The 49,239-nt window shown below is 39.8% G+C and carries 50 protein-coding genes, 2 tRNA genes, 2 pseudogenes and 1 riboswitch; of the genes and pseudogenes, 18 read left to right on the forward strand and 36 right to left on the reverse strand.

What is annotated here, in order from left to right; translation table 11 throughout:
- Positions 1-263 precede the first annotated feature (263 nt).
- The gene (locus ABD010_RS07130) at positions 264-920 is read right to left on the reverse strand and encodes a carboxymuconolactone decarboxylase family protein (RefSeq protein WP_343811575.1); all 657 of its coding nucleotides are present in this window, start codon (positions 918-920) and stop codon (positions 264-266) included.
- Between the two features lie 294 nt (positions 921-1,214).
- Here ABD010_RS07130 and ABD010_RS07135 point away from each other — a divergent pair, with 294 nt between their 5' ends.
- Together ABD010_RS07135 and ABD010_RS07140 are read left to right on the forward strand one after the other, a co-directional pair.
- Positions 1,215-2,285: an amidohydrolase family protein gene (locus tag ABD010_RS07135; RefSeq protein WP_343811576.1), complete on the forward strand. Its 1,071-nt coding sequence runs from the start codon at positions 1,215-1,217 to the stop codon at positions 2,283-2,285.
- 1 nt (position 2,286) lies between these two features.
- Complete coding sequence (locus ABD010_RS07140) at positions 2,287-2,646, forward strand: Rieske (2Fe-2S) protein (protein WP_343811577.1); 360 nt, start codon at positions 2,287-2,289, stop codon at positions 2,644-2,646.
- Between the two features lie 90 nt (positions 2,647-2,736).
- Here ABD010_RS07140 and wrbA read toward each other — a convergent pair whose 3' ends face one another.
- The 4 genes from wrbA to ABD010_RS07160 all read right to left on the reverse strand — a co-directional run bounded on the left by wrbA (position 2,737) and on the right by ABD010_RS07160 (position 4,709).
- A complete protein-coding gene (gene wrbA / locus ABD010_RS07145; RefSeq protein WP_343811578.1) occupies positions 2,737-3,348 on the reverse strand; it encodes an NAD(P)H:quinone oxidoreductase in 612 nt (203 codons plus the stop codon).
- Between the two features lie 281 nt (positions 3,349-3,629).
- Positions 3,630-3,761, reverse strand: a complete 132-nt coding sequence (locus ABD010_RS07150) for a hypothetical protein (RefSeq protein ID WP_343811579.1) — start codon at positions 3,759-3,761, stop codon at positions 3,630-3,632.
- A 7-nt stretch (positions 3,762-3,768) separates the two neighbouring features.
- The gene (gene spxA / locus ABD010_RS07155) at positions 3,769-4,164 is read right to left on the reverse strand and encodes a transcriptional regulator SpxA (protein ID WP_343811580.1); all 396 of its coding nucleotides are present in this window, start codon (positions 4,162-4,164) and stop codon (positions 3,769-3,771) included.
- A gap of 95 nt (positions 4,165-4,259) precedes the next feature.
- Positions 4,260-4,709, reverse strand: coding sequence for a MarR family winged helix-turn-helix transcriptional regulator (locus ABD010_RS07160; RefSeq protein ID WP_343811581.1), 450 nt, complete (start codon positions 4,707-4,709; stop codon positions 4,260-4,262).
- A 294-nt stretch (positions 4,710-5,003) separates the two neighbouring features.
- On the opposite strand from ABD010_RS07160, the gene ABD010_RS07165 reads away from it, so the two are divergent.
- On the forward strand, positions 5,004-6,080 hold the full coding sequence (locus ABD010_RS07165; RefSeq protein WP_343811582.1) for a sulfotransferase family protein: 1,077 nt from the start codon (positions 5,004-5,006) through the stop codon (positions 6,078-6,080).
- Between the two features lie 88 nt (positions 6,081-6,168).
- On the opposite strand, the gene ABD010_RS07170 is transcribed toward ABD010_RS07165, so the two are convergent.
- From ABD010_RS07170 to ABD010_RS07210, 9 genes are all read right to left on the reverse strand, one after another.
- Positions 6,169-6,720, reverse strand: coding sequence for an NADPH-dependent FMN reductase (locus ABD010_RS07170; RefSeq protein ID WP_343811657.1), 552 nt, complete (start codon positions 6,718-6,720; stop codon positions 6,169-6,171).
- A 181-nt stretch (positions 6,721-6,901) separates the two neighbouring features.
- Positions 6,902-7,789, reverse strand: a complete 888-nt coding sequence (locus tag ABD010_RS07175; protein WP_343811583.1) for an alpha/beta hydrolase — start codon at positions 7,787-7,789, stop codon at positions 6,902-6,904.
- Between the two features lie 97 nt (positions 7,790-7,886).
- On the reverse strand, positions 7,887-9,002 hold the full coding sequence (locus tag ABD010_RS07180; protein ID WP_343811584.1) for a glycosyltransferase: 1,116 nt from the start codon (positions 9,000-9,002) through the stop codon (positions 7,887-7,889).
- Between the two features lie 148 nt (positions 9,003-9,150).
- A complete protein-coding gene (locus tag ABD010_RS07185) occupies positions 9,151-10,677 on the reverse strand; it encodes a phytoene desaturase family protein (protein ID WP_343811585.1) in 1,527 nt (508 codons plus the stop codon).
- A 9-nt stretch (positions 10,678-10,686) separates the two neighbouring features.
- Complete coding sequence (locus ABD010_RS07190; protein WP_343811586.1) at positions 10,687-11,166, reverse strand: glycosyl-4,4'-diaponeurosporenoate acyltransferase CrtO family protein; 480 nt, start codon at positions 11,164-11,166, stop codon at positions 10,687-10,689.
- 28 nt (positions 11,167-11,194) lie between these two features.
- On the reverse strand, positions 11,195-12,592 hold the full coding sequence (locus ABD010_RS07195; protein WP_343811587.1) for an aldehyde dehydrogenase family protein: 1,398 nt from the start codon (positions 12,590-12,592) through the stop codon (positions 11,195-11,197).
- Positions 12,585-14,075, reverse strand: a complete 1,491-nt coding sequence (locus ABD010_RS07200) for a phytoene desaturase family protein (protein ID WP_343811588.1) — start codon at positions 14,073-14,075, stop codon at positions 12,585-12,587. Before ABD010_RS07200 ends, ABD010_RS07195 begins: the two co-directional genes overlap by 8 nt.
- Before the next feature lie 20 nt (positions 14,076-14,095).
- Complete coding sequence (locus ABD010_RS07205) at positions 14,096-14,956, reverse strand: phytoene/squalene synthase family protein (protein WP_343811589.1); 861 nt, start codon at positions 14,954-14,956, stop codon at positions 14,096-14,098.
- Positions 14,957-14,972: 16 nt separating this feature from the next.
- Positions 14,973-16,493 carry a phytoene desaturase family protein gene (locus ABD010_RS07210; protein WP_343811590.1) on the reverse strand — a complete coding sequence of 507 codons (1,521 nt, stop codon included), beginning with the start codon at positions 16,491-16,493 and terminating at the stop codon, positions 14,973-14,975.
- A 172-nt stretch (positions 16,494-16,665) separates the two neighbouring features.
- On the opposite strand from ABD010_RS07210, the gene ABD010_RS07215 reads away from it, so the two are divergent.
- Entirely contained in the window at positions 16,666-17,553 is an 888-nt protein-coding gene (locus tag ABD010_RS07215) for a MerR family transcriptional regulator (RefSeq protein WP_343811591.1), read from the forward strand.
- Between the two features lie 2 nt (positions 17,554-17,555).
- On the opposite strand, the gene ABD010_RS07220 is transcribed toward ABD010_RS07215, so the two are convergent.
- Positions 17,556-18,068: a DUF1722 domain-containing protein gene (locus ABD010_RS07220; RefSeq protein ID WP_343811592.1), complete on the reverse strand. Its 513-nt coding sequence runs from the start codon at positions 18,066-18,068 to the stop codon at positions 17,556-17,558.
- Between the two features lie 177 nt (positions 18,069-18,245).
- Here ABD010_RS07220 and ABD010_RS07225 point away from each other — a divergent pair, with 177 nt between their 5' ends.
- The 4 genes from ABD010_RS07225 to ABD010_RS07240 all read left to right on the forward strand — a co-directional run bounded on the left by ABD010_RS07225 (position 18,246) and on the right by ABD010_RS07240 (position 20,670).
- Complete coding sequence (locus ABD010_RS07225; protein WP_343811593.1) at positions 18,246-18,722, forward strand: SRPBCC family protein; 477 nt, start codon at positions 18,246-18,248, stop codon at positions 18,720-18,722.
- Position 18,723: 1 nt separating this feature from the next.
- Positions 18,724-19,344 carry an NAD(P)-dependent oxidoreductase gene (locus tag ABD010_RS07230; protein ID WP_343811594.1) on the forward strand — a complete coding sequence of 207 codons (621 nt, stop codon included), beginning with the start codon at positions 18,724-18,726 and terminating at the stop codon, positions 19,342-19,344.
- 283 nt (positions 19,345-19,627) lie between these two features.
- Positions 19,628-20,425, forward strand: coding sequence for a YtvA family blue-light photoreceptor (ytvA, locus tag ABD010_RS07235; RefSeq protein WP_343811595.1), 798 nt, complete (start codon positions 19,628-19,630; stop codon positions 20,423-20,425).
- A gap of 95 nt (positions 20,426-20,520) precedes the next feature.
- Positions 20,521-20,670 (forward strand): general stress protein, encoded by a 150-nt coding sequence (locus ABD010_RS07240; protein ID WP_343811596.1) that lies wholly within the window; start codon positions 20,521-20,523, stop codon positions 20,668-20,670.
- Between the two features lie 142 nt (positions 20,671-20,812).
- Here the strand turns inward: ABD010_RS07240 and ABD010_RS07245 are convergent, their stop codons facing one another.
- The gene (locus tag ABD010_RS07245) at positions 20,813-21,160 is read right to left on the reverse strand and encodes a winged helix-turn-helix transcriptional regulator (protein WP_343811659.1); all 348 of its coding nucleotides are present in this window, start codon (positions 21,158-21,160) and stop codon (positions 20,813-20,815) included.
- Between the two features lie 312 nt (positions 21,161-21,472).
- Between ABD010_RS07245 and ABD010_RS07250 the strand changes: the two genes are divergently transcribed.
- The 4 genes from ABD010_RS07250 (at position 21,473) to ABD010_RS07265 (ending at position 25,371) form a co-directional block, all read left to right on the forward strand.
- The gene (locus tag ABD010_RS07250; RefSeq protein WP_343811597.1) at positions 21,473-21,619 is read left to right on the forward strand and encodes a lmo0937 family membrane protein; all 147 of its coding nucleotides are present in this window, start codon (positions 21,473-21,475) and stop codon (positions 21,617-21,619) included.
- 456 nt (positions 21,620-22,075) lie between these two features.
- Positions 22,076-23,233, forward strand: coding sequence for a hypothetical protein (locus tag ABD010_RS07255; protein WP_343811598.1), 1,158 nt, complete (start codon positions 22,076-22,078; stop codon positions 23,231-23,233).
- 516 nt (positions 23,234-23,749) lie between these two features.
- Complete coding sequence (locus tag ABD010_RS07260) at positions 23,750-24,130, forward strand: TIGR02328 family protein (protein ID WP_343811599.1); 381 nt, start codon at positions 23,750-23,752, stop codon at positions 24,128-24,130.
- 176 nt (positions 24,131-24,306) lie between these two features.
- A complete protein-coding gene (locus tag ABD010_RS07265; RefSeq protein ID WP_343811600.1) occupies positions 24,307-25,371 on the forward strand; it encodes an AI-2E family transporter in 1,065 nt (354 codons plus the stop codon).
- Between the two features lie 211 nt (positions 25,372-25,582).
- Here ABD010_RS07265 and ABD010_RS07270 read toward each other — a convergent pair whose 3' ends face one another.
- The 8 genes and pseudogenes from ABD010_RS07270 to ABD010_RS07305 all read right to left on the reverse strand — a co-directional run bounded on the left by ABD010_RS07270 (position 25,583) and on the right by ABD010_RS07305 (position 33,090).
- The gene (locus ABD010_RS07270) at positions 25,583-26,005 is read right to left on the reverse strand and encodes a pyridoxamine 5'-phosphate oxidase family protein (RefSeq protein ID WP_343811601.1); all 423 of its coding nucleotides are present in this window, start codon (positions 26,003-26,005) and stop codon (positions 25,583-25,585) included.
- Positions 26,006-26,025: 20 nt separating this feature from the next.
- A complete protein-coding gene (locus ABD010_RS07275) occupies positions 26,026-26,442 on the reverse strand; it encodes a YugN family protein (protein WP_343811602.1) in 417 nt (138 codons plus the stop codon).
- A gap of 125 nt (positions 26,443-26,567) precedes the next feature.
- Positions 26,568-27,509: an AEC family transporter gene (locus ABD010_RS07280; protein ID WP_343811603.1), complete on the reverse strand. Its 942-nt coding sequence runs from the start codon at positions 27,507-27,509 to the stop codon at positions 26,568-26,570.
- A 266-nt stretch (positions 27,510-27,775) separates the two neighbouring features.
- Positions 27,776-28,351 (reverse strand): annotated as a pseudogene (locus ABD010_RS07285) (S66 peptidase family protein); the annotation flags it as partial.
- Positions 28,352-28,410: 59 nt separating this feature from the next.
- Positions 28,411-28,758: a DUF4260 domain-containing protein gene (locus ABD010_RS07290; RefSeq protein ID WP_343811604.1), complete on the reverse strand. Its 348-nt coding sequence runs from the start codon at positions 28,756-28,758 to the stop codon at positions 28,411-28,413.
- A gap of 137 nt (positions 28,759-28,895) precedes the next feature.
- Positions 28,896-31,520, reverse strand: coding sequence for a heavy metal translocating P-type ATPase (locus ABD010_RS07295; RefSeq protein ID WP_343811605.1), 2,625 nt, complete (start codon positions 31,518-31,520; stop codon positions 28,896-28,898).
- Between the two features lie 12 nt (positions 31,521-31,532).
- Complete coding sequence (locus tag ABD010_RS07300) at positions 31,533-31,853, reverse strand: ArsR/SmtB family transcription factor (RefSeq protein ID WP_343811606.1); 321 nt, start codon at positions 31,851-31,853, stop codon at positions 31,533-31,535.
- A 346-nt stretch (positions 31,854-32,199) separates the two neighbouring features.
- Positions 32,200-33,090 carry a YitT family protein gene (locus tag ABD010_RS07305; protein ID WP_343811607.1) on the reverse strand — a complete coding sequence of 297 codons (891 nt, stop codon included), beginning with the start codon at positions 33,088-33,090 and terminating at the stop codon, positions 32,200-32,202.
- A gap of 335 nt (positions 33,091-33,425) precedes the next feature.
- Here ABD010_RS07305 and ABD010_RS07310 point away from each other — a divergent pair.
- Positions 33,426-34,597 (forward strand): annotated as a pseudogene (locus ABD010_RS07310) (MFS transporter).
- A 140-nt stretch (positions 34,598-34,737) separates the two neighbouring features.
- On the opposite strand, the gene ABD010_RS07315 reads toward ABD010_RS07310, so the two are convergent.
- Complete coding sequence (locus ABD010_RS07315) at positions 34,738-35,061, reverse strand: hypothetical protein (RefSeq protein ID WP_343811608.1); 324 nt, start codon at positions 35,059-35,061, stop codon at positions 34,738-34,740.
- 121 nt (positions 35,062-35,182) lie between these two features.
- Between ABD010_RS07315 and ABD010_RS07320 the strand changes: the two genes are divergently transcribed.
- The gene (locus ABD010_RS07320; protein ID WP_343811610.1) at positions 35,183-35,578 is read left to right on the forward strand and encodes a hypothetical protein; all 396 of its coding nucleotides are present in this window, start codon (positions 35,183-35,185) and stop codon (positions 35,576-35,578) included.
- A 333-nt stretch (positions 35,579-35,911) separates the two neighbouring features.
- Here the strand turns inward: ABD010_RS07320 and groL are convergent, their stop codons facing one another.
- Positions 35,912-37,552, reverse strand: a complete 1,641-nt coding sequence (gene groL / locus ABD010_RS07325; protein ID WP_343811612.1) for a chaperonin GroEL — start codon at positions 37,550-37,552, stop codon at positions 35,912-35,914.
- Between the two features lie 51 nt (positions 37,553-37,603).
- A complete protein-coding gene (gene groES, locus ABD010_RS07330; protein WP_343811614.1) occupies positions 37,604-37,888 on the reverse strand; it encodes a co-chaperone GroES in 285 nt (94 codons plus the stop codon).
- Positions 37,889-38,228: 340 nt separating this feature from the next.
- On the opposite strand from groES, the gene ABD010_RS07335 reads away from it, so the two are divergent.
- Entirely contained in the window at positions 38,229-38,942 is a 714-nt protein-coding gene (locus ABD010_RS07335) for a CPBP family intramembrane glutamic endopeptidase (RefSeq protein WP_343811616.1), read from the forward strand.
- 7 nt (positions 38,943-38,949) lie between these two features.
- Positions 38,950-39,147: a YdiK family protein gene (locus tag ABD010_RS07340; RefSeq protein ID WP_343811618.1), complete on the forward strand. Its 198-nt coding sequence runs from the start codon at positions 38,950-38,952 to the stop codon at positions 39,145-39,147.
- Positions 39,148-39,218: 71 nt separating this feature from the next.
- Here ABD010_RS07340 and moaC read toward each other — a convergent pair whose 3' ends face one another.
- Complete coding sequence (gene moaC / locus ABD010_RS07345; protein ID WP_343811620.1) at positions 39,219-39,704, reverse strand: cyclic pyranopterin monophosphate synthase MoaC; 486 nt, start codon at positions 39,702-39,704, stop codon at positions 39,219-39,221.
- A 130-nt stretch (positions 39,705-39,834) separates the two neighbouring features.
- Here moaC and ABD010_RS07350 point away from each other — a divergent pair, with 130 nt between their 5' ends.
- Entirely contained in the window at positions 39,835-41,748 is a 1,914-nt protein-coding gene (locus ABD010_RS07350; RefSeq protein WP_343811622.1) for an ABC-F family ATP-binding cassette domain-containing protein, read from the forward strand.
- A gap of 175 nt (positions 41,749-41,923) precedes the next feature.
- Positions 41,924-42,103, forward strand: a riboswitch (Lysine riboswitch).
- A 123-nt stretch (positions 42,104-42,226) separates the two neighbouring features.
- Positions 42,227-43,111, forward strand: a complete 885-nt coding sequence (gene dapA, locus ABD010_RS07355; protein WP_343811624.1) for a 4-hydroxy-tetrahydrodipicolinate synthase — start codon at positions 42,227-42,229, stop codon at positions 43,109-43,111.
- 85 nt (positions 43,112-43,196) lie between these two features.
- Here dapA and ABD010_RS07360 read toward each other — a convergent pair whose 3' ends face one another.
- From ABD010_RS07360 to ABD010_RS07395, 8 genes are all read right to left on the reverse strand, one after another.
- On the reverse strand, positions 43,197-44,366 hold the full coding sequence (locus tag ABD010_RS07360) for an FtsW/RodA/SpoVE family cell cycle protein (protein WP_343811626.1): 1,170 nt from the start codon (positions 44,364-44,366) through the stop codon (positions 43,197-43,199).
- 457 nt (positions 44,367-44,823) lie between these two features.
- Complete coding sequence (gene tsaD, locus ABD010_RS07365) at positions 44,824-45,831, reverse strand: tRNA (adenosine(37)-N6)-threonylcarbamoyltransferase complex transferase subunit TsaD (RefSeq protein ID WP_343811628.1); 1,008 nt, start codon at positions 45,829-45,831, stop codon at positions 44,824-44,826.
- A complete protein-coding gene (rimI, locus tag ABD010_RS07370; protein WP_343811630.1) occupies positions 45,828-46,277 on the reverse strand; it encodes a ribosomal protein S18-alanine N-acetyltransferase in 450 nt (149 codons plus the stop codon). Before rimI ends, tsaD begins: the two co-directional genes overlap by 4 nt.
- Complete coding sequence (gene tsaB / locus ABD010_RS07375; protein WP_343811632.1) at positions 46,270-46,971, reverse strand: tRNA (adenosine(37)-N6)-threonylcarbamoyltransferase complex dimerization subunit type 1 TsaB; 702 nt, start codon at positions 46,969-46,971, stop codon at positions 46,270-46,272. Before tsaB ends, rimI begins: the two co-directional genes overlap by 8 nt.
- Before the next feature lie 18 nt (positions 46,972-46,989).
- Positions 46,990-47,445, reverse strand: coding sequence for a tRNA (adenosine(37)-N6)-threonylcarbamoyltransferase complex ATPase subunit type 1 TsaE (gene tsaE, locus ABD010_RS07380; protein WP_343811633.1), 456 nt, complete (start codon positions 47,443-47,445; stop codon positions 46,990-46,992).
- Between the two features lie 83 nt (positions 47,446-47,528).
- Positions 47,529-48,524 carry a thiamine-phosphate kinase gene (gene thiL / locus ABD010_RS07385; protein WP_343811634.1) on the reverse strand — a complete coding sequence of 332 codons (996 nt, stop codon included), beginning with the start codon at positions 48,522-48,524 and terminating at the stop codon, positions 47,529-47,531.
- A 357-nt stretch (positions 48,525-48,881) separates the two neighbouring features.
- Positions 48,882-48,958: transfer RNA gene (locus tag ABD010_RS07390), tRNA-Asp, on the reverse strand.
- Positions 48,959-49,045: 87 nt separating this feature from the next.
- Positions 49,046-49,122 (reverse strand) — tRNA-Met (locus tag ABD010_RS07395).
- Between the last annotated feature and the right edge of the window lie 117 nt (positions 49,123-49,239).

The following is a 49,239-nucleotide window of genomic DNA, read 5'->3' on the forward strand; positions in this document are numbered from 1 at the left end:
TTATCGTAGTGAGGAAGTGTGAAGTTTGCTAGTTGCTGGGCGCTGGAGCCGGACGTGGCTTTTCATTAATATAAAAATTATCCACAAGTATTAAATTTTATAGTTTCCTGGTGTATGAAATAAAAAAAGGCTGTCCCCCTGCTATGTTAGCGGGGAGACAGCCTTGATTTATATTTCTATCGACATTTTTAGCTGAAAGCCATAGAGTATAGTTATGTAATAGAGCCGTCAGATTTTATCTACGACGACTCAGGTTCACGATTTTAAGCTTCACCATAACTCTCAATCAAATTCGCTATATGTGCATAGGAACCGCCAGCCAACAGCGCGGAAGCAACCAATACTGCTTCAGACAATTCCTCTCTTGTTGCTCCTTCTTTATGTGCGCCTTTGGTATGCACATCGATGCAATATGGACAAAGTGTTGCATGACCTACCGCAACCGCCACTATTTCCTTGAATTTCTTGCTTAATTCGCCTTCCTTCATGGCTGCTGAGTTAAATCCGGAATAACCTTGGAACCCGTCTTTCGCATGCTTGCCAAGTTCCTTGAGATTCTTCAAGTTGGAGCGTTCATACAATGAATCATCTGCATCATCTGCCAGTGCATTATGCATATTGGTGCTGTGTGTTACAGCCCCGCCCGCTTCAACTGCGGATGTAACAAAGACAGCTTCCACCAGTTCTTCAAGCGAAGCACCTTCCTTTTTGGCCTTTTTAGTATGTGTATCAATGCAATATGGGCATTCCGTTACATGGGCTATCGAAACGGCAATGATTTCTTTTTCCTTTTTAGTCAGTGTACCCTCCGTGAAAACACCCGAATCAAAATCGGCAAAAGCCTTTGCCTGTTCTGGTGCGAGGTCCTTCACTTTATTTAAATTATTTGCCTGACTTTTATCATAAAAACTATCAGTCAATTTAAATCCTCCTCAGCTAAAGTAATTTTTTTATCCATTGTGTATGCTTCCACCGATTTGATATGAATAAACAACTATCTATTCCATCACTTCCAGAACAAGTCATAGAGCTATGGATGTTCAATCAGAATAAATTACACGTTATTTGAAAAATTGCCACTGGACGTCACTGAGCTTCACTGAGCTTCACTGAATGATCTAAATGCCGCTCATTCACTGTCAGTGGATTTGGTGAATGTGGCATGACTTTGATACTATTCTAGTTATTCGAAGCGACCAGAAGGAGGTATTTCTATGGGGCATAAAAAACCAGCAATCGTCGATACAGATATTCATGAACGTGCTCAATATAGTGATATTGTTGACAAGCTGGATGAACCGTTCAGACATTATATTGAAAACTGTCACTGGATGCAGGAAAAACATATGCCTTATACACAGCCAACCGTTGCAGGTGTCGACAGAGCTGATGCAGCACTTGCGGATGGCCGGCCAGCAGGTACTGACCTGGGATTTATGCAGGAACAACTGCTGGATGAAATCGGTCATGACGTTGGTATTTTAACAGGAGCCCTCGATCCTTCCCCATCCTCTATGCATGGCTGGCATGAAATGGCAACTGCGCTGGCGACGGCCTATAATGACTGGCAAATTGAAACTTGGCTTAATCAGGATAAACGGTTATACGGTTCAGTTCATATTGCGGCTCAGGACCGTGATGGAGCAATTAAGGAGATTGAACGTGTCGGATCTCATCCGAAAATGGTGCAGGTATTACTGCCAATAGATGACATTATGTGGGGCGATCCGTACTACCACCCCATATTTGCAGCAGCTGAGAAGCATAACTTAATGATTGGTATGCACCATAACGAGCCACCTGTTTATTACGGCAAATGGCCACGCTATTTTATCGAGTGGCATACGCTGATCCCGACCGCCCACATGAAGCAAATCACAAACATGATGTTCAATGGCGTATTTGATAAATTCCCAAACCTGGGACTCATGATGATTGAAGGCGGTTATACGTTCATCCCGCATCTGATGTGGAAGATGGATCAGCAATATCGGGATTTGCGTCATGAAGTCCCGTGGCTGAAGCGAAAGCCGAGTGAAATTATGAAAAAACAGGTACGATTCGCAACGCAGCCTGCAGAGGAACTGACGAAACAGGAATTCTACTCACTGATCGAGCAGATGGGTACAGATGAAATGCTTTGTTTCTCAACTGATTATCCGCACTGGGATTATGATTCACCGCATCGGGCATTGCCACGTATGGATGAAGCGCTTAGGAATAAAATTTTTGCAGAAAACGCCAGAAATTTTTATCCGAAATTGCCGAAAGCGGAGGATGAATAACATGGAAGAACAAATTGTATGTCAAACTTCCGATATAGAACCAGGTGATATGATGAAAGCAGCATTTGGAAAACAAACAATATTAGTGTGCCGCACACCGGATGGAAAGTTTTATGCGTTTTTGAATCAATGTATCCATCAGGGTGCACCGCTCGATAAAGGAATGATTTGCGGGGCAACAACTGCTGATAGCAAGCCGGGTAATTACGATTATTGTCATCATGGCGAGATTATCCGCTGCCCCTGGCATGGCAGAGAATTTGATATTAAAAATGATGGTCGAATGCTTGCCAACCCGGATAAACGGATTCCGAGTTTCAATGTGCGCACAGAAGGTGAAAATGTCATCGTTTATAAATAATGATGATGTGAATAAGTTTGATAACATTCAGTTAATAAGAACGATCCATCGTATAAAGAGCCAATCAACTACGATTGGCTCTTCAAATATTTATTGATTTCCGTTTTTAACCCATTCAGCAACATTTACCGTACGCTTGGCCTGATGCTTAGCTGCACCTTCAACATCCTCGACCATTTTACCATTCTGATCAACAGAGACGCTTGTTCCATATGGATTTCCTCCAGCTCCGAAAAGTACCGGATCCGTATAACCCGGAGCTGCTATGATGGCACCCCAGTGCATCATGGAAGTGTATAATGAAAGCAATGTGGCTTCTTGACCACCATGTGGGTTTTGTGCAGAAGTCATCGCACTTACTACTTTATTCACTGTCTTGCCGTTTGCCCAAATGCCACCCTGAATATCCAGAAATTGCTTCATTTGTGATGGAACATTGCCAAAACGTGTTGGAGAACTGAATATAATAGCATCTGCCCATTCAAGGTCATCTGAAGTTGCCACCGGAACGTCTTTTGTTGCTTCCACCGTTGCTTTCCATGCTTCATTGCCATCAATGACTGATTGTGGAGCCAGCTCTTCCACTTTAAATACTTTAACCTCAGCGCCTGCCTCTTTTGCTCCTTCTTCAGCCCATTTTGCCATTTGATAATTTGTTCCACCCATGCTGTAAAATACAACTGCTAATTTAACGTTTGACATATTTTCATTCTCCTTTGTTTTTCCTAATAATTTGTCTAAAAAACCCATTTATATTTACACCTTCTTTTGTTTAGTTTTAACATCCTTTTCGTAAATAACCACCTCCTTTGAAATTAATGTTTAAGATAGTTGAGGTGATTGATTACGGGTGTCTGCAGTAATTAACAAAGCAACTTGCCTTTTGTTACTAATTTGTATATTATCAGTTCGTATATCCTTAATTCAAAATATATGCTTGTACTGTTCTATTACCCACCATTTTTTGCATAAAAGGACAGAACTTAATCCAGATTTCTTACTTCGATTGGAGCCAGTTCTGTCCAGCTGTTCAGGTATTGTTCAATTGTGATAGCAGTTTCCTGCGGATAGCTAACAAAAGAAGTAATATGTCCAATTCCTGCTGTTTTCTTCATTCCAGTTTTAGTTAATGATTTTCTGCGCCTCTTGTAATTGAAGCCTTCGAACTGTTCTTGGCAGGAACTTGCGGATCTCATCCTCATTAAATCCAACTTGCATACGCTTTTCATCCTTAATAATGGGTCTCTTTAAAATACCCGGGTTTTCTTCAATCAAGCTGTATAGCGTTTTTATTGGTAATTGCTCAACATTTACATCTATCGTTTTAAACACTTTGGAACGTTTCGAAATAATCTCATCCGTTCCATCCTCCGTTAAGCGCAAAACACCCTTGATTTCGTCCTCGGATAATGGCTCATGAAATAAGTTACGTTCTTTAAAAGGTACACCCTGCTCTTGCAACCACTTTTTTGCCTTTCTGCAGGATGTGCAACTTGGCGTCGTGTAAAGTGTTACCATGAAATCACTCCATAATAGTTTTAATAAATGTGTTATCATAAATACTCTTATTTCATAAATCCTGAATTCAGAATATATGGTTAAAAAAATTTAAACTACATTTCTTTAGCATGATGACCTGCTTTCTTTAGTAAATCAATCACTATATCGTTTTCTTCTTCAGACCATACATTAAAAACAGCTTCTATTTTTTTCTCATGTTCCGGAAAATACGCATCCATAAATTCTTTTCCAGGTTCTGTAATGGCCGCATACATGACGCGACGATCATCCGGACATGCTCTTCGGTAAAGATATCCCTTTTTTTCAAGCTTATCAACAACGTAAGTGATGCTGCTGTTGGCAACCAGAATATTTCTTCCAATTTGTTGTATCGGCTGATCACCTTTATGATACAGTAATTCCAAAACAGCAAACTCATTAAGATTCATACCATACTGAGCCACGTCTTTTTTAAGAACATCCTGTATGGATTGTGCTGTCCGATTTAGAACTGTAAAGGCTTTAAGCTGGGGATTAACATCGCTCAATTGTCTCACCTCCATCAATAAGCTGCCGTTTATATCAAAAAAATTATCTTAAATTCATTTATTTCAAATTCGTATTATCTAATTTAAGTATATAATACCATCGAATTAAAATACTGTCAATAACGATGCAGGCATCCAGAGGAAAACAGTGAAACATTTTTGCCAAAAAATAGTACAAATCACTTATATACTGGGGTAGCCATTAATGCCAGGACACAACTATATGGGAACACCGGCTTATTGAACCTTTTCATAAGCAGCATTAAAATTACAATATAGAAGCTGTTAATAGAAATCTGAATTTAGGAGATGGTCATTATCACAAAACCGGTTTTCATTATATCCACTGGACGAAGTGGATCAACAGCCTTATCAAATTGTATTAATTTACACCCTAATATACTTAGTCTTTCGGAATTCTTATTATCCATCAACATGAATGCTGCCGGTCCGGATCCGGAAGCAAACAGCTGGCCGGGATTGTCATTGGAAAAATGGGACGGAAAACAATTTTGGGACCTTCTTGCAAAAAAGGTGCCAATTAACATCGAACCTTATATCCAAAAAGGGGTGCGGCTGAAAGAATTTTTATATGAAATTTCAGACACATCACGATTCAACTTAAAAACCGGAGTACCGGCTATTCTTGCGATGACACTTCCCCATATAACGGAAAACCCGGACGAATTGTATGAGGAATTGGAATCAGTCGTTCCCCAATTCCCGGAAGATCGGCTTGACCGCCAGTACCAGCGACTATTTGAATGGCTGCTGCGGAGATACCAAAAGGATGTTTGTGTGGAACGATCCGGAGTGTCCGTCCATTTTGTAGATCGTTTAATCGACATGTTTCCGGATGCTAAATTCATCTTTTTGTACCGCGATGTCAGGGAAACGGCGATGGCTTTCAACCGATTTCAAGCCTTTAAACTTGGCACCGCATTAAAAAAGGCTAAGGAAACTACTGGAGAAGACCCAACGGACCCAAATAGCGATATATCCCGTTTGGGTGAGTTTAAATGGCTGCACCCGGATTACTTTGACATGGAGCAGTTCAATAACTATGAAATGTCGTATGAGGCCTTGGGAGAAAACTTATCTTCATCCTTGGTGTCAGCTGAAAAGAATATTTCTAAACTACCAGCAGAGCAAGTACTTTATCTCCGTTATGAGTCGCTTACAAAGGCACCGCATGACCAACTCAGGCGCATCATTCAATTTATACAACCGGAATCAGCGACTGCTCAGGAAAATGAAAAGTGGGTTGAACAAAGTGCTTCTATGATTCGGTCGAAACCAGCCACTTGGCCTGAATTACCAAGCGAAAAACGGAAAAAGCTTGAAAAGGCTAGTGAACCGGCGTTGAAATTACTGGAGTATATCTAGATTCTTTAGGGATATCAACGAGGCGCTTTTAAAAAAAGCGCCTCGTAAAGTTTTTTCTTATATCAGGATTTATGCTGTCACTCGACCTTCATCGCTTCATTCGCCCATTTATACTCTGCTGCAAAAACAAAATCTCATCAGCCAAATTTTGCAGTCGTTTCGCTACCAGCTTATCGATAATTTCTTCAGATTCCAGGTCAAAGCAATCATTCTGAACAAACACATTCCCTGTAGGGACCAACCCTTTAAAATAGGATAAAATGGGTTTCAGCTGATATTCCGTTACAAGAAAATGTTTCTCGGACAAACCAGTTGCAACAATGCCGGTAACTTTATTTTTAAACGCGTATTCTGGAAGATGATCCAGCAGATTTTTCAGTACCCCGGAGATAGAAGCTTGATAAATCGGTGTACCAAGTACTAAACAGTCCGCCGACAAGATTTTATCAGCCACAGGCCAAGTATCATCATCGAAATAAGCAAGCGGGGATCCGTCAGCAAATGATAGCTCATAATCCCTTAAATCAATCAGTTCGGTTTTTAACGATCTATCCATCAGACTGGCTGCTTCGAGCACATCATAAACAGCCTTTGCTGTCTTACCCCCAGCCAATGTTCCTGATACGCCAACTAATTTCAACATTACGCCTCCTCTCAGTTCAGTTGTTACACTTGTAACCACTATTCTATCATAAGAAGTGTAGAGGAAGAGAAACTCTGGCCTCTCACCTTAATCAGAAATATGACATAGGTGAAACATGAAACGTACCTACATTGTCCCTCCCTATTATTGGATAGATAATCAAGTAACGTTTCATACTTCAATTTTCATGAGATTTAACTTCTTCTCTGATCTTCTTTGCTATCAACTCCCAAGCTTCCTTAGCTTTTGCTTTTGGACCAAAATGGGTGAAAGCATGTGAACAGCCTGTGAATAATGCTGCTTGAACATTTATCCCTGCTGCTTTTAATTTTTCAGAATATACTTCTGTTTCTGGTCTAAAAGCGTCATACTCTGCAATAAGAATAAGAGCGGGGGCTAAACAATCACCAATATCAGCAAGGACAGGAGAAGCCAGAGGATGCTCGGCTTGTTCTCTTTCAGGAATATAACACATGTTTAACAAGCTTGCGACCTGTGGGTATCTGGAACGCCACTTATCTGGTTCTGGTTTATCTGCATGCGGCGTGACAAAATCCAGAATAGGGCAAGCTAATACCTGGAGGAGTGGCTGAAAGTCCTGTTTATCTTCAAGGTAAAGACAGAGTGCTGCTGCGATATTAGCACCTGAACTTTGACCGCCCAACATGACTTTTTCCGGATTAATATTTAAGTCATCCGTATTTCTTTTCATCCATTGAATAATTTCATAGCCCTGTTCAATTGGCTTAGGAAAAGAGTGCTCCGGTGCTTTCGCATAATCGACATTTAGAATGACACAGCCCGTCTGATTGGCTAAGAAGCGACAATAAGGATCATCCATCTCCTTTTCATTCATTATGAATGCACCACCATGAAAGTTGATGTAGACAGGAAGCTTTTTCTGTTCCACTCCTAAAGGATAATAGAAAGATATGTAAGTCGGTTGAACAGATGTATCAACTAAGACTTCTCTTTTTGTTCTTACAAGTTCCAAGGGAATCATCGGTGTTTTTTTGGCTTGATTAGGGAAAAGCCGCAGTAATCTTACAATAATAGCAGTGAACATACGTAACCTCACTTTTGTTACATTGTCTCTTCATATAATATAATACAATTAATTCTATCTGGAAATTTGTATAGCACATGGATGGTGCCACTTCCCTTTAAACGTCTATTTTCCGATCTTTCCATTTAACAGAATGCAAAACATATACCCTGAACAAGGAATATATATAAATTCCTGTGAAAAACAAAAACAAAATAGGATGAAAGAAGAAAATAAACCATCTGAAATCACCGCATCTTTTGGCAAACAGCAATGTTTGAACCATATAGAGAAGATATAACAGTCCAGTAAGCATGATGGGCAATGCCTCCATTGCTGCAATGGCAGAAATTAGTGCTCCGGTACTTATAAAACTACCTGAAATCCAAATGATAATCATTAGCATAATTACAGGTTGTGTGGACTTTGAGCCAACGGCAAAACTTTTACACCAGCCCTCCACAAGACTTTTAAAGCCCTCAGGGTACATACGAAAAGATATAACTTCCTTACCCCCCATACAATAAACTGGCAATTTTTTATCAAGGAACGCTTGTCCCAGTGCCAAGTCATCCATAAGAGCCTCTTTGATTTTTTTATGTCCGCCTGATAAATAATAATCGTCTCTGTTACATAAAATACAAGGACCAAACGATCCAGCGGTTTTAAACTGGCGTCCCCAAATGGTAAATATATTCATTCCCACAATGACAATAATGTTGAAAATTGCTGAGAGATTTTCATACATGTGTTGCATTGAATGGAAGGGTTGCAAAGATACTATTCCCCTGGCTCCTTTTCGTTGATAGAAAGTCAGTATACCTTCAAGGCTGTCAGGATTGTAGAACTGTGTATCGGCGTCTAAAAATAACAGCCATTTCCCTTTTGCGTGCTGTACACCGTGCCAACAGGCTCTCGATTTTCCCGCTCCATCCTCTTCTGTTTCATTATGTAAAAGTTTTACACCAAAAGCCTTTGCAACAGATGCTGTATTATCAATAGAATGGTCATCAACAACCAATACTTCGAATGACTGGAAGTTTTGTTCCTGTAATGAAGACAGTAACGAAGATATTCTCTCAGCTTCGTTTCTAGCGGGAATAATAATAGTTAAAAAGGGAAAGTTAGCATTTTTATTTTGGTTTGCAGGGACTGGTAAGGACCAGAACATGATAACCCCGAAAATGATTGCGACAAACCCCAAAATAATATTAATCATTATAGAAACTGACATGCGATTTTCTCCTTTTTAGTTGTATTTAGCACAGAAAATTGGTTTTACGAAAGATTACCTCTCGAAGATTTGTACATTTTGCGCCTTTATTTTCCGTCATTACCATTACTTTCCGAACTGATACAAATCAAACAACACTTACCCCGACTCAGTTACCTGAATAGTCAAATAAAATTTCTTTGTCGTCATGCATAAGTTCCTGTGCAGCAATCCTAGCTGATAGAAGCACAATTGGTACACCTGCACCTGGATGTGTACTGCTTCCTGTAAAATACAGATTAGAGCAGTCTGAGGACTTGCTTTGTGGACGCAGGTGCATGCTTTGAGAAAGGGTAGGCTGCAAACCGAAACTGGAACCATGATACGCATTGAACTTGGACTCAAAATCCAGTGGTGTGATATAGGTTTCAGTAACAATTTCATGATCAACATTTTCAAACCCGCGTATTTTTTTTAGTGTATCTAAAATGTAGCTGCGATAATAATTAATTGTTTCCTGGCCCCACTCATAATCGCTTGCAGCAATATTAGATACTGGCATCAGTATATACAGACCATCTTTTCCCTCGGGTGCCAGTGAAGGGTCCATTTTCGATGCAATATATACATAAAAGGATGCATGTTCCAACCTCTTTCCTTCAAAAATATCATGCATGTTCTTTTCAAGCTTTTCATTGAAAACAAAATTATGAACATGTTGAATTTCCTCGTACTTCCTGTTCATGCCCAAGTATAGGAGGAAACAAGAACAGGAGTATTTCATATGTTTAATCTTTTTATCGGTAAATTTGCCTTTGGCAGCAGGCTCTTTAATCAGGTTTTTCATTGCATATGGAAAATCGGCATTGCAAACTACAAAATCCGCAGAAACTTTATTACCATCGACAATAATTCCAGTCGCTTTCCGATTTTGGATAGATATTTCCTGTACTTGTTTGTTATAAAAAATTTCACCGCCAAGTTCTTTAAAAAGTTTCTCCATAGATAATGCCATTGTATACATGCCCCCTTTGATGAACCATACACCATATAAAAATTGAATCATTGGTATCATCGTATAGAAAGACGCACCATTATACGGAGAAATACCAATGTACAATGTTTGGAACCCGATAATCTGCTTTAATCTTTCGCTTTTGATGTACCTCCCGATAAAATGATCAGCTGTATCCATTATTTTCAGTTTTGATGCCTTCTTAAGCATAAATAAATTATAAAAATCTTCTTTCTTGCGGAATGGTCGTTGAAGGATATTGTGTTTAGCAAAAATAAAATGTTTATAAATTTCATGGAGATAGTGAAAAAAACCTACCGTATCTTCTTCGCTAATCGATTCAATCGTTTTGGTCAATTCAGTCAAGTCAGAGGAGATGTCGATAGGATCATCCGGAATATCACGGAAGTATACCCGGTACATGGGATCCAATTTTTCCATTGGAATGTAATCATCAGGGTTACGGTCACAAAGTTCAAATATTTCCCAATATAACTCCGGCATCATAACAATGCTTGGTCCCAGGTCAAATTTATAGCCATCTATTTCAATTTGGTTCATTTTTCCGCCAGGTGTGAGTTCTTTTTCATAAATTTCCACCTGATATCCTGCATGCTGTAATCTGATGGCACTGGCGAGCCCCGCAACACCTGCACCAATTACAATCACTTTCTTGTCCATGCATACCCCTCATTTCCTTGTTAAAATTTCAATAATACGTCCACGATTATATCGTTGAGCAATGATAATGGGCAGATTGAACACAAGTGCATATACAATCATTACCCAGCCAACCCAAAACGGGTTCCATAAAAAAAATAATGGAGCAGGAAGAATCGACAGCCAATGTGTTAACTCAGCCCGTTTGGTCTCGTCGGCGAAACTCCTCAAGTCCTTTACTCTGGTGCCATGCAATGCTTTTTTCTCGTAACCTTTTTTAAGAAAAATAGTCCCGTCGATTAGTTTGCTTTTCCATGATTTCACCCGAAATAGGCGTTGCCATAAATCACCTGATTTTTCCCAGGAGTAGATTTGAAACCAAAAGTTGTTTTCCTGAAAAATTGTCAAGGGCAGTTTCAAACAAATGACTGAAATGAACAAGTGAAAAAAAGTCCAAGCGCATATGTCTATAACGATAATCCAACTGACAGATAACGAGATAAGCGGCATAGGTAATCCTCCTAAACAAACTCATTTTTCACAGCAGCCATTTGCGAAGCCTTTTTAAGATTCGCATATCTTTGTTCGAATAAGGTGGGAATTTATCTGGAACATGCATATAATGATATGCCTTGTAATCCGTTCTGTCGTAGCTGCAAGCATAAAAACCTGCTTTGCCGTGATATGTGCCGTATCCACTGCGCCCAGTTCCACCAAAAGCAACATGTGGATTGGCAGCGTGATGGATGACTTGATTGATACTGATACTAGTTGAATGCATGTACCGCTTAATCATTCGGATATGCTGTTTATTTTTGCTAAAAACATAAGCTGTCAGAGCATCACGCTGAATTAATTGCTGTGAAAATAGACTTTCTAAATCTGTGTAAGGAACAACAGGAAGTACCGGACCGAAGATTTCTTCTTTCAAAATGGCGCTCCCTGGCTTGATGTCTGTCAATATTGTTGGGGCAATGAACAAGTTTTTTTGATCATAATTACCACCATGCCTTACCTTCCCTTGACCAATAAAATCAATCACTTTTTGAAAGTGTGCCGTATGACATATCCTTCCATAGTCTTTACTATTTTTGGGATTCTTGCCGTAAAAATCAATCAGTGCTGCGGAAATTTCCGACAATAATTTCTTATAAACGGATGTATGTACAAAGAGTGTATCTGGCGCAATACAGGTTTGACCAGCATTAAGAAATTTGCCCCAAACAATTTCCCTGATTGCAGCTTCAGAAAAACCTGTTTCATCCAAAATGCAAGGGTTTTTCCCTCCGAGTTCCAGCACAGCAGGTATAAGTTGACTTGCTGCTTGTTGTGCCACCTTTTTCCCCGTCTGCTGACCTCCTGTGAAAAAAATCAGATTAAAAGGCAATGTGGTCAAAAATTCAGCCGTTTGTGCATCTCCTGTGACTACTGCCAATTGTTTTGGAGGAAATAACCGTCGAATGACTTTTTTCAATAGCTTACTTGTTGCAGGAGCATATTCAGAAGCTTTGATAACACAACGATTCCCAGCAGCAATTGCACTAATTGCAGGCATAAGCGCAAGTTGGAGTGGATAATTCCACGGACTAATAATTAATACACTGCCATACGGATGTTGTGTTTTTTTAATTGCCTCTACATATCCTAATTTAAGATGCCAAGAGCGGTCAGGCTTCATCCACTTACGTAACTTCCTGCATTGGTAGTCAATTTCGTTTAATAAAACTGCTATTTCAAAAGAATAGCCTTCAAATGGCGCCCTGTCGGTATCGGCTACAAGTGCTTTTATCCAATCCTCTTCATAGTCTATGAGCATTTTCTTTAATTTTAAAAGTATTTTTTTCCGCTTTGCTGCATAAGGATAGGGGTTGTTGAAATAATCCGTACGCTGTTTTTTAAGTAATTCTTCTAAAACAAGACTATTTTTCTCAGCCATGTTTCGAATCCCTTTGGACAATTTTTTCAGATACCTGCTGCCCACTTAATGTAACCATTGGCATCCCACCTCCAGGATTTACCGTTCCCCCGACAAAATAAAGATTATCATAGCGTTCACTTTGTTTTGGGTGTTTAAACCCTTTATTTTTCTTGCGATTCGATAAGGTGCCATAAATAGCACCTCGGTCGGATCCGTAGACCCGCTGGATATCCTCCGGTGTCCATATATCTTTTGTTACAATATTTTCCCGTAATTCTGTTAAACCCATTTTTTCCAGTTTGACAAGCACCTGCTCTGCAAATCGATCATAGTCTGCCGGTGTAAAAGGTTTATCCTGAATATATGGAATATGTGGAAGCACTTTTAAATTCTCGTATCCCGGTGGAGCCTGTCCCGGGTCTGTTTTATTTACATTCACCAGATAGATAACTGGATCGTCAGGCAATTCATGACGATGAAATATTTTTTTCATTTGCCGCCTCATATTTTTTGCAAAGAAGAAATTGTGATGAGCAAGTTGCGGATAATTTTTCTTTACTCCCAAATGCATGACAAGACCAGAACTTGCTGGCACAAAATTCTTTTTTAGTTTTTTAATATAATGCTTCTTTTCCTGAAGCAGTTGTTCATAAGCCGGAATAACTTCCATATTGGAAATGTAATAATCTGCGGTCAGTTTTGTACCATCCTCCAAAACGGCTCCGGTTATGTTACCCTTCTCTTTTTGGAGTTTGGCAATACCCTTCCCAGTATGAAATGTCACGCCAATTTCTTCAGCCAGTCGTTCAAGACCATTGGCAAGAATGTCCATTCCACCGGGTATATACCAAACGCCCTGGTCATGCTGCATATATATCATCATATTCAACACGGCGGGTGCATCGTAAGGGGATGAACCAACATATTTGACGAAATAAGCGAGCATGTCCCGTAATTGCTTATTGCTGATCCGCTTGTCAATGGATTGATGTACGGTTGAAAATAAATCAAAGTTTGACAAAGCGCTGAACATGCCATTATATTTTAGAATGTCTTTCGTGTTATCAGCACCCTTAAAGTAACTCTTCTCAGTCATGTCATAAAGTTTTTTAGAATATGTAAGCAGTTTTTGATATTGTCTAATATCCCGTTTTTTCAGTGATGGATTTTTTTCCTGCATTTCTTTTAAATCCTCATAAAGATCAATAATATTGCCATCCGGGAAAAAGGAGCGCCATTGATGGTTCAACTTCATGGTTGGAACATAGTCCTTCATGTTTTTTCCACTTGCAGCAAATAGTTTTTCAAATACTTTAGGCATCGTTAAAATAGATGGGCCAAGGTCAAAACCAAAACCATCTTGCTCCAGACGATTTAATTTTCCGCCTAAGTGATTATTTTTCTCATATAAAGATACATTATATCCGTTTTGCGCGAGGGAAATGGCAGCAGACAGTCCTCCGAGTCCACCGCCGATGATTAGTATGCTTTTTTTCGGCACTTCACACAACTCCTTTTAAGTTAAGAGTAACTGCTGATAGTAGTACTGATTTCCTTCATTCTATCTTTGGAAACATAATTTCGTTTGGATAAACAATCATATCCGTTATTTCTAACTGCATCCAATATCCCTCTATAAATTCGAACAGACAGCGAAACAGGTATACGGCTGTCAGGGTCAAATTGGCTGATGTTATGCAAAAAGCGGTCATATAAGTGTTCTGCACGATCAGCCAACTTTTCCCACAAGTTAATAAATTGTTTAGTAACAGCACCGGTTTGCAAATCTTGCGGTGCATAATGAAAATAGTCTAATTCATCTTTTGGCAAATAGATACGCTGTTTTTGGTGAAAATCTTCCCCTACATCACGAAGAATATTTGTTAACTGCATTGCAGTGCCGAGATCGATTGCTGTTGCACGTAAATCGGCTGCATTTTTAGAAGCAATCACAGGAAGTAACATCAAACCGACAGATCCGGCAACATAATAACTATATTGTTCCAGTTCATCCATCGTTTGCGGCGTGGTGAAATCTGCATCCATTGCTTGTCCAGTCAGCTGATCAAAAAATGGTTGAATTTCCATATCATAGTCATCAAATACTTGCCGGAGTGCGCGCCATAAGGGTTTATCCATCTCATTCCGGTTTTCAAATAGATTCAGTTCTTTCTTTAATTGTTTCAGAAGCTGTTGCTTTTTTAATTGTGAATGATTGCCATCAGCGCAGTCATCAGCAATTCGGCAAAAAGCATATATGGCATAGACAGCATTTGCTTTTTCGGAAGGAAGTTTTGAAAAAGCATAATAAAAGCTTTTGGACCGACTTCGTATTATCTGTTCACAAAAATAAAAGTCTGCCTCCGTTTGGCTGGAGTGCATAACAATACCTCCCTAATTATTGGTAGTCATATATGATTCCCTGATCATCATGAATTAATTCTTGTGCAGCAATTTTGGCTGACAACAGCACGATGGGAACCCCTGCACCTGGATGTGTACTACTTCCGGTGAAATATAACTTTTTACAATGAGTTGCTTTACTTTGAGGTCGCAAATGGTTACTTTGTGAAAGCGTTGGCTGCAGCCCGAAACAGGCACCATTATAGGCGTTAAATTTGCTTTCAAAATCTTTTGGAGTCATACAGGTTTCTGTAACAATCTCCTGGTCAACTTTTTCGAACCCTTTAATCCTTTTCATCGAATCCAGGATATAGTTGCGATAATAGTGAATTGTTTCTTCATTCCATTCATACTTTGCTGTAGATAAATCAGATACAGGCAGCAATATGTATATGCCATCCTTTCCCTTTGGCGCCATGGAAGGATCCATTTTAGATGCAATGTATATATAAAAAGAACCGGTCTCCAGCTTATTGCCCGCAAATATATCATTCAAATTCTTGTCCAATTCTTCATTAAAAACAAAATTATGAACATGCTCGATTTCTTCATATTTACGATTCATTCCCAAGTACAATAAAAAACAGGAACAAGAGTATTTCATGTTGTCTATCTTTTTATCTGTATATTTTCCTTTTGCTTCCTTTTTCTTAACAAGGTGCTTCATGGCGAATGGAAAATCAGCATTACACATAATAAAATCCGCTTCCTCTTTTTCGCCATTAGCACGAATGCCAGTTGCTTCGCCGTTTTCTATAGTTATTTCCTTTACATTCGTGTTGTATTGGATATCACCGCCCAACTCCAGAAACAATTTTTCCATTGCTTTTGCCATGGTGTGCATCCCGCCCTTGATAAACCAGACACCATATAAAAATTCGATCATCGGAATCATCGTGTATAATGAAGGACCGTTGTACGGCGAAACCCCAATATATAAGGTTTGAAAACTGATCATTTGTTTCAGCCGTTCATGTTTAATATATTTACTGATAAAGTGATCGGCACTGTCCAAAGTTTTCAACTTCATAGCCTGCTTCAACATGAAAGGGGTAAAAAAATCTGCCCGACTACGGAACGGACGTTGGATAAAATATTTTTTTGCAATCGTAAATCGTTTGTATATCTCTTGCAAGTAGTCAAGGAAACCTTCCGCATCTTCCTCGCTGATTTGCTCGATCGTCTTTATTAAGGTTGTCAAATCAGAAGAGATATCATATGGGTGTTCCGTGTCATCATGGAAATAAACCCTGTACATGGGATCCAATTTTTGCATTGGTATATAATCATCTGGATCTCGTCCGCATAACTCAAAGACCTCTTTATATAATTCCGGCATCATAACCAGTGTCGGACCTAAATCAAACTGATAGCCATCTTGCTCAATTCGATGCATTTTCCCCCCGGGCAGGTGCTCTTTTTCAATTACCCTTACTTGATAGCCTGCATGCTGCAAACGAATTGCGCTTGCCAAACCAGCTACACCGGCGCCAATCACAATCACTTTTTTCTTCATATATGTCTCCTTAATATATAATTATTGTTGTCATTTAACATTATACATTAATTTAAAATCTTGTACAGTGTAATGATTTCAACTAGATTTATAGACTTTTTTTCAGGAAAATGCATTTAATTTGTACAATCTTATGTTATAATTTAATTACTTTTGTAAAAGGATGAACGCTATGGCAAACTTAGCTGAGAAACATTACTATATTAAAGAAGTTGCTCAATTAACGGGGCTTTCAGAACAGCTAATACGAAAATGGGAGAACAGATATCATATTATTCAGCCGAAAAGATTAAACAATGGTTACCGTGTTTATACACACGAAGATTTAATAACGCTGACAGATTTAAAAAAAATACGAGATCAGGGTAAACCGATGAAAGCGGCGATACAAACTGTATTGGCCAATAAAGATAAAGCAAGGTGGTATGAAAAACTGAACTTGGTCGAACCAAGTCATTATGTTTCAAAGCTGATTGAGAAAGGGACAATTTATGATGAGAATGGTTTGATGTTCCTGCTAAAACAAGCGAACCATCAGTATGGGCTTGATTTGTTTTTGCAAAACACAGTGCGGCCCTTCTTGGAAAAAATCGGGCTTTTGTGGGAGAAAGAAGAATGGGATGAGAGTCAGGAAATAGTATCGAGTCTAGTAGTTCGTGATTTTTTAACGCAGATTAGCCGAAATTTCAGTAACTATGCACAAGCACCTCATGCACTTGGTTTCTGTCTGCCTGATGAATTGCACGAGATACCACTGCAAATTGTATTACTGCAAATGCGAATGCAGGGGTGGAGAACAACCAGAATTGGGGCTTCTCCGAAGTTTACCGCTATCGAACAGCTTATTGAGCGAATTCAACCACACAAAGTATTATTTTCCGCAAGCACATTAATCCCTTTTCAGCATAACGAAAACCTGCTTGAGGAACTGGATGCCATCGCTGCCCGTTATTCTTATATTTCCTTTTATATTGGCGGAAAAGGAGTTTGGGAATATACTGAATTGGTTAAACCAAAACACATGCATATTTCCTTTACTGTTGACGATGTCCTTCGATAAATTTACACCTGGCAGACGACATGATCGCCCATCCAATACAGGGAAGATTGCGGTAATTCCTTGCTTTGATGTTTCAGCCTGTATGGTACCTTGTGGAATGGCCGTTCCCGCAGACGTTCCCACAGGCGAGAATACAGCAGATAATCAACATGGTGGATCCCTGCCAGCTGTTCAAGTTCACGTATAGCTTGACTGGGGTTTTTCCGGATCAACACATTCAAGTTGTGTTTCGCACCAGCCGGCAGCTGCTTTTTAAAGTAACCGGCTATATGTTGAAGTGCATTAATGATTTGCGGCAACTGCCCACTCGGCACATTCCGGAAGCGGGAATCAGTCTCCTCCATCAGTTGATAAGCAACATTAAATTCTTTAACATCCGGGCGCAAGTGTTGCCTTATTTTTTGATAGTTTTGTTGACTGCACGCCAAAACAAAATACTTATTTGCCGCCCAAACAGCTTGGGCAGTCTTTAAAACCAGTTTTTCGTCATCCATTCGTTTTGCATTGATGCACATAGTTGTCACCTGCTTTTTTACGAAGTTTAACCTTTTTGGACGAATGACTTAATTGTATTTATGCGCAGAGCAGGAAGTTTGTAATTTATACTCTGCCAAGATTAACCTGAGTCCATTATAGTACTAATTTAGAATATGCGGCAAAAACAAGCGTTATTTTGATGGGAGGGGAATGTATTGAAGGTTTATCAATTACGAACGAAACAGCAATTGCCTATTTCCCTGCAAGAAGCGTGGGACTTTTTTTCAGACCCGGGAAAGCTGCCGGAATTAACACCACCTTGGATGCAATTCCAAGTAGAAAGTGAGCCGGATGGGAAAATGTATCCCGGTATGATTGCTACCTATCGGGTAAAACCAATTCTGGGCATCCGGCTTTCATGGGTTACAGAAATCACCCATACGCAGGAGCAGGTCTACTTTGTCGATGAGCAGCGCTTTGGACCATACCGATTCTGGCATCATGAACACCACTTCACAGCAACAGATAATGGTGTCGAAATGGCGGATATTATACATTATGCACTGCCGCTTGGCATACTCGGTCAACTGATGCACAAAATAAATATCGAGAAAAAACTGCAGAATATCTTTCAATTTCGGTATCACACACTGGAAGAACGATTTGGAGCCATCGGGAAAAGGAGCATATGAAATGAACATTTACTTACTGGGAGCAACTGGCAGAGTAGGCCGGGAAATTTTAAAAAAAGCTATCGCAGACCGGAATCATGTAACAGCACTTGTCCGGGCACCAGAAAAATTACAGGTTACGTCTGATTACCTGTCTGTCATTCAGGGAAATGTGTTGGACGAGCAAGCTGTCCGACGCTCCATGTCGGGTACATCCGTGGTGATCAGCGCTTTAAGCACTGATAAAAACCAAACGTTATCCAAAAGCATGCCTCACATTGTACAATCTATGGAGGAGCACGAACTCAACCGTATCGTAACAATTGGGACTGCCGGTATTTTAAATAGTAGAACACGGCCCGGCCTGTACCGTTTTCAAACAAATGAATCGAAACGTAAATCAACAGTCGCTGCAGAAGATCACTTAACTGCTTTTCAACTGCTGAAAAACTCAGACCTGACATGGACAGTTGTCTGTCCCACTTACCTGCCTGCGGGTGAAGAAACAGGGGAATACCGCACTGCTGACAGTGTATTGCCCGAAAATGGCACGAAAATTTCCGTTGAAGATACCGCTGCATTCGCTTATAAGGAGCTAACAGAAAACACCCTTCTCCATAAACGGGCAGGGATTGCTTACTGACAAGTTTCATCTTTGAATAAATTACTTGTACAGAAAAAGTCCAATTATATAAATAATTAAACCTAATATGGGATTTGTTACCCAAGCCTAACTTGCCCAGCCGTAATTGAAACAGTATCTTCTTCATGATACACCATGTTTTAGACAGCAAAGTCTTCTTAAGGCAATAGAACATCCACTAATGTATAGTATTACTTGAGGCCTGATTCGTTTTTTGCTAGTTTTTAAGAAAGCTTTATTTATTTGAAATAAAAAATAACAATAACAAGGAGAGAATAAAGGGATGGTAGAGCCATTTTCAGGCGACTTTAATTTCATAAAAAACAATGAATTTATCTCCAAAGCAATTGATTTGGCTGGAGTAGGAGTAGTCATTACAGACCCTACGCAATATGATAACCCTATAATTTATGTTAACAGAGGGTTTGAGGAAATCACGGGTTATGCTGGGAAGGGTATTGTTGGTCAGAATTGTCGATTCTTACAAAATAACACAGCAACTGAACAAGAAAAAAAGCAAATTCGTTCAAAAATGGAAGCTGGTGAGCAAGTACACATTGTATTAAAGAACTTTCGCAAAGACGGCACCCCTTTTTGGAATGAAATAAATATAAATAAAGTCTATATGGAAGAACTACAAAAAGCTTTTTTCATCGGTATTCAAAAGGACATCACAAAACAAAAAGAAGCTGAAGAAAGAGCGCAACAGCATTTACTTGATATTCGTAAACTTTCATTACCTATCATACCAGTTGATAAAAACAGTGCTGTTATTCCTGTCGTAGGCAGTATTAATGAAGATATACAGCAACAATTGAAAAATAAAATTGGTGATTATCTAGAAGCAGAAGATAAAGAATACATAATTTTAGATTTATCCGGCGTAGAAGAATTTAATGAGCAGGTCAACTGGACAATTTACTCATTAGATCAATTAATTGGACTAATGGGTGCCAATTTATACATTTCTGGCTGTACACCAGAATTGGTTTTGCACAGTCTTAAAGGATCTTATGATTTAGCTTCCATTCCAACATTTCAAGGTCTAGAAACAGCAATCAGCCATATATCAAGAGCCTAATATGTTAATCCTCATGAAACAAATATACGAACCAGCTTAATTGATCTAGACAATGGGTATCAAATTAACAAAAAATTGTCACAGGAGTTTTTTCATTGAAACCAACAGTAAAGGAATTCCAAGATGATACAGCATTAATGGAAGAAATAAAAACACAATCGAAAACAGGTATATCTAAAGATAACATGTACGTCATGTCCCATGATAATGACTGTACAGACAGAGTGGCATTACCCCCTCTATAACAAAATTTTATAGGGGTGAGTAAACTTTTGACAAGTAGGCACTTTTTTGTTTAAAAGTTACCAAAGTATACTAATAGTTAAATAGTTTTAAATCATTATGCTTTTTCCCTTTTTGTTTTTTGGTATAAACCAAACAAACATCCTACTCTTTTACCGGGTCAATAGATTTACTATCAGCCACTACTTCAACATGATTTTCTCCCCATTTAGAAAGCATTGACAACGCCGGTTCCAGATCTTCTCCATAAGATGTCAGAGAGTACTCAACTTTTGGTGGAATTTGATTATAAGAAACTCTTTTTACTAATCCATCATCTTCCAATTCGCGCAGTTGCTGTGCAAGCATTTTTTGAGATATCTTTGGGATTTGTTTTCTAAGTTCCCCAAAACGCAATGTTTTTCTGAGCAATCTGCACAAGATGACCCCTTTCCATTTTCCACAAACTACTTCCAATGTCACTTCAATCGGATGATCATATTCTATTCTTATATCCAATTACCCAACCTCCCCAATAGTTTCGTAAAGTAAGTGTAAATCATAATTTCATTTATTTCCAATAATAAATTAGCTGGTTGTTAATGCTCTCAAAAAGTATATTTCAGTAAGTGAATTACGGAAAAGTGGGTACTTGTCAATCTACTATTCTCGTATTTACACTTTTGTTAAGTAAAATTTAACATCTTTTCACTTTCCAGACTAGTAAGTTAACGAATTGTAAGCTTTCACTATGTGTTTAACCATAAAAAATCGGGTAGATAAAATTAAATAAATCAATTCAATTCCTATATTGGAGGTGACAACATGTTTTGGACAATTATCGCCATCTTACTAATTTTATGGTTGTTAGGCTTCTCTTTTCATATACTGGGAGGGCTAATTCACATTCTGTTAATTATCGCGGCGGTTGTTATAATTATCAAGGTAATTCGTTCCGTGACAAACAGTTAAATTCACATTAGAAAGGAGATTAATGCATGATGAAGCAACAAAGAACGCGGCAAATAACAGCAGTTAGAATTCGGGTTAAAAAACTTACCACCAACCAATAGTTGAAACTCTAATTCCATCGCCATGATTTATATGCGTCAATTGAAATTGGTAACTATCCCGAATTTAAACTAGGTAACTTCGCAGGAAATAGTTATATAAATGAAGCTGCACTTAAAATAATACAATATCATGCTGATGAGACTTTTTCACATTATAAGGTGATTAGTGCAACACACGGAGGCAAAAAACGGTTGGATAATCAAAAATTCAGCAGTAACAGCGGTGTAATGATGGATGATGGTTGAACGTCTTCACACAATAATTCATTGCTGCAATCGCTGAACACAGCCATTGGAACCATGAACGTAAAATAATCAAACTAAACTAAGATATGAATAATTGGAGGTGAGGTACTTGTCACAATTAACTGTTGGGCTTATTCCTTGTCCCGATGCGCCAGAAAAATTAGCTGAGACTTTCAAAAGTAAATTACCTGACTTCTTATCTGCAAAGGTTTCAGATCAAGTCAAATGGTCTGTTGAAGTTACAACAGACCCTCTTATTGGCTCAGCTGAAGACACACAAGAACTGATGGATGAGACTGAATATATAAGAAAGCAAGAAAACTGGGATTTTGCCATATGTTTAACAGACCTCCCATTGTTTGATGATAAGGATTTGGTCGTGGCAGATGGTGATTATAATCGGCAAATAGGGCAAATATCGATTCCAGCATTTGGATCTTTTCCTTTAACCGCCCGCATAAGGAAAGTATTGCTACAAGTTGTAAAAGAATTACACAACCATCAATCGAATAATAAAGAAACAGCTGCTACCACTGAAAAAGGCATGTCTGATCGTGAAAAAAACACTGTATCCAGACAATTTTTATTTTCACTGATTCGTCGTGAACATTCAACTCCTATGGGTAAAAAAATGGATCTGCATCTCGTTATTCGTCCACGTTTTCAGGCAAAACTGCGTGTTTTAGCCGGGATGACATATGCAAACCGCCCGTGGGGTATTATTCCATCATTTAAGCCTATCGTTGCAGTGGCTTTTGCAACAGGGGCTTACGGCCTTATTTTTCCTACTTTATGGAAGTTAAGCGGAGCATTCGAACTCTTACGCTTTTTAGGTTTAATGGTTGGCGCAATCTTTAGTATTGTGGTGTGGATTATCGTGTCTCATAATCTGTGGGAAAAGCCAGCTATAAATAATGATAAGGTTATCAGAAAATTGTATAACCGAACAACAATAGCTACTTTAACAGTGGCAGTATTATGTTATTATATTACGCTTTTTGTATTATTCCTGCTGACAGTCCTTTTGTTTGTTCCGCCGGGTTTATTTCAATCTTTAGGTGGTTTAAAAGAATCCGTTAATTTCTGGAATTATACAAAATTGGCCTGGTTAGCCACTTCCATAGCAACCTTTGCGGGATCAATTGGGGTCGGCCTTGAAAACGAGGAAAAGGTACGAAACATTATGTATGGATACCGACAAAGCCAACGTTCCAAATACTATCGGGATCAGCAAGATGAAGAAAGCAGCAAAACCAAAGATAGTTAACATAAGATAGGCAAACAAGACCTTTATAAGAGCTTCAGGTTTTTCTTGATTTAAAGGCGGTTATAGATCATACATGTAAAAGGCAGAATAATGTTATGAAGGATAAGCGTACCGGAGAAATTATGACAAGACAATTATTAGAATGGGGGTAGACATCTACGGCCTCCAGGAGACTCAATAACGCATTTGCTAATGATTTTAGGAATAAAGAAGATGTTATCCATTTTATACAGGTACGGCATGAATAAGTCGCTGAATAATGCAGCAAAGAAGATACCTTATTAAAAAATCAGAGGATCTTTCCAATGATTCAAGTCTTCAAAACCAGTCGTGATTGATGTTGCTAAAGAAGTTTTGACGCCGTTGCCTGGCAAGTTTACTTAGATTAGGCGGTCAAATACGAGATATTTTTAATAAAAGAGTTTTTTACCAACTATAAAGCGGAAATTCCAGACATTTAAGAAGTCATTGACACGGCTATAAAATAAAAAGTTGGACAAGTAGGAGGGACAGACAATGCGGTTATGGCATGAAAAGCTGTTATCAGAATTACCCAGGCAGCAATTACTTGGTCAGCACCGAGAGTGTTGCGCATTACGGGGGAATGCCTGGGGGAAAAATCATACAACGGTTAACTACGTGTTCAGCTACTCTCCGTATAAATTGTATTTGTACCACATGATTGTAATAAATGAGATGAAACAGAGAGGCTATAAAAATGATCCATTATGGGAGAACCCATCATATCGAGGAAAAACTTGCCCCCCTTATAAGGATGAACAATTGAAAGAAGCATGCAATAAGCATGACGGGAATTCTCCGATTTATCCGGAACACAATGGGGAATATTTGCAAGAATGCATTAACAACCTGAACGCAAAAGGTATCCGTCTATAAAAATTAGATCGTTGGTGCGTTTATAATATAATTAGAAAGACACCGGGTAATTAATATTTGACCGGTGTCTATAAAATTCTTGTTTATTAAAACAGCATAATATAGCTTGTAATTCCAACGTCTTATAAGGGTTAAAGGTCCAATCATTTTCATACGAAAGACAAGGTGATAAGCAAATGTGGATCCACCACAATTTTTTTAAATACATGACAGGCGCAATATTAATTGTAATTTTTATCTTTTTTCTTGGAAAAATTGATTTCTTTCTTGCCCCATTCAAAAAAGTGGTGGCTACTTTATTTTTCCCGATTATTTTTGCTGGTCTTCTCTATTATATTTTAAAACCGGTAGTTAAATTGTTTTCAAAACCAAAATATATGACTAAATCATTATCCATCTTACTAGTTTATATTATTATTGGTATTCTTACTTTTCTTGTGGGTCATTTTGCGGGAAGTGTCATCAGCCAACAATTTGAACAATTCTCCAATCAAATTCCAAATAAAATTGAACAACTGACAAAGGAAACAAAACATTTAGTGAACAGCTCTCAGCTTGAATCATTTTCGTTTCAAGAACTGAAACAAAAAGCGGTTTCTTATTTTGGTAATTTGTTGAATGGAATTGGCAGTAACATTTCCCAAATTATATCCTTAATAACAGGGATAGCAACAACATTGGTGATTGTTCCTTTTATTTTATTTTATTTTCTTAAAGATGATCGCCAGTTTGCGTCATTAATTGAAAAGCTCATCCCAAAAAATTACTATGAAGAAGGAAAGACACTTTTAAATGATATCGATCATACACTTTCTGCATACATCATCGGTCAATTAACAGTGGCTTTTGTGGATGGATTTCTAATGTACATTGGATATCTGATTCTGGGGGTCCCTTATGCTGCAATTCTAGGAATATTTGTTATGATTACCGCTATTATTCCATTGATTGGTCCACTTTTAGGAATCATACCGGCCATTATGCTTGGCCTACTACAAAATCCAGTCATGGTTATTTATATTTTTATTTTAATGATAGCTGTGCAGCAATTAGAAGGCAACCTTATTTCTCCGCAAGTGTTAGGCAAACGATTGGATTTACACCCTTTAACCGTTATTTTGCTGCTCATTGTCGCAGGAGCATTATATGGATTTATTGGAGTTCTGCTTGCGGTTCCTTTATATGCTGTTTTAAAGGTTACCATCAAAAATTTCTATAAGTTATACCGGCTTCCTAGATAATGAGGTACTTTATATTTTGATGTATCAAATTATTCTTATGTAACCAAATATGTTTGCTCCAACTTCACTGTTGATTTTCGCAAATGCTTTATATGAATACATTGAAGCCCAGACAGAAGCATATACATTCCTTGGAGTCTAAAAGAAAGAGACTTCAAGGAATGCTTTATCACTGATATGCCGCAACATAGGCGTAAACTGTCCAATTCATTTAAAGTTCCAATGTTTTTGGTTCAATACCAGTTTTATTCATAATTCTTATTCTAACTGGTGTAATTTCCAGCACAACATAATCCGGATCATCAGGACCATTAAACCAATTCTCTAGATAGGAATTCCATAATTCCTTTTTCAACTCAGTATTACTGTTTATAGTAGCCTTACCTTCATATTCCACATATTCATCACCGAAACCTTCTCCTTCATAGCCTAACAAAATATGGGTATATGGGTTTGCTTTTAATTCTTCAGCTTTATGTGTTTCCAAACTGGTTGCTGTAAAAAGCTTTAAATCTTTTCGTATAAAGGTCATGTATCTTGAATGTGGCTTATTTTGTTTAACTGTCGCCATTGTACCAACAGCACTGTCATCTATAATTTTCTCAACCGTCTCTTTTATTTCATGTTGACCCAATCGAGACACTCCTTTCTTAGTTATGCAAAACTGACATGTTCCATTATTCTACTGATTGTTTGTTCTCCCAAGTCTTCCCATTCATTTTTATCTCTTATCAAACCATCTTGATCAAGCGGCTCCTGAAACTGGCTGAATCCTGAGGCAGCTCCAAGTGCATTTGCATTTTTATCCAGCCCTGTATTAACAACATGTTTAATTACATACGGAGTTTCAAACTGGATATAAGCATCCGGACGATCAAGTTCTCCTTTCAGCACTTTAAATGGCATTCTTAAATAAATGGATTCACCTGCTTCTCTCCATAGTAATCCATCCAGACATCCCTTATGATAGTCCCAGCATCCTCCGAGACAATAACCAAGTTTTTTAGAGTGCTTTGCCATATTGCGATAATAGGTCCTTTTGCCTTCAAGTTCTGTTTGCAATTCAATCATTTATGCGCTCTCCTTTAAACATGTTTGTCCATATTATTTACTTATGGAAGGAAATAATACCAAGAGCGCTTCGTTTTTTCTAATCTGTAGACGATGTTAAAAAAAATAAGGGATGACTCGCAATTTCAAATTAGAGTTAAGATGCAGGTTAGAACAAAATAGATTAGAGGAATTGTAAAGATGCATAACAAAGTCGTCAACAGAACACCTGATGTTGCAAAGGACGTATCTGCCCCGAATTTTTGTGAATACAGAGAAATTGTCGGAGCAGAAGGCATTCCCGATACTAGAATAGCAATGATAAGCAGCACATCAGGTACAGGCATAGTGATAAACGGGAATAATAGGGATGGAATAATAACCAGCCTAACTGCCACTGATTTCCAAAGATAACTATTCCTGACCATTGCCGGAAATACATTTATTTGAATATTTGCCATTAAACTTCCTATTAATATCATGGAAAGAGGTATCGTCATTTTCCCTATTTCCTGAAGTGTCTCAGAGATTGCTGATGGCCAACTCAGCGGTGAAAACAGGACTACCAGACCCAATAGTGTCGATAAAATTCCAGGGTTTAAAAACACATGTTTCCAGTTGATCCCCTTGTTTGTTTTTGTAAATAAATAAATTCCATATGACCAAATCAACAATAGATACCACAAATTAAAAATGGTCAGATAAATAATACCTTGCTCCTGAAACAGAATAAAACATACGGCATAACCAATAAAACCCTGATTACCAAAAATAATAAGGCTTTCATATACATGTTTTTGTTTGGACGGAAGCTGTGCACGTCTTCTCATTAACCCTGCCAGCAGACAGGACAGCAACATTATATATGCAGACATGGATATAAGCCACAGAAATTCTTTTAGGATGGAAATGGAGAACGGAATATCCAATGAAAATAAAATTAGTGAGGGTAACGTAATATATAGAATTAGCTGGGTCAAAACTTCATTTGTATTTTCATTTAGAACCGCCGTTTTTCGTGCTGTAAAACCGAGTAATGCAATACTATAAAGCATCAGCATTTCAGTCAAAAAAGAACCTGTCGTCATGTGATGACCCCCCACTGGTTTACTATATGAACAGATAAACCAGATGGTACTGTAGTCATCGTAAACAACAGGCCCTAAAAAAACTAATGACTTTTATGCTGCAGTTCCTGAATTGCATCTTGTACAAGTGTGACAGTCTAAGATAAAAACAAATTGGTGTTAAAGCACTTTTTATTCCCGTTAAGCCAGCCTTTTTTCTTTTCTGAACCCCAGCATACATGGGAAAAATAAGAACAAATATTAAAACGATAGATAAGATAACCGGTTTATTCGACTCCATTTTCTAAAATTGAAAAAGTCTTCCTGCTACAATTAACCTCTGCCATCGCACCATATGGCAATATAAATTTCGGCTCTGTATGGCCGAAATTTAAGTTATAAAGAATCGGCAAGTTTTCCAAATCGTATTCCCCCATAACCTGATAAATGACTTTTTTATACTCCTCGTAATAGGTCTCATCAAGCGGTTTAGCAAAAATGATTCCATTGGCTTTTTGAAAAATGCCCTGCGCAGCATAATTCCGCAACCAACGTTTTATCATTTCCGGATCTGTCTTTTCTTCGGAGGTTTCAAAGAAAAGAATGGCGTCATCCCAGTATGTTTCACTTGGCCATAGCTCCGTTCCTTTCGCAAACTCCAGTACTTCGATACAACCACCCAACAGACGCCCTTGTATAACATCTGACCCTTGTAACAGTTCGTATCCTGAATTCGGCTGCATCGTGCGTTGCTGATCCTTATTCACTTCATCCCATTCAATAAACTGACTTGTCCAATCTTTAGCCGATTGAATTTCACCTATAATCTCATTGGAAAAAAGAGTTCGGTTTACATTTGAAATAAAACCACAAACTTCCAACTTTTATAGGCACCCCGATGATTAATCCACTCAGATACGATTCAGATACGATTCAGATGGGTATCCTGAAACTTTGTCGGATATTTCAATCCATATCCAAGCATTCTATCCATCCCGATATGAGCTGCCCAAATTAGGCCAATCATTAAAAAAATATGGCTATCTACCAAAACACCAAAAAATATTATTGCTGCAGGAAAACTATAAGTGTGAAATAAGTTATACAATATCGAGCCAACCTTGTTATTTTTCAAGTATCCTAGTGCTGAAAAATCTGGTGCGAGCAATAAAATGAAAAACGCAAACCAACTAAATTGTAAATAGGCGTAAAAATAAATGCTTAATGCCAGAACTACCAGTCCCTCAATGTGCAATAAAATTTTATTCAAGAATCTTCACCACTTCCAGGGTTCCTAAATTTAATTTTATCATAATTCACTTAACAATCTGGCTCTTTCATACGATATTACCGCTTTTCCTTATTAGGAAAAGCGGTTCATACTTCATTGAACAGCTTTTTCTCCTACTATTTAAGCTTCAACAGACGCAACGCATTTAAAATAACAATAACAGCAGCTCCTGTATCACTCAGAACCGCCATCCAAAGCGTAAGCCATCCCGGGAATATAAGGGATAAGGCAATGAATTTCACTACCAACGCAAACCAAATATTTTGTTTGATAATCGTCAATGCTTTCTTGCTTAATTTAACGGTATATGGGAGCTTTTCCAGGTTATCCGCCATTAGAACAATATCAGCAGTTTCCATTGCGGTATCTGTCCCGGCACCACCCATCGCAATCCCCAGATCAGATGTTGCAAGTGCCGGGGCGTCATTTATACCATCACCGACCATTGCTACCTTATGACCTTCACTTTGCATTGTTTTAATCGCCTTCACTTTATCTTTCGGCAATAGCTCAGCAAAATAACGGTTGACATTCGTTTTCTTTGAAATCATTTTTGCCGTTCCTTCGTTGTCACCCGTAAGCATCGCCAATTGATGTAACCCAGCCTGCTTTAGACCTTTTAACGCCTCCATTGCCGTATTACGAATGGGATCAGCTACAGAAATGACTCCGAATATCTCCTGTTCTGTTCCAATTATCACAACTGTTTTTCCATGACGTTGAATCCCTTCTACATTAGCTCTAATATTTTCCAATGGTACAGTCATTTCTTCAAACAGTTTCAAGTTGCCGGCATAATAAGTTATTCCATTAATTGTTGCCTGAACCCCTTTACCAGCCATATTCATAAACGACTCACCATGTTTTTGCTGAACGCCCTGATCCTTTGCACACTCCATAATCGTTTTTGCAATTGGGTGTGTGGAGTAATTTTCTAATGTGAAGGCAAGAGACATTAATTCATTTTCTGAAACAGTCAGTGCATTGATTTCGGTAACTTTTGGCTTTCCTTCCGTTAAGGTACCTGTCTTATCAAATGCTATTGACTGAATTGCACCAGCTTTCTCCAGGAAAGTACCACCCTTAATTAACACACCATTCTTTGCAGCATTTCCAATAGCAGAAACAATCGCTACGGGTGTGGAAATAACCAGTGCACATGGACAGGCCACAACTAATAACGCAAGGCCTCTATAAACCCATTCACTCCAAGCACCAAAACCAAATAACGGCGGCAGAACAATGACAGCTAATGCAACACTGATCACGATAGGTGTGTAGATACTTGCAAACTTATCGATAAATGCTTCCGTGGGTGCTTTTTGTTCTTGTGCTTCCTCAACAAGATGGATGATATTCGATATAGTTGTATCTTCAACCAGCTTTGTGACTTTTACTTCAAGAGATCCACTTTCATTAATCGTACCTGCATAAACTGTATCACCAATCATTTTATCCACTGGGATAGATTCTCCGGTAATTGGAGCCTGATTAACGCTGGTATCACCTCGGATGATTTCACCATCTAATGGGATGCGGTCACCGGGCTTTATCACAATGACCTCACCAACAGAAACGTCTTCCACCGACGTTTTAACTAATTCTGTGTCAGCCTTAATCCAAGCCTCAGATGGTGCTAACTCCATGAGGTTACGGATAGATTTCCTCGTTTGTTCAATAGATCTGTTTTGAAGTGCATTCCCAAGCGCAAATAACCAGACCACGATTGCACCTTCAAACCATTCCCCTATTAAGGCGGCTCCAATTGCTGCAGCTGACATAAGGACATTCATGTCTAATGAACGACTTTTTATCGCGTAATAAGCACTTTTTACAGGCTTATAACCACTAATTACAATTGCGATAGCATAAAAAAACGTTGACATTAATGGAGAAGTTTCATTGAAAGAACCAATAAACCCTAGTGCGATTAGAATACCTGATAAGGTAATTAGTCCATACCCTTCCTTGGCTTTCGGCGTTTCCACAGCTTTATTATTATCTGAATGCAAAGAGGCTATATATCCGATTTTAGATACTTCAGCAACAATGTCATCAACGCTATTTTCATGTTCCACTTTCATTTTTCCGGTTGAAAAATGAACACTGACATCATGAACGGATGAAATCGTACTTAAATGATTTTCAATGCTTTTAGCACAACTGCCACAGTCCATTCCAACAACATCATACGTTTTGTAATGCCTGCTTAGTCTTAGCGGTTCAGCCATATACCCTAATTTTTGAATCTCATTTTCGACACTGTCAAAGGACAAGGCACTGCTGCCTGATATTTGCAGTCTTGCCGTATTATAATTGACGTTTACCTCTTGAATATCGTCCAATCGATCTAACCCTTTTTCGATTGTCACAGCGCAGGTTGGACAATCCATCCCGTATATGCGATATTCGGTCTTTTCACCGTTATCACTTGTTCCAGACGTTTTATTGCCACTTGGAAATGCCACAACACTGTTGCTGCAGCAAGTTGTTCCCTTTGTCTCCATATCTCCAGATGGCGTGTGATTGGCACAACAGTCGTCATGCTCATTCTCAGATTTCGTTCCTTCGAGATAATAGCTGCAACAGGCTCCCTGATTGGACTTTACTTCAGACGCTGTGTGACTGCTGCAGCTACCGGTATGCCCCGTATCAGATGTAAACTTGTGATCACAGCATGCATAAATGCCTTGTTCCGTTTTCAGCTCTTGTTCATTTGATCCACAGCATTTATCTGACATGAACGTCACCCCCTACTCTATATGATTTTCACAGGTGGCTATATCGCTTTCCACGTCTACAAGAACCACATCAATCATCGTCAATAAATCACGCACCCGTTGATTACGTAATCCATAATAAACGTATTTTCCTTCCTGTCTCCCTGTAATAATGCCGCAACCTTTTAAACATGCCAAATGCTGTGAAATATTCGATTGATTGCCCTGTATAGCTTCAACGATTTGTGATACCGTTTTTTCATCGTCTTTAATACATTCCAGTATTTGAATTCTTGTTTTATTTGAAAATCCATGCAAAAGCTGAACTTTTGACTCATAATCCACAGTTAACATTTTGTTTCCTCCCATCATATTAGAAACTGCTAATATATTGTATTGTTATCATATTAGCAACTACTAATATGTGTGTCAATATTTAAGACTAAAAAACACATCTCTTTAAAAAAGGTGTGTTTTTTAGTCTAAATTAAAATGGCCGAACGGCAACTCGCTGTTCAATTCTTTCGCACATTGTATGATGCGTGCAGAACATCCTTTAAAATATATCATACGTTTTTCTTTATTTGACCCAGTTGAGGAAAGATATGCTGAACATACAGGTTATGCAGCTGTTCACCAGGTGCATTATAGGTGGGATGTTTTATAAAAGAAATAATGGGTTGAAATTTAAATGTTCTATTCATTCCTCAACTTTTTCTTTATAGTACTGTTTTTCTTCTTTTGCACTACCAAACGTTTTTTGTGTTGGATAATGAGCTTTTGCAAGTGAACCACCACTCACATCTTTTACAGTATGGACAACCGTGAACGCACTTTCATCAATCTCACGAATCAATTTTTTTAAATAAAACAGTTGCTGTTTTGGAACTGCAACGTAAATAAGATGTTCATCATTTCCATCACCATCATTTTTACCTTGCAAAATTGTTGTATGAGCGCCAAGATTCTCCCGGATAGAACGAGCTATTGTTTCATTGTAATCCGAGAATATATGAACAATCTTTTTGGATTCAAAGCCTTCCAAAACATAGTCAGTCACTCGTTTTCCAATAAATAAAGCCACTACAGTGTATAATGTTAATATTGGGCCAATAACTAATATTCCACCTGCAACAACTAAAGCATCTAACACAAAATTAGTTCCTGTCAGTTCCCAACCAAAGTTATAATTTAGCATTTTTGCAATGGTTGACGTCCCACCAATAGTACTTCCTGAACGAAAGATGAAACCAAAACCAATTCCTGTAAACACTCCTGCATAAACGGCCGCAAGAAGAGGATCATCCATTGTAGATCCAAAGCCCTCCATAATGAACAGAAATATTGAAAATAAAGGAATGGCAACCATTGATTTTATAATCATCGCCCAGGGTAAGTAGCGATAACCAATTAATAAAATGAGTCCATTTGCGACGAAGGTCACCAATGCAGGAGACCAGCCTAAGCTAAAATAAAGCAAGAGGGATAGTCCCGGGATACCACCTTCAACGAGCGAGTTGGGCATTGCAAATATAGCTACTGAAAAAGCAAAGAAAAAAGTACCCAATACCATGAGTCCAAAATCTTTCATATCGCACTTCCTTTTTCTCTCTCTAATCAATAACTAGTATATAAGCTTTTGTATTATGTTGCACGAAAGGAGTAATATTAATTCTTCGATTTAGGATAGAATATTGCCTGATAATATTACGGAAGACCGTTTTACAACCATATTCCCTGTTACGACAATAATTACCTTTTTGCAAACAATGTCTCTACACCCCCCCGAAATTATTGCCAAAAATACCACTTTAATTTTTTATGAAAAAGAACTAGACATATCCTTTATAAATGTAGTAGTATATTCATTCGTGATTAAAAAAATAAAGGGGTGTAGCCAATGATGCGCATAAACTTCTCAAAAACATGATCCTGATTGTTTTTATGCTTGGAACATTTGCCATTGGGATGGCAGAATACGTCGTCACAAGTTTACTAACACAGTTTGCAGCAGATTTAAACGTAGCTGTGTCAACTACAGGATTGTTGCTGAGTGTCTACGCTATAAGTGTAGCTGTCTTCGGACCACTCCTTCGCATAATCACAATCAAGTTTTCACCCAAACCACTTCTCTTAGCACTTATGGGTATATTTATTGTAAGCAATGTCATTGCTGCAACCGCACCAAACTTTGAAGTTTTATTACTATCCCGTTTATTATCAGCAGCCATGCACGCGCCATTTTTCGGTCTCTGTATGTCCATAGCCGTTCAGATTTCTACACCTGAAAAGCGAACGCGTGCGATTGCCGCCGTTCAAGGAGGACTTACGATTGCCGTCATGATAGGTGTTCCTTTCGGTTCATTTCTAGGAGGAGCATTTGACTGGAGACTCGTTTTCTCGTTCATAGCTATTCTTGGTATTATTTCTTTTGCTGGTCTGTCGATTGTTACACCGAATGTCAAACCAGCAGAGGCTCCGCAATTGAAAAAAGAACTTGGGATTTTTAAAAATAAAAATGTCCTCATGGTGATTGCAATTATTGTATTTGGCTTTTCTGGGGTTTTTACCGCTTATACGTTCATAGAACCGATGCTGCGGGAATTTGCTGGCTTTGGAATTACCGGCGTCACTGCCGGGTTTTTTTCTTCGGACTTGGAGGTGTCGTTGGTAACATTGTCTCCGGCAAAATCCAACCAAACCGCTTAACAGAGCGACTTATTGCAACCCTGGGTATATTTGCTGTAGTGCTTGCACTGTTTACGTTCTTACTCCAATTTGCATCCTTAGCATGGTTCATGTGCTTCTTATTTGGAGCAGGAACATTCGGATTAGTACCCATCTTGAACTCCAAGATTATTATTCCGGCACCTGAAGCGCCAGCCTTATCCGGTACGATTGCAGCCTCTGTCTTTAACTTGGCCAATTCCATCGGAGCAACTCTGGGAACCATTTTGCTAAACAATCAGTTGACCTATACAACAACCACCCTCGTCGCAGCAGGGATGATTCTGTTTGGGATGATCCTTACAATTTTTATGCACAGAGTTGAAGACAAAACATTATTCCAAATGCATGAGGAAGCTGAGCAATTTTGATTCTCGGCTTTCCCTCTTTTTTATGATTATCCTGCCAGAGCACCCGAAGTTTCATCTAGATATTCAGTAAAATGCTCACATAAAGAAGTAAGGGCTTTCCCTTATTCCAGATAGGCGCCAGTTCGTATTGCTAAAACCTTTCAAATTACTAGCCACAAGTTAAGTATTGCTATTACAAAAAAAATAATTGCGGCAACAAGTGTTAATGCAAAATATCTTTTTTCACCTGTAACAAACATTTCGATAACCCGAACGGCATAAGTCATTGCTAAGGAAAAGAATGCAGCATTGATAAGTATATTTAAAGAATCGACTGATTGACTTGAACCTACTAACACTGGTATTGATATAAATAATAACCAAATACCTAGATAAGTCGTCAAAAGAGTGAAAAGAACATCCAAAGCTAAAAATAACTTATTTCTTTCTCTATATCTTTCCTGAATATTGTCAAGCAGCTTCACACCCTACTCCCCCTCATTTAAAGCTTCCTCTTAGCAAGAAAAATGCCAATAGAGGTATACATTCGACATACCGCCAACCTATTTTTTAAAGGCATTATGAACCCAAAGGAGATGAAAGGGCATGAATCATAAAAGCGTTGAAACCATTGAAACTGCCGAAACTTGGATTGAATTTTCAAATCAAAGAAATTTGGAAGGTTTATCAAAAATAACATCTCATGAGCTAGAATTAATTGGACCTAAAGGTGCTGGAGTAATAAATCATCGGCAATTGGGTGAGTGGATTGAACGGGCTAATTTACAACTAGCAACTATTGAAAGGTATGCAAAAGACAACTACATTGTATTAGAGCAGCATGGAACTTGGCTAAATGATGATGACACAATCAAAGGTAGGGATATAGTATTTACCGTATTTAAGGTAGTTGATCGACAAGTCAATTTCCTAGCAAGGTATGATAATAAAGAAGAGGCATTTAAAGTTAGTGGTTTGGATGATGAGGACAAAATCAACTAAAAACAGCTCTAACACAGTGCTGTTTTTCCATATACCTTCTTCCACAATCTGACCCGTTCGTATTGACAAAGATCGTTTATTCAAATATCAACTGTTGTATTTTTTCATTGATGGCTAAACATTAAGTTGCAGGCACATTACAACATTCGGCCAACTAGCATTCATCTATTCGACTAATAATTACATTAACCATAACACAAGCTATTAAAAATAAAAAAAGACATTTCCGTAAAAGTCCACAACTTCTACGAAAACGTCCTTTATAGTTAATTCTTGTGACTTTTAAATTTTGCACATGAGCAAAACCTTGTCATTTCAGGGATGGGAGCATGCTTACATCATGCCGCCCATACCTCCCATGCCACCCATGTCTGGCATGCCGCCACCGGCACCGCCGCCGTCTTCTTCTGGATGGTCGGCTACAACTGCTTCTGTAGTCAGGAACATCGCTGCTACAGATGCTGCATTTTGCAGTGCATAGCGGGTAACTTTAGTTGGGTCAATGATACCTGCTGCAACCATGTTTTCAAAATCGCCTGCTGCAGCGTTGAAACCAACACCAACTTTTTCGCCTTTCAGACGCTCTACAATAATGGAGCCTTCAAGTCCAGCATTGTGTGCAATTTGGCGCACAGGCTCTTCCAATGCGCGAAGCACGATGGATGCGCCCGTAGCTTCATCACCTTCAAGTGTCAATTCTCCGATTTTGTTGAGTACGTTAACAAAAGCCGTACCGCCACCGGAAACAATACCTTCTTCAACTGCAGCACGAGTTGAGTTCAGTGCGTCTTCAATGCGGAGTTTGCGCTCTTTTAATTCAGTTTCTGTTGCTGCTCCGACTTTAATTACTGCTACACCGCCTGCCAGTTTAGCAAGACGCTCCTGCAGTTTTTCTTTATCAAAATCAGAAGTCGTTTCTTCAGCTTGTGAACGGATTTGGGTTACGCGCTGAGAGATTGCTTCAGGATTGCCTGAGCCTTCAACAATTGTTGTGTTATCTTTTGTAACGACAACTTTGTTTGCGCGACCAAGCTGTTCCATTGTTGCGCTCTTCAGATCCAGACCAAGATCTTCCGTAATCACTTCTGCACCGGTCAATACAGCGATATCTTCCAGCATCGCTTTACGGCGGTCACCGAATCCTGGCGCTTTAACCGTTACAGCGTTAAATGTTCCACGAAGCTTGTTCAGTACCAACGTTGCCAGCGCTTCGCCTTCAACATCTTCAGCAATCAACAGTAGCGGCTTGCCTTGCTGAACAACTTGTTCCAATACAGGCAATACTTCCTGGATGTTATTGATTTTCTTATCCGTAATCAGGATGTATGGATCTTCCAGTTCTGCTTCCATTTTGTCCTGATCAGTAACCATGTATGGAGAAGCATATCCGCGGTCGAACTGCATCCCTTCAACAACTTCCAATTCAGTGTTGAAGCCTTTTGATTCTTCAATCGTGATAACACCATCATTGCCAACCCGTTCCATTGCTTCTGAAATCAGGCTGCCCACTTCTTCGTCACCAGAGGAAACAGATGCAACTTGTGCAATGGATTCTTTGCTTTCGATTGGTTCTGAAATAGTTTGCAATTCTTTTACAGCTGCTTCAACTGCTTTTTCAATTCCGCGGCGAATGCCCACAGGATTAGCCCCGGATGTAACGTTTTTCAAACCTTCCGTAATCATGGATTGTGCCAAAACGGTTGCTGTTGTAGTACCATCACCAGCAACATCATTTGTTTTGGATGCCACTTCCGATACAAGCTGTGCACCCATGTTTTCAAAATGATCTTCCAGTTCGATTTCCTTGGCAATAGTCACACCATCATTTGTGATGAGTGGTGAGCCGAATTTTTTATCCAGGACAACATTGCGGCCTTTTGGTCCCAACGTTACTTTTACAGCATTTGCAAGTGTATCGACACCGCGAAGCATTGCACGGCGGCCATCTTCACTAAATTTAATTTCTTTAGCCATATGAAAGTATCCTCCTTAAAATCAGTTCAAATTTTTATAAAACATCGATTATTAGCCGATAACAGCTAAAATGTCATTTTCTCTAAGAATTAAGTATTCTGTTCCTTCGTATTTCACTTCTGTTCCAGCGAATTTAGAGAAAATAATGCGGTCTCCTTCTTTTACTTCAAGTGCAACCTTTTCCCCATTGTCTGTAACTTTGCCGGAACCCGTTGCAACCACTTTACCTTCCTGTGGTTTTTCCTTTGCAGAGTCTGGGAGCACAATACCGCTTGCAGTTTTTTCTTCTTGTTCAACAAGCTCGATGACAACACGATCTCCTAGTGGCTTAATCATGTGACAACCTCCTTAATTCGTCTCAATTATTTGATTCGTTATTAGCACTCTCAGATGCCGAGTGCTAAACCCAATTATTATAATAAATAATTCCGCTTAAAAATGCAAGTATTGGCTTTCAAATTTTGCAACTTTTCTATTATACATCCATCTGAACCATTCCATTATAACGCGGGGAAAAATTATGATAAAATATTTATTATAGTTTTTCTTGGCAGACAAAACAGTTACTGGTTAAGTAGATTGCCATGAAATCCTGATAATAAGCTTATTTTTCTAATATCCGGAAGACAGGCTGCATAAACTTATAGCAGCCTAAGAAGTAAAAGGAGTCGTTATTTTGACGAAACGTTACTGGTACGTGATTCTAACATATATTTTAATGCAATTTTCCGGAATTCTGTTTATCCCATCAATGCGCCTCATATTACAGATGGGCCGGCAGGAAGCAATTGTAAGCTGGACAATCATCAGCTTTATAATCGGACTTGTCGTCATTTTATTCCTGATGAAACCGGATATGAAGATGCCGCAAAGCAGGGATGCTTCATCTCCGGGAATCATGGTCGTATGGATACTCGCCGGTCTCTTTATGGCCTATCTTGCCCAGGGAATTGCGGCAATGATTGAAACATATGCATTCGGAATTCAGCCCGGGTCACAAAATACGGAAATGATCATGGACATTGCGCGGGCAGCACCGATATTTATGGTTATTCCGGCATTGATTGCTCCGATTATGGAGGAAATCATTTTTCGGAAAATCATCTTTGGCGCGTTTTACAAACGAACAAACTTTTTTATTGCGGCGTTACTTTCTTCATTCATTTTCGGCATTATACACGGGGAGCCGGAACATATCCTGATTTATGCATCCATGGGGTTTGTATTTGCTTTTCTGTATGTCCAGACAAAGCGGATTATTGTACCGATTGTTGTTCACATGCTGTTGAACTCGATTTCCGTCACGGTACAATTCCTGCTTGACCCCGAACAGCTTGAAAAAATGATGAAGCAATATGAGCAAATGCAAATGATTTTAATTGGAGGCTAGCTTTTTTATGAAGACGACACCAAAAATGATGTTTTTCGTTTATTTTGTGATGGGACTTCTGTTTACGTTTGTGGCCATCCGGAGTTCCAGCGGCACTGTCTGGAATGTAACGACAATCATTCTGGCAGTCGCAGCAACACTTAACTTCGGTGTCAGTCTGCGAATGCTGCTCATCCATTTTAAATTGAAGAAAAAGAATAAATAAGAGCAGTGCTCAATGTGCACTGCTCGTTTTTATACCCGGTTCGCAACAAACCGAGTCACATGACATGATACTTAGTTGTCTTTATAGTAATCCCCGGATTTGCCGCCATGTTTGGAAAGCAGATAGGTTTGTCCGATCATCATGCCCTTATCAAGTGCCTTGCACATATCGTAAACCGTCAGTGCGGTTGCAGAGGCAGCTGTCAATGCTTCCATTTCCACCCCAGTGCTTCCTTTTGTTTTGACGAATGCCCGAATCTCAAGCTCATAGTGTTCCTTTTCCACTTTCCAATCAAACGTAATATCGATTCCTTTCAGCTGGAGCGGATGGCACATCGGGATCCAGTCCGAGGTGTTTTTAGCAGCCATAATTCCCGCTACCTGTGCAACGGCCAGCACATCCCCTTTTTGAATGTCATTGGAATTGATTTTTTCATAGATTTCCTTTGTGACAATGATGCTCGAGGCAGCAACAGCGGTACGTTCAGTCTCGCCCTTCTCGCTGATATCGACCATTTTTGCCCTTCCCTGTTTATTGAAATGTGTAAACTCTGCCATACAATCACTCCATTACGTAGTAGCTTTTAAACCATTTTATCAGAAACAGCGGACAAATTATAAATTACAACCAATTGTATTGCCCACCATGTTCCATGTACGGTACACTGATGGAGAACGAGGTGACATAATGATTATCATGCAGTTAAACGATATATCGAAATCTTTCGGAGCAGATACCATACTATCCAATATAAAACTGGAAATCAAAGAAAAGGACCGGATTGCCATTGTCGGCCGGAATGGTTCCGGAAAATCAACATTACTGAAGATCATGGCAAATGAGCTTTCACATGATGAGGGTGAAATTTTTAAACCAAAGGGCCTTACGACAGGCTACTTGTCCCAGCATACCGGCCTTGAATCAGATCAATCCATCTGGGAGGAAATGTCTGCAGTATTTCAACACCTGAAGGAGCAGGAAAAAGCATTGCGGGCGATGGAGAAAAAAATGGAGGATGTTGCCGCCCATACGGAAGAAGAATATGAACAGCTGCTGCTAGATTATGACAAATTGCAGCAGGCGTTTGACTCAGATGGCGGTTACCGTTATGAAGCTGATATCAAGTCTGTGCTGAACGGTCTGCATTTTCACGATTATGACTTTGCTACGCCGATTACGGAATTGAGCGGCGGACAGAAAACCAGGCTTGCACTTGGAAAACTGTTGTTAAAAAAACCTGACTTGCTGATTCTCGATGAACCGACAAACCACCTTGATATTGATACACTGACATGGCTGGAAAACTATCTGGCCGGGTATCCCGGGGCTGTCACAATCGTCTCACACGACCGGTACTTCCTTGATAAAACGGCATCGATTGTCTATGAAGTTTCCCGGCATAAAGCTAAAAAATATCTCGGCAGCTACAGCAAATTTTTGGAACAAAAAGCTGCTGATTTTGAAAAAGAGATGAAAGAATACGAAAAACAGCAGACTGAGATTAAAAAGATGGAAGACTTCATCCAGAAAAATATTGTACGGGCATCGACAACCAAACGGGCACAGAGCCGGCGAAAACAGCTGGAGAAAATGGAAAAGCTCGATAAACCAAAAGGTGATGAATCATCTGCATCGTTTTCCTTTCAGGTCAGCAGACGAAGTGGGAATGATGTTCTGAAAATTGACCGGCTGGGTTTCCGATACGACCAGGAGCCGGTTTTCTCCGATGTTACGTTTCACGTCAATCGCGGTGAACGTATTGCCTTAGTTGGTCCGAACGGGGTCGGGAAAACAACCTTGCTAAAAACAATCATGGGAACCCTTGAACCTTCAGCCGGCACAATTCAAATCGGCACCAATGTGGAAATCGGCTATTACGACCAGGAGCAACAGACATTATCATCCAATAAAACGATCCTGCATGAACTGTGGGACGAGCATCCAATGGTTGATGAGAAAGATATCCGAACCGTTTTGGGCAACTTTTTGTTCAGCGGTGATGACGTTCTGAAAAACATTCCTGCCTTAAGCGGCGGAGAGAAGGCTCGGCTGTCACTGGCCAAATTAATGATGCAAAAGGCAAATTTCCTTGTATTGGATGAACCGACCAACCATCTGGATATTGATAGCAAGGAAGTACTTGAAGCGGCACTGATGGACTTCCCCGGGACGATTATATTCGTTTCCCATGACCGTTATTTCATCAATAAAATCACCGATCAGGTTGTGGAAATGCAGCAGGATGGTTCTGCCGTTTATTTAGGCGATTATGACTATTATGTTGAGAAAAAGCAGGAAGAGCAGGAACTGGCGCGGCTTCGCGAGGAAGAGATGCTCGTCCATAAGCAGGAAGACCGGAAAACAAACATTAAAGAGGAAAAAGCCATCCGCAGTGTGGAGCGGAAACGAAAGCGGCAAATCAACAGTCTGGAGAATTCGATTGAAAAGCTGGAGGGTGAACTGGCTGAAGTGGAACAAAAAATGACCGAACCCGAAAACTTTCAGGATCATGAAAAAGCTTTGGAACTGACCAAACACTCCAGTGAATTGAAACAGCAAATCGAACAGTTAATGGAAGAATGGACGATGTTGCAGGAATAAATTAGCCTGAACAAGGACTTGTTTCCATCAATAGTGAAACAATCAATGCAAGGATATTTCCGGAGCGGTTTTTATGCACCATTTTTCAGTTAGAGCGGATTTTTTAACTTGTAACAACACAGAATATCTGTTACCCTAAGTCTAATAAAATAATTTCTTACCTCAATATTATTGAAGTGAGGATAGAGGATGCAAAGACCATCAGTACACAATAAGAGGATAATGAGGTCCCGCGATGATTGTGGAAAGGGGAATTTGCCGAAGCCGAAAGAGTACTCATGTTCTGGTGGCTGGGACTGTAGTGAATAATTACAGGACTGTCATGTAGGAGACTATATGGTGGGCTATCATGCGCGGAAACTTTTTCATACTAATTTGTTTCTACTGCAGCAACGATACCCTCGTTGTTGCTTTTTTGCGTGTATATTCAGGCCCTGACCATCTTTCATTCAAAAAATTAGCAGAAGGATGTGAAGTGATGAATTTTGGCCAAGTTTTAACAGCAATGGTTACCCCATTTGATCAAAATGGAGAGGTTGATTTTAACGCGGCAAGATCATTAGTCAATTATTTAATTGCCAACGGTTCAGACGGATTAGTTGTAGCTGGTACCACTGGAGAAAGCCCAACTTTAACAACAAATGAGAAATTGAACTTATTTCAATGTGTTGTGGAAGCTGCTGATGGAAGGATACCAATAATAGCCGGAACCGGATCCAATAACACCAGAGCATCCATTAACCTGACAAAACAGGCGGAACAAACAGGTGTTGATGGAATTATGCTTGTAACACCGTACTATAACAAACCATCACAGGAAGGACTGTTTCAGCACTTTAAAGCAATAGCTGGCGCTGCATCTTTGCCTGTTATGCTCTATAATATACCGGGACGAAGTGTTGTCAATATGTCTGTTGAGACGATTGTACGTCTTTCAGAGATCAGCAATATTGTTTCGATCAAAGAAGCTGGCGGAAATTTGGATACCATAGCAGAAATTATCAGCAAAACACCAAGTGATTTTACATTATACAGTGGTGATGACGGATTCACATTACCGGTTCTTTCCATTGGCGGTGCGGGTGTTATTTCCGTTTCGTCGCATATCATAGGCAATGAAATGCAGCAAATGGTTCAACATTTTAAAGATGGTACTGTTCAGGAGGCGGGTGTCATGCATCGAACGTTGCTTCCGGTTATGAAGGCCTTATTTGCTCAGCCAAGTCCTTCTCCGGTGAAAGAAGCATTAAACATGAAAGGAATTAATGTTGGAAACGTCCGGTTACCGATGATTCCATTAAATGATGATGAAAAACGTGAATTGCGCAGAATTTTACAATTGAATATCGACCAGGCAAGCTAACTGCCAAAAAAACCGCAGCGGAAAGATCATTCTCCTTTCCTGCTGTGGTTTTTTTAAAAATTGTTGGATAAAAAGGTAAAATACATTAGAACAGATAATCCTGTTGAATTGTATATTCCACTGCGACCCGGTAAACAATGCCGAGTCCGATCATTGTTGCCAGTACGGAGCTTCCGCCGTAGCTGACAAGGAGCAGCGGAATACCCGTTATCGGCATAATTCCAATCGTCATTGCGATATTCTGAAAGGCATGGATAAGCAGGATGCTCATGTATCCGAAGCACAAGTAGGCACCAAAACCCGAATAGCGCGACATGTTTAAACCGAGTGTCAGTAATTTATACATTAACAGAAAGTACAAAAGAATCACGCCCGCGGTTCCCAAAAAACCAAAGCCTTCACCAATTACTGAAAAAATGAAATCAGTATGTGCTTCCGGTGTCCCAACCTGCAAGCTGTCGATACCTTTCCCAAGCAGCTGACCGGAACCCAGAGCAAGCATAGACTTATCCACATGGTAAGTATCATCCTCACTCTGCTTATCGGGATTAACCCATGTCATAATCCGGTCAACTTGATAGGCATCGAGACCGAGTGTATCCTGTGACATTTCCGGAAATTTAACTACCATGCCCAGTACACCTGCTAAGACGAGCGATACAGACAAAATAAGTCCGAGAATTATTTTCCAATCGATCCCGGACAGCAGGACCAGCATTGCTGCAAAGAATATATATACCATGGATGTACCAAAATCCGGCTGTTTCATTATTAACAGGATGGGGACTGCAGCAAAAAAGGCTATTTTGATCAACAGCCAGCCATCACTTTTTAATGTGGCATTTCTGTATATTTCCTTGTGCTTGCTGATAACAGCCGCTAGATACAGGATGGTTGTCATTTTTGTGAATTCAGACGGCTGCACCGACAATCCCGGTAATGTAAACCAGCTTTGTTGACCCTTAATTACCGGAGCAATCCCCGGTGGACTGATCAGCAAAACAGCCAGGACAAGCACACCAACTCCATAGATTAATAGACTTGCCTTATACAACTGATCCAAATCAAAAAATTGAATCATCGCCACCGCAATCATTCCCACGATAAACCATACAAGCTGCTTCCACACATACGAATCGCCTTCAAATTGCGGAAGCTGCTCTGCATTATAAATGGATAACAGACTCACACAGACAAAAAGAGTGAGTAATATCAAAAAGTCTGTTTGTACATAATAGGATTGTTGTTTTGACATGACCGATCCCCATTTTCTTTAACAGCTAAGAAGCATATATACGTTTCTGCACTCAAGACGGAATGCCAGGTTTTAAACTTTCTAACAAGTTATTCAGATAATCCACAGACATATGCACAACTAAATTGCTTTTTCACCCTTTTTCCGAAAAGTTATGCACAATATCCACAGTTATCCACCGAGTTATTCACATTTTTTGTCCACACACAAAATTCATTTCCAAATTGGTTTCGCAAAAAATATCCACTGCCTTGTGGATAATAGGTGTGGAATACTCTCTGACATTATTAGAAAACTTGGTTGTCACCAAACCTTTAGGTGACAACCTTAGTTGCACTTATGCAGTAAGAAAGTTTTATACTTTCTTATCTGCTTAGAAAAACTCGGCATTCGCCTCGATTTATAGAGAATGCTGAAGTTATTCTTATAAGGTCAACCAAAACTTATATTTTTGACGTTATAAAATAAGTGAGGGATTTGCATTTAAACCCCAACCGGATCTCTTACCTTGTTCATATGCAACAAAACCTGCTGCACCAATCATTGCAGCATTATCCGTACACAACTTTAACGGCGGGATCAATAGTGGGATATCCGAATCGGTAAACTTCCTGTCGAGCTCAGTACGAAGTCCGTTGTTGGCTGCCACACCGCCAGCCACAATAACCTGTTTTACATCGTATTTTTGAGCAGCTTCAACCGCTTTTGTACTTAGAACATCGGTAACACTTGCCTGAAAACTGGCCGCAATATCTGCTTTTTTTAATTGTTCGCCACGCTGTTTTGCATTGTGGATAGTGTTAATAACAGATGATTTTAACCCGCTGAAACTGAAGTCAAAGCTGCCTTCTTCAAGCCATGCACGCGGAAAAGCAATACTTTCTTCCCCATCTGCAGCCAGTTTATCCACATGCGGACCACCGGGGTATGGCAAATCAAGCACCCGTGCTACTTTATCATACGCTTCGCCTGCTGCATCATCACGTGTCTCACCGATTACTTCATAGTGTCCATGCTCCTTCATCAGGACAAGCTCCGTATGTCCGCCGGAAACGATCAGTGCCATCAATGGAAATTCAAATTCTTTTTCGAATCGGTTGGCATAAATATGTCCGGCGATATGGTGAACACCGACTAACGGTTTCTGTTTGGCAAAAGCCAGTGCTTTCGCTGCATTCACACCAATCAACAGTGCCCCGACCAGGCCTGGTCCCTCGGTAACTGCAATCGCGTCGATATCCTGCCATGTCAGCCCGGATTCGGCAAAAGCCTCTTCCAAAACAATTGTAATCTGTTCCACATGGTGGCGGGAAGCAATTTCCGGAACAACACCACCAAACCGTTTGTGACTGTCGACTTGTGATGCCACTACATTGGAAATAATCTCCCTGCCGTTTTTAACGATGGCAACTGCTGTTTCATCACAACTCGTTTCAATTGCAAGTATAATCGTGTCTTTTTTCATGATAAATTCACCCACATTACAATAGCGTCTTCCTGATTATCCGTATAATAATTTTTTCGGATACCGCCGGGAACAAGTCCAAATTTCCGATACATCCGCTGGGCAGCGATATTCGATTCACGCACTTCCAGCGACAGCCGTTTTGCCCCCATTAAAACAGCCTGTTCCATTGTATAATAAAATAATTGCTGACCAAACTTCCTGCCGCGGAATTCCGGGTCAATCGCGATATTGGTAATCTGCGCATCATCAATTACCAGCCACATCCCGGCATAGCCAACAATTCTTCCGTCTGCTACAACAACATAATAATGCGCATAATGATTACTGGTTACTTCCTGCAAAAAAATATCCTCCGGCCATGGAGCTGCATAGGATGCGGTCTCCACGCCCATAACCTCCTGTGTATCTGATGGCGTCATTTCACGTATAATCAGTTCAGCCATTGTCCTGCTTTCCTTTCTGCCATTGTAACCAATTAGCCTCCGCTTCAGCCAGCCGGATGTAATTTGGCACCAATGTATGGGTTTCATCAGGTTGTTTGTTCATACCGGCAAATGCTAAGTGTGCCGGGTTCGGCAAATGGGCCGAGCCATCCGGAATAATTGCGCGTACACCAAGGTGTTGTTCGATTTCCTTCCGATGCAGATTTATATCCTGACTGAGGAACATGATGTTTTCCTGTGGAAGGTTTAACAGCCATTCTTCCATCAATATATTTTGTTCCTCGCTGACCGGAACTATTCTGTTGTTTTGCCACTGATACAGCCCCGTGTAAACCAAGCCGCGGCGGGCATCAAAGAAAGGGCAGATATAGGAATTAAAAAAACGTCCCTGATAAGCAAGTGCTTCCAGACTTGACACACCAACCACCGGAATATTCAGTGCCCATGCCATCGATTTAGCAGTCGTCAGTCCAATCCGCACACCTGTATACGATCCCGGTCCTTTGGCTGCAACAATTCTGTCCAGCTGATCCGATGACATATTAACGTCCCGCATCAACTGGTCGATTGCAGGCATCAGGCGGACGGAATGGTTTTTTTTAATGTTCGTTACGGTTTCGCCCAGTAACGCATCATCTTTAAGTAACGCAACGCCCAATATTTGATTGGATGTGTCTATGGCTAATACATTCATTCGCTTGACTCCTTACGTTTAACCGATTATTTCGGCAGTAATGCTTTCATAATGAAGGCCTTTTGGAAAAAATTCCAGGCGTCTTGTATGTTCATCCATAAGCGTCAATTTAATATCCAGCCGCTCCACTGGTAAAAATTCCTCGATGAAATGAGCCCATTCCACTACAGAAATTCCTTCACCATGAAAATATTCCTCAAAGCCGATATCTTCATCGGAATCTTCCAGGCGGTATACATCCATATGGTAGAAGGGAAGTTCACCCTCATATTCTTTTATAATCGTATATGTAGGACTGTTGACGTTCCGCTTCACCCCAAGTCCCGTGGCAATCCCCTGTGCAAATGCAGTCTTCCCCGCACCGAGGTCACCTTCCAGTGTAATCACATCACCCGGCTTAAGCAGTAATGCCAGATGCTCCGCCACCCGCCTTGTTTCGGCTGCCGAATGTGTTTCAATTTCATGCAAACTCATCTTCTCACCTACTCTTAGAAAACTAGGTTGTCACCAGCAGCGTTAGGTGACGACCATCGTTGCAATTATGCGGATAGAAAATTTCATTCTTTCTTATCCTTATCTGCCAAGTGTGTATAACCTTTTTTCTCCAAAGGTTTCTTATGATTGTTCCGGTCAACGATAAATACGTTGTGCTGACCGGGATTCTTGCTTCGTTCTACAACACCCACCCGTTTAAGCGGTGTGTTCGTTTGTTGGGCTATCTCCTTTACATGACCCCAGTCGTATTCCGGAACTGTGCCAACCAGTTCAAAATCCTCCCCGCCAAACAGTTTCCATTCATACTGCTGTTTCGGTGAAAATTGTCCGAGTGGCGCGCTGATGGGAATTTGTTCATCGTAAAGAACAATATCGACTTTTGAAGCCTCCGCTATCTCAGCTGCTTCATTGGCAATCCCATCACTGATATCATTTAACGTCACTCTTTTCAGGTTTGATAACCCGACAGCAAAGTCCACCCTAGGAAGTGGCTTCCGGTGCCTGTCATAAAAATACAGTTCATTTTCGTAGGAACCGGGGGTTGTCAGCATATGAAATCCGGCGCGGGAGTCACCAAGATAACCAGTAGCGAAGACGATATCTTGTTCATTGGAAGTACTCCGATACCTGGCCCGATTCATATTTGCATAGCCGATTACCGTAACCGAAACAGATAAAACAGGCCCCGATACAGTATCCCCGCCAATTAAATCCATATGGTGCCGGGAAGCCATCTTTTTCATACCCTTGTATATCTCATCCAGTTCATCAGGAGGCCATGTCTTGGGAATGATCATGGAAACCAGATAAAATGCAGGTGTTGCTCCCATGGCCGCCAAATCACTCACATTCGCTGCAACTGAACGAAAGCCAATATGAAATGGTGCCATAGTAGTCCGCGCAAAGTGAACGTCCTCCACAAATGTATCGACGGCAGTAATGATATCCCTGTATGGCTGACGAAAAACTGCTGCATCATCCCCAATTCCTTTTACGACTGACGGTTGTTTATAAGTATGTTGCTTTATTGAATTGATAAAGGAAAACTCATCCATCATAACCACCACTTTTTTTCATAACTATGTTCATGATAGCAAAAAGAGCAGTAAAAGGAAAAAATAATTGCGGATGTTATTTAGCCTGGGTATGTATACCTCAGTTTATTTTAATATTGGCCCGATCGACTTTGATGCCGCTTGACCCTGAGTCTAATTGTGATGAAAATGTTTTGTCCTGATTAATCTCAGCCATTTTTGCGAGATCATACTTCTTCCCGATTAGCCTGGCCTTAATTTCAATCCTAATCCAGGCTCACAGACAAAAAGCCGCATCCGAATAGTAGGAAGCGGCTCCACTTTTATCATTTTGGAATTTAAAAAAACATGTCTCCTAAATGGAGCATGCATTCGTTTTAATGGCGGTCCGGACGGGACTCGAACCCGCGACCTCCTGCGTGACAGGCAGGCATTCTAACCAGCTGAACTACCGGACCAGATTATAAAATGATTGTTATGCTATGGACTGTTTTGTAGAATTGTTCAGCACAGCTAGGTAAAATCATATTTATTTTAAATAAAATTGGTTGCGGGGGCAAGATTTGAACTTGCGACCTTTGGGTTATGAGCCCAACGAGCTACCAGACTGCTCCACCCCGCGATATAAAAAATTGAAGATATATTCTTGATTAACAGAAAAATTGGTAAAGCCTGGCGGCGTCCTACTCTTGCAGGGGCAAAGCCCCAACTACCATCGGCGCTGGAGAGCTTAACTGCT

The sequence above is a fragment of the Virgibacillus siamensis genome, assembly GCF_039522605.1.
In the GTDB taxonomy this organism is placed as follows: Bacteria; Bacillota; Bacilli; order Bacillales; family Amphibacillaceae; genus Lentibacillus; species Lentibacillus siamensis.

Excerpts from the sequence above, each read along its gene's own strand:
- ABD010_RS07305 (WP_343811607.1), bottom strand. The coding sequence starts at position 33,090 with ATGAAAGATTTTGGACTCATGGTATTGGGTACTTTTTTCTTTGCTTTT.
- ABD010_RS07360 (WP_343811626.1), bottom strand. The coding sequence starts at position 44,366 with ATGTCAAAACAACAATCCTATTATGTACAAACAGACTTTTTGATATTA.
- ABD010_RS07280 (WP_343811603.1), bottom strand. The coding sequence starts at position 27,509 with ATGACGACAGGTTCTTTTTTGACTGAAATGCTGATGCTTTATAGTATT.
- ABD010_RS07215 (WP_343811591.1), top strand. The coding sequence starts at position 16,666 with ATGGCAAACTTAGCTGAGAAACATTACTATATTAAAGAAGTTGCTCAA.
- tsaD (WP_343811628.1), bottom strand. The coding sequence starts at position 45,831 with ATGAAAAAAGACACGATTATACTTGCAATTGAAACGAGTTGTGATGAA.
- spxA (WP_343811580.1), bottom strand. The coding sequence starts at position 4,164 with ATGGTAACACTTTACACGACGCCAAGTTGCACATCCTGCAGAAAGGCA.
- ABD010_RS07135 (WP_343811576.1), top strand. The coding sequence starts at position 1,215 with ATGGGGCATAAAAAACCAGCAATCGTCGATACAGATATTCATGAACGT.
- ABD010_RS07190 (WP_343811586.1), bottom strand. The coding sequence starts at position 11,166 with ATGCCGCTTATCTCGTTATCTGTCAGTTGGATTATCGTTATAGACATA.
- ytvA (WP_343811595.1), top strand. The coding sequence starts at position 19,628 with ATGGTAGAGCCATTTTCAGGCGACTTTAATTTCATAAAAAACAATGAA.
- groL (WP_343811612.1), bottom strand. The coding sequence starts at position 37,552 with ATGGCTAAAGAAATTAAATTTAGTGAAGATGGCCGCCGTGCAATGCTT.
- ABD010_RS07340 (WP_343811618.1), top strand. The coding sequence starts at position 38,950 with ATGAAGACGACACCAAAAATGATGTTTTTCGTTTATTTTGTGATGGGA.
- ABD010_RS07180 (WP_343811584.1), bottom strand. The coding sequence starts at position 9,002 with ATGTCAGTTTCTATAATGATTAATATTATTTTGGGGTTTGTCGCAATC.
- ABD010_RS07295 (WP_343811605.1), bottom strand. The coding sequence starts at position 31,520 with ATGTCAGATAAATGCTGTGGATCAAATGAACAAGAGCTGAAAACGGAA.
- rimI (WP_343811630.1), bottom strand. The coding sequence starts at position 46,277 with ATGGCTGAACTGATTATACGTGAAATGACGCCATCAGATACACAGGAG.
- ABD010_RS07300 (WP_343811606.1), bottom strand. The coding sequence starts at position 31,853 with ATGTTAACTGTGGATTATGAGTCAAAAGTTCAGCTTTTGCATGGATTT.
- ABD010_RS07195 (WP_343811587.1), bottom strand. The coding sequence starts at position 12,592 with ATGGCTGAGAAAAATAGTCTTGTTTTAGAAGAATTACTTAAAAAACAG.
- ABD010_RS07210 (WP_343811590.1), bottom strand. The coding sequence starts at position 16,493 with ATGAAGAAAAAAGTGATTGTGATTGGCGCCGGTGTAGCTGGTTTGGCA.
- tsaB (WP_343811632.1), bottom strand. The coding sequence starts at position 46,971 with ATGAATGTATTAGCCATAGACACATCCAATCAAATATTGGGCGTTGCG.
- wrbA (WP_343811578.1), bottom strand. The coding sequence starts at position 3,348 with ATGTCAAACGTTAAATTAGCAGTTGTATTTTACAGCATGGGTGGAACA.
- ABD010_RS07230 (WP_343811594.1), top strand. The coding sequence starts at position 18,724 with ATGAACATTTACTTACTGGGAGCAACTGGCAGAGTAGGCCGGGAAATT.
- ABD010_RS07275 (WP_343811602.1), bottom strand. The coding sequence starts at position 26,442 with ATGATTGAATTGCAAACAGAACTTGAAGGCAAAAGGACCTATTATCGC.
- ABD010_RS07350 (WP_343811622.1), top strand. The coding sequence starts at position 39,835 with ATGATTATCATGCAGTTAAACGATATATCGAAATCTTTCGGAGCAGAT.
- ABD010_RS07165 (WP_343811582.1), top strand. The coding sequence starts at position 5,004 with ATGGTCATTATCACAAAACCGGTTTTCATTATATCCACTGGACGAAGT.
- moaC (WP_343811620.1), bottom strand. The coding sequence starts at position 39,704 with ATGGCAGAGTTTACACATTTCAATAAACAGGGAAGGGCAAAAATGGTC.
- ABD010_RS07265 (WP_343811600.1), top strand. The coding sequence starts at position 24,307 with ATGTGGATCCACCACAATTTTTTTAAATACATGACAGGCGCAATATTA.
- ABD010_RS07185 (WP_343811585.1), bottom strand. The coding sequence starts at position 10,677 with ATGGACAAGAAAGTGATTGTAATTGGTGCAGGTGTTGCGGGGCTCGCC.
- ABD010_RS07140 (WP_343811577.1), top strand. The coding sequence starts at position 2,287 with ATGGAAGAACAAATTGTATGTCAAACTTCCGATATAGAACCAGGTGAT.
- ABD010_RS07250 (WP_343811597.1), top strand. The coding sequence starts at position 21,473 with ATGTTTTGGACAATTATCGCCATCTTACTAATTTTATGGTTGTTAGGC.
- groES (WP_343811614.1), bottom strand. The coding sequence starts at position 37,888 with ATGATTAAGCCACTAGGAGATCGTGTTGTCATCGAGCTTGTTGAACAA.
- ABD010_RS07260 (WP_343811599.1), top strand. The coding sequence starts at position 23,750 with ATGCGGTTATGGCATGAAAAGCTGTTATCAGAATTACCCAGGCAGCAA.
- ABD010_RS07220 (WP_343811592.1), bottom strand. The coding sequence starts at position 18,068 with ATGTGCATCAATGCAAAACGAATGGATGACGAAAAACTGGTTTTAAAG.
- ABD010_RS07320 (WP_343811610.1), top strand. The coding sequence starts at position 35,183 with ATGAATCATAAAAGCGTTGAAACCATTGAAACTGCCGAAACTTGGATT.
- ABD010_RS07205 (WP_343811589.1), bottom strand. The coding sequence starts at position 14,956 with ATGCACTCCAGCCAAACGGAGGCAGACTTTTATTTTTGTGAACAGATA.
- thiL (WP_343811634.1), bottom strand. The coding sequence starts at position 48,524 with ATGATGGATGAGTTTTCCTTTATCAATTCAATAAAGCAACATACTTAT.
- dapA (WP_343811624.1), top strand. The coding sequence starts at position 42,227 with ATGAATTTTGGCCAAGTTTTAACAGCAATGGTTACCCCATTTGATCAA.
- ABD010_RS07150 (WP_343811579.1), bottom strand. The coding sequence starts at position 3,761 with ATGAAGAAAACAGCAGGAATTGGACATATTACTTCTTTTGTTAGCTAT.
- ABD010_RS07175 (WP_343811583.1), bottom strand. The coding sequence starts at position 7,789 with ATGTTCACTGCTATTATTGTAAGATTACTGCGGCTTTTCCCTAATCAA.
- ABD010_RS07160 (WP_343811581.1), bottom strand. The coding sequence starts at position 4,709 with ATGGAGGTGAGACAATTGAGCGATGTTAATCCCCAGCTTAAAGCCTTT.
- tsaE (WP_343811633.1), bottom strand. The coding sequence starts at position 47,445 with ATGAGTTTGCATGAAATTGAAACACATTCGGCAGCCGAAACAAGGCGG.